Origin of the sequence: Sporomusa termitida (assembly GCF_007641255.1) — a bacterium.
Taxonomy (GTDB): domain Bacteria; phylum Bacillota; class Negativicutes; order Sporomusales; family Sporomusaceae; genus Sporomusa; species Sporomusa termitida.
On the sequence record NZ_CP036259.1, the window covers coordinates 519,045 to 576,715 of the forward strand.

General features: G+C 48.6%; 52 protein-coding genes, 2 tRNA genes and 1 pseudogene (1 of these 55 only partly in view). 46 read left to right on the forward strand and 9 right to left on the reverse strand.

Annotation, left to right across the window (positions count from 1 at the left end):
• Positions 1-1,899: the 5' portion of a cation:proton antiporter domain-containing protein gene (locus SPTER_RS02285; RefSeq protein WP_144348871.1), read on the reverse strand. The gene continues 384 nt to the left of window position 1, outside the view; the window shows 1,899 of its 2,283 coding nt (coding positions 1-1,899); its start codon is at positions 1,897-1,899; its stop codon lies off the left edge, out of view.
• A 471-nt stretch (positions 1,900-2,370) separates the two neighbouring features.
• On the opposite strand from SPTER_RS02285, the gene SPTER_RS02290 reads away from it, so the two are divergent.
• From SPTER_RS02290 to SPTER_RS25185, 6 genes and pseudogenes are all read left to right on the forward strand, one after another.
• The gene (locus tag SPTER_RS02290) at positions 2,371-5,736 is read left to right on the forward strand and encodes a UvrD-helicase domain-containing protein (RefSeq protein ID WP_144348872.1); all 3,366 of its coding nucleotides are present in this window, start codon (positions 2,371-2,373) and stop codon (positions 5,734-5,736) included.
• 397 nt (positions 5,737-6,133) lie between these two features.
• The gene (locus tag SPTER_RS02295; RefSeq protein ID WP_246105445.1) at positions 6,134-6,685 is read left to right on the forward strand and encodes a TetR/AcrR family transcriptional regulator; all 552 of its coding nucleotides are present in this window, start codon (positions 6,134-6,136) and stop codon (positions 6,683-6,685) included.
• A gap of 133 nt (positions 6,686-6,818) precedes the next feature.
• Entirely contained in the window at positions 6,819-7,199 is a 381-nt protein-coding gene (locus SPTER_RS02300; protein ID WP_144352704.1) for a hypothetical protein, read from the forward strand.
• A gap of 653 nt (positions 7,200-7,852) precedes the next feature.
• On the forward strand, positions 7,853-8,035 hold the full coding sequence (locus SPTER_RS24505) for a hypothetical protein (protein WP_170233112.1): 183 nt from the start codon (positions 7,853-7,855) through the stop codon (positions 8,033-8,035).
• A gap of 75 nt (positions 8,036-8,110) precedes the next feature.
• Positions 8,111-8,703: pseudogene (locus SPTER_RS02305) on the forward strand (SDR family oxidoreductase).
• A 276-nt stretch (positions 8,704-8,979) separates the two neighbouring features.
• Complete coding sequence (locus SPTER_RS25185) at positions 8,980-9,528, forward strand: DUF6155 family protein (RefSeq protein ID WP_246105446.1); 549 nt, start codon at positions 8,980-8,982, stop codon at positions 9,526-9,528.
• Positions 9,529-9,560: 32 nt separating this feature from the next.
• On the opposite strand, the gene SPTER_RS02315 is transcribed toward SPTER_RS25185, so the two are convergent.
• Positions 9,561-10,256 (reverse strand): ArsR/SmtB family transcription factor, encoded by a 696-nt coding sequence (locus SPTER_RS02315; protein ID WP_144348874.1) that lies wholly within the window; start codon positions 10,254-10,256, stop codon positions 9,561-9,563.
• A gap of 115 nt (positions 10,257-10,371) precedes the next feature.
• On the opposite strand from SPTER_RS02315, the gene SPTER_RS02320 reads away from it, so the two are divergent.
• Positions 10,372-11,232, forward strand: coding sequence for a 4Fe-4S dicluster domain-containing protein (locus tag SPTER_RS02320; protein ID WP_144348875.1), 861 nt, complete (start codon positions 10,372-10,374; stop codon positions 11,230-11,232).
• 38 nt (positions 11,233-11,270) lie between these two features.
• On the opposite strand, the gene SPTER_RS02325 is transcribed toward SPTER_RS02320, so the two are convergent.
• Both SPTER_RS02325 and SPTER_RS02330 read right to left on the reverse strand, forming a co-directional pair.
• Entirely contained in the window at positions 11,271-11,858 is a 588-nt protein-coding gene (locus SPTER_RS02325; RefSeq protein WP_144348876.1) for a CBO0543 family protein, read from the reverse strand.
• A 14-nt stretch (positions 11,859-11,872) separates the two neighbouring features.
• Positions 11,873-12,469, reverse strand: coding sequence for a CBO0543 family protein (locus SPTER_RS02330; RefSeq protein WP_246105593.1), 597 nt, complete (start codon positions 12,467-12,469; stop codon positions 11,873-11,875).
• Between the two features lie 221 nt (positions 12,470-12,690).
• Here SPTER_RS02330 and SPTER_RS02335 point away from each other — a divergent pair, with 221 nt between their 5' ends.
• The 25 genes from SPTER_RS02335 (at position 12,691) to SPTER_RS02445 (ending at position 36,096) form a co-directional block, all read left to right on the forward strand.
• The gene (locus SPTER_RS02335; protein ID WP_144348878.1) at positions 12,691-13,977 is read left to right on the forward strand and encodes an ankyrin repeat domain-containing protein; all 1,287 of its coding nucleotides are present in this window, start codon (positions 12,691-12,693) and stop codon (positions 13,975-13,977) included.
• Positions 13,978-14,144: 167 nt separating this feature from the next.
• Positions 14,145-15,431 (forward strand): homocysteine synthase, encoded by a 1,287-nt coding sequence (locus SPTER_RS02340; RefSeq protein ID WP_144348879.1) that lies wholly within the window; start codon positions 14,145-14,147, stop codon positions 15,429-15,431.
• Positions 15,432-15,908: 477 nt separating this feature from the next.
• Complete coding sequence (locus tag SPTER_RS25555) at positions 15,909-16,298, forward strand: hypothetical protein (protein ID WP_211367403.1); 390 nt, start codon at positions 15,909-15,911, stop codon at positions 16,296-16,298.
• A complete protein-coding gene (locus SPTER_RS02345) occupies positions 16,280-17,860 on the forward strand; it encodes an anaerobic carbon-monoxide dehydrogenase catalytic subunit (RefSeq protein ID WP_211367404.1) in 1,581 nt (526 codons plus the stop codon). Before SPTER_RS25555 ends, SPTER_RS02345 begins: the two co-directional genes overlap by 19 nt.
• The gene (locus SPTER_RS02350) at positions 17,857-18,861 is read left to right on the forward strand and encodes an ABC transporter substrate-binding protein (RefSeq protein WP_144348880.1); all 1,005 of its coding nucleotides are present in this window, start codon (positions 17,857-17,859) and stop codon (positions 18,859-18,861) included. The genes SPTER_RS02345 and SPTER_RS02350 overlap by 4 nt, the downstream gene beginning before the upstream one ends.
• Positions 18,862-18,868: 7 nt before the next feature.
• Entirely contained in the window at positions 18,869-19,630 is a 762-nt protein-coding gene (locus SPTER_RS02355) for an ABC transporter permease (RefSeq protein WP_144348881.1), read from the forward strand.
• A 13-nt stretch (positions 19,631-19,643) separates the two neighbouring features.
• The gene (locus SPTER_RS02360) at positions 19,644-20,420 is read left to right on the forward strand and encodes an ABC transporter ATP-binding protein (RefSeq protein ID WP_246105447.1); all 777 of its coding nucleotides are present in this window, start codon (positions 19,644-19,646) and stop codon (positions 20,418-20,420) included.
• Positions 20,421-20,443: 23 nt separating this feature from the next.
• Complete coding sequence (gene larE / locus SPTER_RS02365) at positions 20,444-21,271, forward strand: ATP-dependent sacrificial sulfur transferase LarE (protein ID WP_144348882.1); 828 nt, start codon at positions 20,444-20,446, stop codon at positions 21,269-21,271.
• Between the two features lie 241 nt (positions 21,272-21,512).
• Positions 21,513-23,987 (forward strand): (2S)-3-sulfopropanediol dehydratase, encoded by a 2,475-nt coding sequence (gene hpsG, locus SPTER_RS02370; protein ID WP_144348883.1) that lies wholly within the window; start codon positions 21,513-21,515, stop codon positions 23,985-23,987.
• 12 nt (positions 23,988-23,999) lie between these two features.
• Positions 24,000-24,929: a (2S)-3-sulfopropanediol dehydratase activating enzyme gene (gene hpsH, locus SPTER_RS02375; RefSeq protein WP_144348884.1), complete on the forward strand. Its 930-nt coding sequence runs from the start codon at positions 24,000-24,002 to the stop codon at positions 24,927-24,929.
• A gap of 275 nt (positions 24,930-25,204) precedes the next feature.
• On the forward strand, positions 25,205-25,984 hold the full coding sequence (locus SPTER_RS02380; RefSeq protein WP_144348885.1) for an ABC transporter permease: 780 nt from the start codon (positions 25,205-25,207) through the stop codon (positions 25,982-25,984).
• Positions 25,985-25,996: 12 nt separating this feature from the next.
• Entirely contained in the window at positions 25,997-26,788 is a 792-nt protein-coding gene (locus SPTER_RS02385; RefSeq protein ID WP_144348886.1) for an ABC transporter ATP-binding protein, read from the forward strand.
• Positions 26,789-26,888: 100 nt separating this feature from the next.
• A complete protein-coding gene (locus tag SPTER_RS02390) occupies positions 26,889-27,890 on the forward strand; it encodes an ABC transporter substrate-binding protein (RefSeq protein WP_144348887.1) in 1,002 nt (333 codons plus the stop codon).
• A gap of 48 nt (positions 27,891-27,938) precedes the next feature.
• Positions 27,939-28,688 (forward strand): carcinine hydrolase/isopenicillin-N N-acyltransferase family protein, encoded by a 750-nt coding sequence (locus SPTER_RS02395; RefSeq protein WP_170233113.1) that lies wholly within the window; start codon positions 27,939-27,941, stop codon positions 28,686-28,688.
• An 11-nt stretch (positions 28,689-28,699) separates the two neighbouring features.
• Positions 28,700-30,247 (forward strand): AMP-binding protein, encoded by a 1,548-nt coding sequence (locus SPTER_RS02400; protein WP_144348889.1) that lies wholly within the window; start codon positions 28,700-28,702, stop codon positions 30,245-30,247.
• Positions 30,248-30,287: 40 nt separating this feature from the next.
• On the forward strand, positions 30,288-30,551 hold the full coding sequence (locus tag SPTER_RS02405) for a 4Fe-4S dicluster domain-containing protein (protein ID WP_144348890.1): 264 nt from the start codon (positions 30,288-30,290) through the stop codon (positions 30,549-30,551).
• Complete coding sequence (locus SPTER_RS02410) at positions 30,535-31,707, forward strand: 2-oxoglutarate ferredoxin oxidoreductase subunit alpha (protein ID WP_144348891.1); 1,173 nt, start codon at positions 30,535-30,537, stop codon at positions 31,705-31,707. The genes SPTER_RS02405 and SPTER_RS02410 overlap by 17 nt, the downstream gene beginning before the upstream one ends.
• Position 31,708: 1 nt before the next feature.
• Entirely contained in the window at positions 31,709-32,569 is an 861-nt protein-coding gene (locus SPTER_RS02415) for a thiamine pyrophosphate-dependent enzyme (protein ID WP_144348892.1), read from the forward strand.
• Positions 32,544-33,068 carry a 2-oxoacid:acceptor oxidoreductase family protein gene (locus SPTER_RS02420; protein WP_144348893.1) on the forward strand — a complete coding sequence of 175 codons (525 nt, stop codon included), beginning with the start codon at positions 32,544-32,546 and terminating at the stop codon, positions 33,066-33,068. Before SPTER_RS02415 ends, SPTER_RS02420 begins: the two co-directional genes overlap by 26 nt.
• Positions 33,069-33,317: 249 nt before the next feature.
• On the forward strand, positions 33,318-33,767 hold the full coding sequence (locus tag SPTER_RS02425; RefSeq protein WP_144348894.1) for a hypothetical protein: 450 nt from the start codon (positions 33,318-33,320) through the stop codon (positions 33,765-33,767).
• A gap of 199 nt (positions 33,768-33,966) precedes the next feature.
• Positions 33,967-34,128, forward strand: coding sequence for a hypothetical protein (locus SPTER_RS24510; RefSeq protein WP_170233115.1), 162 nt, complete (start codon positions 33,967-33,969; stop codon positions 34,126-34,128).
• Positions 34,129-34,257: 129 nt separating this feature from the next.
• Positions 34,258-34,333, forward strand: a tRNA-Gln gene (locus SPTER_RS02430).
• Between the two features lie 3 nt (positions 34,334-34,336).
• Positions 34,337-34,412: transfer RNA gene (locus tag SPTER_RS02435), tRNA-Lys, on the forward strand.
• Positions 34,413-34,741: 329 nt separating this feature from the next.
• Entirely contained in the window at positions 34,742-35,509 is a 768-nt protein-coding gene (locus SPTER_RS02440; RefSeq protein ID WP_144348895.1) for a cadmium resistance transporter, read from the forward strand.
• A 65-nt stretch (positions 35,510-35,574) separates the two neighbouring features.
• The gene (locus tag SPTER_RS02445) at positions 35,575-36,096 is read left to right on the forward strand and encodes an ArsR/SmtB family transcription factor (RefSeq protein ID WP_246105448.1); all 522 of its coding nucleotides are present in this window, start codon (positions 35,575-35,577) and stop codon (positions 36,094-36,096) included.
• A gap of 108 nt (positions 36,097-36,204) precedes the next feature.
• On the opposite strand, the gene SPTER_RS02450 is transcribed toward SPTER_RS02445, so the two are convergent.
• A complete protein-coding gene (locus SPTER_RS02450; RefSeq protein ID WP_144348896.1) occupies positions 36,205-38,856 on the reverse strand; it encodes a heavy metal translocating P-type ATPase in 2,652 nt (883 codons plus the stop codon).
• A gap of 480 nt (positions 38,857-39,336) precedes the next feature.
• The gene (locus SPTER_RS02455) at positions 39,337-40,230 is read right to left on the reverse strand and encodes a LysR family transcriptional regulator (RefSeq protein ID WP_170233117.1); all 894 of its coding nucleotides are present in this window, start codon (positions 40,228-40,230) and stop codon (positions 39,337-39,339) included.
• A gap of 546 nt (positions 40,231-40,776) precedes the next feature.
• Between SPTER_RS02455 and SPTER_RS02460 the strand changes: the two genes are divergently transcribed.
• The 8 genes from SPTER_RS02460 (at position 40,777) to SPTER_RS02500 (ending at position 50,451) form a co-directional block, all read left to right on the forward strand.
• Positions 40,777-42,126, forward strand: coding sequence for a sigma-54 interaction domain-containing protein (locus SPTER_RS02460; RefSeq protein WP_144348898.1), 1,350 nt, complete (start codon positions 40,777-40,779; stop codon positions 42,124-42,126).
• 427 nt (positions 42,127-42,553) lie between these two features.
• Positions 42,554-43,483, forward strand: a complete 930-nt coding sequence (kce, locus tag SPTER_RS02465) for a 3,5-dioxohexanoate:acetyl-CoA acetone transferase (protein WP_144348899.1) — start codon at positions 42,554-42,556, stop codon at positions 43,481-43,483.
• 22 nt (positions 43,484-43,505) lie between these two features.
• Positions 43,506-44,534: a ketopantoate reductase family protein gene (locus SPTER_RS02470; RefSeq protein ID WP_144348900.1), complete on the forward strand. Its 1,029-nt coding sequence runs from the start codon at positions 43,506-43,508 to the stop codon at positions 44,532-44,534.
• 44 nt (positions 44,535-44,578) lie between these two features.
• Positions 44,579-45,976 (forward strand): GntP family permease, encoded by a 1,398-nt coding sequence (locus SPTER_RS02475; protein WP_144348901.1) that lies wholly within the window; start codon positions 44,579-44,581, stop codon positions 45,974-45,976.
• Positions 45,977-46,089: 113 nt separating this feature from the next.
• Positions 46,090-46,737 (forward strand): acetate CoA-transferase subunit alpha, encoded by a 648-nt coding sequence (gene atoD / locus SPTER_RS02480; RefSeq protein ID WP_144348902.1) that lies wholly within the window; start codon positions 46,090-46,092, stop codon positions 46,735-46,737.
• A gap of 11 nt (positions 46,738-46,748) precedes the next feature.
• Entirely contained in the window at positions 46,749-47,405 is a 657-nt protein-coding gene (locus SPTER_RS02485; RefSeq protein WP_144348903.1) for a 3-oxoacid CoA-transferase subunit B, read from the forward strand.
• Between the two features lie 553 nt (positions 47,406-47,958).
• Positions 47,959-49,071: a uroporphyrinogen decarboxylase family protein gene (locus SPTER_RS02495; protein ID WP_170233118.1), complete on the forward strand. Its 1,113-nt coding sequence runs from the start codon at positions 47,959-47,961 to the stop codon at positions 49,069-49,071.
• Between the two features lie 60 nt (positions 49,072-49,131).
• Complete coding sequence (locus SPTER_RS02500; RefSeq protein WP_144348905.1) at positions 49,132-50,451, forward strand: S-layer homology domain-containing protein; 1,320 nt, start codon at positions 49,132-49,134, stop codon at positions 50,449-50,451.
• 383 nt (positions 50,452-50,834) lie between these two features.
• Here the strand turns inward: SPTER_RS02500 and SPTER_RS25560 are convergent, their stop codons facing one another.
• Both SPTER_RS25560 and SPTER_RS02505 read right to left on the reverse strand, forming a co-directional pair.
• Positions 50,835-50,960, reverse strand: a complete 126-nt coding sequence (locus SPTER_RS25560) for a hypothetical protein (RefSeq protein ID WP_281289490.1) — start codon at positions 50,958-50,960, stop codon at positions 50,835-50,837.
• 112 nt (positions 50,961-51,072) lie between these two features.
• Positions 51,073-51,678 (reverse strand): helix-turn-helix domain-containing protein, encoded by a 606-nt coding sequence (locus SPTER_RS02505; protein WP_144348906.1) that lies wholly within the window; start codon positions 51,676-51,678, stop codon positions 51,073-51,075.
• Positions 51,679-51,887: 209 nt separating this feature from the next.
• Between SPTER_RS02505 and SPTER_RS02510 the strand changes: the two genes are divergently transcribed.
• The 6 genes from SPTER_RS02510 to SPTER_RS02530 all read left to right on the forward strand — a co-directional run bounded on the left by SPTER_RS02510 (position 51,888) and on the right by SPTER_RS02530 (position 56,439).
• Positions 51,888-52,178, forward strand: a complete 291-nt coding sequence (locus SPTER_RS02510) for a hypothetical protein (RefSeq protein WP_144348907.1) — start codon at positions 51,888-51,890, stop codon at positions 52,176-52,178.
• Positions 52,179-52,558: 380 nt separating this feature from the next.
• Positions 52,559-52,798 (forward strand): hypothetical protein, encoded by a 240-nt coding sequence (locus SPTER_RS02515; protein ID WP_144348908.1) that lies wholly within the window; start codon positions 52,559-52,561, stop codon positions 52,796-52,798.
• Positions 52,799-53,052: 254 nt separating this feature from the next.
• Positions 53,053-53,187, forward strand: a complete 135-nt coding sequence (locus SPTER_RS25565; protein WP_281289491.1) for a hypothetical protein — start codon at positions 53,053-53,055, stop codon at positions 53,185-53,187.
• Positions 53,188-53,358: 171 nt separating this feature from the next.
• Entirely contained in the window at positions 53,359-54,276 is a 918-nt protein-coding gene (locus tag SPTER_RS02520; protein WP_144348909.1) for a transketolase, read from the forward strand.
• A gap of 13 nt (positions 54,277-54,289) precedes the next feature.
• Positions 54,290-55,297, forward strand: a complete 1,008-nt coding sequence (locus SPTER_RS02525) for a transketolase family protein (RefSeq protein WP_144348910.1) — start codon at positions 54,290-54,292, stop codon at positions 55,295-55,297.
• The gene (locus SPTER_RS02530; protein ID WP_144348911.1) at positions 55,297-56,439 is read left to right on the forward strand and encodes a RuBisCO large subunit C-terminal-like domain-containing protein; all 1,143 of its coding nucleotides are present in this window, start codon (positions 55,297-55,299) and stop codon (positions 56,437-56,439) included. The genes SPTER_RS02525 and SPTER_RS02530 overlap by 1 nt, the downstream gene beginning before the upstream one ends.
• 44 nt (positions 56,440-56,483) lie before the next feature.
• On the opposite strand, the gene SPTER_RS02535 is transcribed toward SPTER_RS02530, so the two are convergent.
• The gene (locus SPTER_RS02535; protein ID WP_211367406.1) at positions 56,484-57,554 is read right to left on the reverse strand and encodes a uroporphyrinogen decarboxylase family protein; all 1,071 of its coding nucleotides are present in this window, start codon (positions 57,552-57,554) and stop codon (positions 56,484-56,486) included.
• Between the last annotated feature and the right edge of the window lie 117 nt (positions 57,555-57,671).

Below are 57,671 nucleotides of genomic sequence, written 5' to 3' on the forward strand. Positions count from 1 at the left end.
GATATGTTCCGACCCTTCGGGAATATTAATATGTTTGCCACCCCGAATAATTTTAATAATTTTCAATTTTGAACGCTCGGTTCCCGGCAAATCGGCCAATGTTTTATCCAAAACAGCGATTTGGTCGGTGCAACGGAACTTACTTACGTGAATCCGCTCATCCAGCCAGCTATGGCCAATATTCTTGCCTTTTCTTTCCTCTAACTTTCGCTCATTAAAATTGGCCAGAAAACGCGCTTCAATTTTCAAGTAAGGAGCAATAAGCCAGTCTGAGCGGGCAATGAGAAATACCAGCCCTATCGCCACTATCAGGATATATAACTCAGAAAAATCAAGCATAATGGTAAAAGGCAGCATAATCAAGAACACTAATGTTCCCAGCCTCAATACAATCAGCATGATCAGCGGCAAATGGTTGGTGGCGCTTTTTAACCAAAGCGGAATAAAGTATTCATTCTTTTTAAATAAGCATGGCTTCAGAAATGGCGCCATCAATACCAAGGTAACCAGCGTCGCCAGCAATGCCGCAAGCCTAGCAGGCATATGCGCAGCCAAAAATGGTTCCAGCAACGAAGTCCCCGCCAAAATAATCCCCAGAATAATAACGGCATATAGTATCAAATTGGTAAAATATTTTTTAAAAAAGGCAACCCAATCGCTGTCTTTTTCTGTTTCCGACTGGTTTTCCGAGGTATGTCTGTTTAGATATTTGGAGACTTTTTTGGGGAGACATTTATCTAAATAAAGGTAGCTCCCCTCAGCCGCCCGGATGACAAACGGCGTGGTAAATGTCGTAATAACCGAAACGGAGACTACAATCGAATAGATATAATCGCTGATTACTCCCAGCGAGATGCCTAAAGCAGCGATTATAAATGAAAACTCGCCAATTTGTGCGAGTGAAAAACCGCAGAGTATAGATGTTTTTAATGATTGCCCCGAAAGCAGCACGCCTAATGTCGACATCATCGCCTTACCGAAAATAGTCGCGATTGTAATAACCACAATCGGCCCTGCGTACTTTACGATGAGCGACGGGTCGACCATCATACCGACCGAAATAAAAAATACGGCACCAAACAAATCTTTTATCGGTTTATTAATATACTCGATTTTTTCAGCATGAATAGTGCCTGCCAGCAATGAACCGGCCAAAAAAGATCCTAAAGCCGAAGAAAAACCAAGATGATTGGCTAAAAAAACCATGCCAAAACAAATGCCCAGCGACACAATTAAAAGTGTCTCGTCATTCATCAGTTTTTGCACATCTTTGAGTATTGTAGGCAAAAGATATATCCCGAGAATAAGCCAGAGGGCTAAATAAAAAATCATTTTTAGCAAGTGCCCAGCCAGCTCGCCGCCGGAAATTCCCTGGCTGACTGCAATCGTCGACAGCATGACCATCATAAAAATGCCGGCAATATCTTCAATAATTAATGTGCCAAATACCAGTTCAGTAAACTTTTTCCCTTTTAGGTCCAAATCTTCAAATGCTTTGATAATAATGGTTGTTGACGACATCGACAGCATGCCGCCGAGAAATACGCTGTTCATAACACTCCAGCCCATCAACTGGCCGCAGGCAAAACCAATTGCCAGCATTGAAACAACTTCTGTCATAGCTGTAATAATTGCCGTACCACCAACAGAAGCAAGTTTATGTAAGTTAAACTCCAATCCCAGTGAGAACATCAGAATAATGATACCGATTTCGCTCCAGGTACTAATACTTACCACATCGGTAACTGCCGGGACCAGCGTAAAATAAGGGCCTACCATAAAACCGGTAATAATATACCCTAAAACTAAAGGCTGCTGGAAGCGCTTAAATATGAGCGTCATAATTCCGGCTACCAGCAGCATGAGAGCTAAATCAGAAATAAGCTCAGGTATGTGCATGTCATACTCCTTTCAAATTAGTATATTGGGTAAACCAGCATAATTATCTTGGGCAGTATTGCCAAGATGATTATGGATTGGCATCTATAAAAATATATTTTACCATATTTCTCCTAAGAGTGCAAAAAAATAATCGGTTCCTAATCACGCCGAACACATGAAAGCGGTTGTCAAACGCGCAAATATGTTATGGTTCGGGGCGATGATAACAGGGGCCCGTTGTCGTCGTGATTTCCAGCCATGATGTTTGATATGATATTATCTGAATATAGCGGAACAACTGCATTTGCTGCTGGAGGAAGGACCGTATAGCCGAATTTTCCTGTCGAATTGTATTGATTTGGCAGGAATTTTGTATTTTGGATGAGAATGTAAAATTAGCTTTACTAAGAACATTTAGTGACAGACGCCAAGCGGGCCTGTAAAGCGCTGCGTGGCTGCAAAAATCCAAAGCAAACAGGTGGGATGATTATGTTTATCGCTGATTTTCATATACATTCGAAATACTCAAGAGCTACCAGTAAGGATTGCGTTGCCGAGGTCCTTGACTTTTGGGCGCGGCGTAAAGGGCTTCATGTTATCGGTACAGGTGATTTTACTCATTTCGCCTGGCGTGAGGAATTGAAAGAAAAGCTTGTTCCCGCAGGAGAAGGTCTGTATACCCTTAAAAATGAACTTCGCAAAGAAGCTAGAGTGGCCGGAGCAGCGTTTAAGCCTCAATTTATTGTTTCCGGTGAAATCAGCTCCATATACAAAAAGAACGGCAAAGTACGCAAGGTTCATAACCTGATCCTTCTGCCCGGCCTGGAGCAAGCTGAATTAATATCACGCAAGCTTGAGGCCATAGGCAATCTGCGGTCGGACGGCAGGCCGATCCTGGGGCTTGACAGCAGGGATCTGCTGGAGATCGTTCTTGAAAGCTGTCCGGAGGCTATCTTTATACCCGCGCACATATGGACCCCGCATTTCTCCCTCTATGGTGCCTATTCCGGGTTTGACGACATTGAGGAGTGTTTCGGTGACCTTACCGGTTATATTTATGCTCTCGAAACAGGCCTGTCTTCCGATCCGCTCATGAATTGGCGTCTTTCCGCTCTGGATAACTTTACATTGGTTTCCAACTCGGATGCCCATTCTCCGGCAAACCTGGCCAGAGAAGCCAATATTTTCGACACCGGGCTTTCGTATTCATGTATGTTGCAGGCATTAAAGAACCGCAGCACAAACGAGTTTTACGGTACAATCGAGTTTTTTCCGGAGGAAGGCAAATACCATTACGATGGGCACCGGTCCTGTAAGGTATGCTGGCAGCCTGCGGCTACAAAAGCTGCGGGCGGCATATGCCCGGTATGCGGCGGCAAACTTACCGTCGGCGTGCTGCACCGGGTGGAAGCCCTTGCCGACAGAGTAGCAGGCTTTATACCGCCGACGGCCAAACATTTTGAAAGTATTGTTCCGCTTGCTGAGATAATCGCTTCCTCCATCGGTTCGACTGTCAGCAGTATGAAAGTAAGGAAAAAATATGAACATCTGCTACAGTGTCTCGGCCCGGAGTTATTTATTCTCCGCGAGGCGCCGTTGCCTGATATTGAACTGGCGGCAGGTCCCTGTATTGGGGAAGGAATTCGCCGGCTGAGAGGCGGCAAGGTCGATATACAACCCGGTTTTGACGGCGAATACGGTAAAGTCAGAGTAATGAATAAAAATGAAATAGATATGTTTTCCGGGCAATTATGTTTTATGGATGATGAGTTTACAGCTGATAGGAATACTTGTGATAAAGAACCATTAACACCTACAGCTGTTGAAGAGATCCGAGCGCCGGTTTACATAGCGGAACCGGTGTGGGGGCCAGACGATGCCGGTCTGCCGGGAAAATGTGAAAACGCCGTAGAGACTGCTCCTGTGAGCTTTCCCTATGGATTGAATAAAGAACAATGGGAAGCTGTTTCAGCCGCCGGCCAGGCAATAGCGGTAATTGCCGGCCCTGGAACAGGAAAAACAAAAACGCTGGTATGCCGTATTGCCTATCTTATCGAACAATGTGGAATTCCCCCCTCACAGATCACCGCTGTTACTTTTACCAATAAAGCGGCACAGGAGATGCGTAACCGCCTCGAGCAGCATTTCGGGAACAAACGGACGGCCGGTGCTATGACTATCGGGACGTTCCACTCTATCTGCCTGCAAATGTTGTCCCAATGGCGGGGCAAAAATAACATAACAATTATTGATGAGTATAATGTTCGTTCGATTATTGGGGAAATAGTAAAAAGCATGAAGTTGGAGATTTCTCTGCGGGAGGCACTGAAAGGGATCTCGCTGCTTAAAAATGATGCCCTGCCGGCCGGCGATCCGAAAAAAGCGGAAAGCACGGCTGGGCTGTACGATGCATACTGTTCGCAGCTTAAGCGTTATGGGGTGATGGATTATGATGATATCCTTCTCGAAGTACTTCACCAATTTGAATGTGAGACCACTGCGGGCAGGCCCGGCCGAAACCAGGAAAATCCCTGTACATACCTGCTGGTAGATGAGTTTCAGGATATAAATGAGATTCAATACCGTTTGCTCATGCAATGGGGCAAGAAAAGCGAGAGTATCTTTATTATTGGTGACCCTGACCAGTCAATTTATGGTTTTAGGGGCTCGGATTTTCGCTATTTTGCAAGGTTTACCGAAGATTTTGCCGGCATCCGGCATGTCCGGCTGACGCAGAATTATCGTTCGACCCCTGAGATCATCGCTGCCGCCCAAGCGGTAATCGCCAAAAAGGTTGCAGGGGAGCAAGGCTGTTTCCTCAATCCAACCAAGGAAAGCGGCACTAAAGTACGTCTTATAGAAAGCAATGATGAATTTTCGGAGGCGATTTTTGTTGCCAAGGAAATAAACCATATGGTTGGCGGTATCGATATGCTTGATACGCAACCCCGGGCCGTATCCCGCAGAACCAGGCCTGTGGCCGGGCATTCCAGAGGCTTTGCCGATATCGCCATACTATATCGCACCAATCACCAGGCGGAAGTTCTGGAGCAGTGCTTGTTAAAAGAAGGTATTCCGTATACGGTTATCGGACGGGATGAGTTCCTTGCAGATCAGCTGGTGCGTGAGGCGATGGCGTTTTTTAAATATTTGCTTAACCCCGGGGATATTCCATCCCTATTGGTGTGTCTTAAAGCAAACAATATCTATTCGGCAGAACTGAATCTGAAAGTCCTGGATAGTTATGTTGCGGGTAAGAAAAGCATCGCATCCCTGGAAAAGCTTTTGGCAGAGACACCAATGCCGCTCAATAAACCGGGTGATCCCCGGGAATTTATAGAAATGCTAAGGAAATATGAAGCGATCATCCATAAAGAAAAACCCGGGAAAATTATCGATTCCTGGATTAGTGACAACAATTTATCAGGCATAAAGTGTATGGAACTGCTTTTACATACCGCGGTTACGCATAACGAAATCGCCTCTTTTATCCAAAACCTTGTGCTGGGCCGGGAAAGTGATGTTGTCCGCAGCGGGACCAAAGTTTATTCGCCGGATGCGGTTGCGTTAATGACAGTACATGCGGCAAAAGGTCTTGAATTTCCTGTAACGTTCATTTGCGGTGTAAATGATGGCTTGATTCCTTTACGGAGCGGCGTCCTGGACTCTGATGTGGAGGAAGAGAGGCGGATTTTCTATGTCGGGGTGACAAGGGCCAGGGATGAGCTTGTCCTGTTGACATCCCGCACCCCATCTCCTTTTATTGCCGACATAGCTGATGCTTTACTTATCAAAGAGAATGCTTGTAAGCAAAGACAAGTGGCCCGCTACAAACAGGCCGGCCTATTTGATTAAAGATTATTACCGCAAGTAGCTTTGGCGTGCAGGTAATCTGTTGCTAACTTTCATCGCACAATCTTTTCGGGAACGGGAACGTCGTAGTTATTGAGCGGGTGTGGAGCTTGCATTAATGGGTTAAACAGTCTTGCAACAAATAAGAAAAATTGGCGAGATATGCCCTGAAGTTCGTTATATTGAACTTCGGGCATTTTTTGTTGCAGTGCATAGCTGCTATTGACTGATGGAAACCCGGGATAATTACCCAATAGTATCGTTAACCTAACGGTTATTAAGAACAAATTCATTACAAGATATTGACATGGAAAGAAAATGCAGTTATCATTAGTACTATAAGAACTTTAACAGTACTCGGGGTATGGAATAAGGCGGTGTTTTTTTGCGTAATCGAATCATGATGGCCACAATTGAAGAAATCAATGAAAACGGCATCAAATTTACTATGGCCGAGCTGGCCAAGCGCCTGGCGGTTAGCAAAAGTACGTTATACGAACATTTTGCTTCCAAAGAAGAGTTGATTGGGACAATAGTCGACTCGCTCCTGGAAAATGTGCGCGACCAGGCTGAAAAAATACTTGACAGCGACCGGAATATCGAGGAAAAACTTAAAGAACTATTGTTAACTGAACCGAATCTAGGTGGCTTGATAAGCAGTAGGTTTGTTTTTGATTTGAAACGATATCTGCCGGAGGTATGGAAAAGATGTGATGAGTATCGCGAATACTCATGGCAACGTGTTGAAGCTCTTTTAGACCAAGGCATTACAACCGGATACTTTCGTCCCATTGATCTGGCTATTGCAAAAGTAATTTATAACGCTACTATAAATGAACTGCTGCATGAGAACTTTTTAATCCAGAACAACTTAACTGTTCTTGACACTATAAGAAGAGCGATGGATATCCTTTATTATGGAATGGTAGCTAGGGAAACTGAAAAGGATTAGCTTACCGTAAGCAACAAAGCGGTTTATCAAACTCGTTTAGGTATACCGGATTCAGTTGGCTTTGGGAACTTGGGATCGACCCCGGGAAAGTCCAATTATAATTTTAGTCAGGAAAATGAGGAGAGACAAAATTATGAACAGCTTAGCAAAGAAAGTTATTATTTATTCAATGGTAGGTATCATGCAAATAGGGTTTGGCGCATCTGTAATCGAAGCCGCACCAAGAGATAATGATCAACGCAATAAACAACGTTATGAAGACCGGGAGCATGACCGCGACCGCAACCGTGACCGTCAGCGGGAGCGTGAACAGCGGGAACAGCGGGAACGTGAGCGTGATGAGCGAATGCGTAAAGAAAATGAACGCCACGAGCGGGAAATGCGGCGGCGTCATCATGAAAGCAGAAGAGAATGGCATGAGCGGCAAGAGCGCGAAAGGGAACGTCATGACCGTGAATTACGTGGTATTGCAGCTATCCTGATTGGAATTGCAATTGGCTCGTCGAGCAAATAAAAGGGGTTTGGTTCGGGAGATCAAGTCGGGTGATGTTCGGAGTTTTTTATTGGACAATTTGGCGAAATTTAAAAATACCATGGAGGGATTCTGCCATAAATATTGATGTGGTTATTGATTGTGCGGGTGCACCTAATGTCCCGGAGGATTTCATGAATTATGCAAAACCAGGAGCCAAATTATCTTGTTGTGGGTGTGCATAAAAATAATGTTTCAATAAATTTCTCTAAAATTATGAGTACTGAATGCATAAATCATGGGATCCAGGGGATACACAAAAGAGGATGTTCTAGAGGTAATTGGAAATCTGACGAACAAAACTTCGAATATTACCAAAATTATTACGCATAAATTTAAGCTCGAGGGTGCTATAAAAGCGTTTGCAACTGCTTCACCCCCAGACCTTGCCATTAAAGTAACCCTGGATTTGGAATAACACAGCCCTAAATCAGAAATCGAGTTTTTCGAGCAACCGAAAAAACTCCCAAGGAGGTTTAGCGTGGGATGCCAGAGAAGTTACCCGCCAATACCGACTCCGACAGTGGCAGGAAATCAGCCGGGAATACCACGGCAGCGGGCAGTCGGTTTCTGCCTGGTGTTCGGAGCACCACCTCAATGTCAAAAGCTAAACTACTATTAGCAACAGCACGCGAATGGCTCTTGCTGATTGTCCAGCGGTTGTGGATGCACTGACTAAGGCTGCCAAAACACCGAAGCACCAACGATGGGAGAAAAAAACGGAGCGAATGCTGTGGCTGATTGGCAGAGGCGCTAATTGGATTCTTTATAGTCGGGAGCATTTACCTGGAATTCTAGCACAAGGTTTAATTACTTAAAAATACGCTAAAACGGAGGGCATTTTCCTGAAACTTAAAGGAAAAGTTGCAGTAGTAACAGGGGCTGCCTCGGGCATGGGTAAGGCAATAGCCCTTCTATATGCAAAAGAAGGCGCTAAAGTGGTTGTGACTGATATAAATTTAGATGCAGCCAAGACGACTGTAGCTGAAATTAAATCAAACGGCGGCATTGCTACTGCTCAGCTGCAGATGTCACAGATGAGCTATGGGAGCGGGTTTTGGCAATCAATGCAACCGGACCAATGCGGGCCATAAGAAAAGCTCTGCCTATATTTACCAAACAAGGAAGCGGCGTTATAGTTAATATTGCTTCGGCCGGCGGTCTTAGCGGCTCAAGAGCAGGGGCCGCATATACAGCGGCAAAACATGCAGTTATAGGATTAACTAAGAATGTAGGATTTCAGTATGCAACATTAGGGGTCCGTTGTAATGCTATTGCTCCTGGGGCTGTAAAGACAAATATTGGTAATACAATGAGTAAACCACACAAATTTGGTATGGAAAGAGCCATGGCGGGAATGCATTTAAATCCAAGGATTGCTGAACCGGAAGAAATTGCTAGCGTTGCTTTATTCCTTGCTGCAGAGGATTCTGGTATTGTTAACGGTACGGTAGTTGTGGCAGATACGGGTTGGACTGCTTATTGACCAATGCTTTCTAACAGGCACAGACGTCAGGCGCACATAAGAAGCACCGGGACGTTCTTTTGCTTCTGCCAATCTGATGGCTAGCCGAAAATAGAAAAGGAATAAAAGATCCGAAGCCTTTTATAAAGCCTCGGATTTTTTTGCGTAATATTAAGAATATACAGAGTACAACTTTTATAAAGTATCCTGAAATATGATAAAATATAAATAACAAAAATTGTCTTTTCCTAAGTCTTACAATCCCCGATTAATCTATGTATAAGGATGTGTGTGAATATGAAACAGTTAAAAGTAACTGATCTGAAAAAACACTTAATGAGTAAAAATCAATTGGAATTGATAAAAGAAATATTGAATTTATGCAAACTGTTCCCCGAAGTGAAAGAATATTATACAACAAAACTTATGCCTGATGCGGAAGAACAAATTTTGCTAAAATATAAAAAAATAATTAAGAATGAGTTTTTTTCGGACAGAGGCTTTGGCAAGTTGCGGTTTTCAATTATAAATAAGGCAATGAGGAATTTCAAGAAGATTTCCAACAATCCCGGCCATATTGCTGAATTACTGGTTGCTTGCGTAGAGTATGGGGTTGAATTTACCAATACATACGGTAATATAGATGAGCGCTTTTATGTTAGAATGGCTGCCCTGTACGAGGATGCCGCTGCTTATGTGATAGAGAAGAATTTAGAGGAGACATTTCAGAAGCGTTTGGGGAATTTAGTCGATGCAAGCAATGGAATAGGTTCGGGCTTTTATGAGGAATTGGTAGAATTATACTATACTTATTTTGATGATGAGGCAGTGGGGGGCGCAAGGTAACCATAAGCCGGACTGGCAGCAAACCGGGGAGATTAATCGGGGTCTAAGTTTAGGCCAAATTTTTCCGATAAGCCTTTGCGGCCTGCTGCAGTTACCCGTACCGCCCGGCCGTCTGGCAGATCTTCTAGCCATTTAAGCTCAAATAAACGCCTTGTAAGTGCGGCACCCAAGCTGCCTGCCAAATGCTGGCGCCGTTCGCTCCAGTCTAAGCATTGACGGGCAAAATAACGGCGGCTCTTAGGGTTTGCTTCGGTTTCTACGCCGAAATTCTGTAACCAGGCCTTGCCGGCAGCACTTACTATAAAATCTTTTCCGGATTTCTCGACTAGCCCCATTGCCAGCAGCCTGTCGGTTAAGGCAACCCCGATTTTACCGGCCAGATGGTCATAGCAGGTCCGGGCAAATTGTAAGGCGTGTAACTGATCTGATTCCCGGAGTGAGCGCACCGGCTGGGGCGGTGAAATGGTTTGCAGCGCTTCTAAGGCCTGGCCAACCTCGCTGCTGGCGAGCCGGAAATACTTATGGCGGCCATACGCTTCCTGGATAAGCAGGCCGCCTTGCAGCATTTTTGCGAGGTGGGCGCTAGCCGTTTGCGGCGATATCCGGGCGGCCCGGGCCAAATCGCCTGCCGGTAAAGTTTTTCCTCCCAGTAAGCTGACAAGCATCGCTGCCCGTGACGGATCACCGATCAGGGCAGCCACCGCCGCCAGATTAGGGTTTGCATGCATAGCAATCAACCTCCGCATATAACAATCATACTTCGATATTAACCGAATTATTGACGTGTTACAATAGCACTGCGATAAAAATTTAGGTGCCGGTTCGCGCGAGGGAGAGGACAGCATGATTGAGCAAAACAATGTTATTAAGCAACATGGCCGGATTGAACAACGGCAAACAGGCTTTGTGGCCGTACGCATTCGGACGATTGCCGGTAATCTGACAAGTAGCCAGCTGCGTAAAGTGGCGGATCTGTGTGACAAGTATGGCCGGGGGCAATTGCATATTACTACCCGGCAATCAGTGGAAATACATTGGGTGCAGGAACACCGGCTAAATATCCTTTTGCAAGAGATACACGATTTAGGTTTACTGCTGGCGGTTCGGGGTCCAAGGGTATTAACTGTTATTGCTTGTCCAGGCCGGGGGCTTTGCCAGCGGGGAATCAGTGACACCGTCCTGTTGGCCGCACAATTGAATGAGTTAATGGTGGGTCATGAATTGCCGGGCAAAACCAAAATTGCCCTTAGTGGCTGCCCCAATTCGTGTGCAAAACCTCAAATCAGTGATATTGGTCTGCACGGCGTTACCATCCCCGCAGTGGCCGCCGGCTGTGCTGGTTGTAATTCTTGTGTACAGGGGTGTAAAGCTGAGGCTATTAAGGTTCAGCAATATGTACCACATATTGATAGCAACAAGTGTGTTGGGTGCGGAATATGTATAAAAAATTGCCCACAGCAGGCTGTGGTTGCCCGGAGGCGGGGATATGCGGTATATGTTGGGGGGAAAATCGGCAGGACACCAATGCTGGGAACTAAAATTTTATCAGCTATTCCTGAACAGGAGGCCGTTTTTTATATTCAGGCCATATTAGACGTCTATAACCGGCTGAGCTTTAAGGGCGAACGAATCGGCACGGCGATCAAGCGGATTGGGGTGGAAACCTTCCGGCAGGAAATTCTTACCCAGACGGAGCCTCTTTAACAAAATGCCCGGAAACATTATTGTTCCCGGGCATTTGGCTACTCTGAGCCTGATACGGGGTTTAGAGTACGTTTGGCGTTGCCGGCAATCTGGTATATTTTAGTCACCAGCCATCTGTTGAATAGTGCCATCATAATATAGATGGGAAAGCCGTAATAATATTTCCACTTTAATGTTTGATAGAACCCTCCCCATACCAGGAGTGGTTCAAGGACAATGCAAAATATAGTGGCCATTATTACTGTTGCCCGTAAAAAACTATTCCAGGTTTTAAAATACTGGTATATTAGCGAATAGATAACAGGCAGGCTGGCTAAATCAACCGCTGTCAAGGGTGGAAAGATTGGAATTATGTCAATTGGATAATCCCATAAGGTAAGCTCCTCGCCAAATTCATCCAGTACAAGGGTGATTATTATGGTTAATCCCGCATACAGGGTGATTTCCGGCAGCCGCTTTTTATCCACCAGCTTGCACCAGGCCAGTACAGAGCAGGCAAACACGCCCAACAGAAAATACCATTTAAAGTGGAATAAATCTCTGTGCAGCCAATCATCAATCCGCAGGCCTGTTAATAGCTTCTGCAGCTCCACGGCGGCCAGTACGCCTGTATCGGGAGAAAGCAAGGTATAACACCTCCTTAATCAGGATGCCCCTGAGCCCTGGCAGCAATGTCCAGAATTGTAATTACCGACCACCTGATGAATAATGCTATAGTAATATATAGCAGGAAACTATAGTAATATTGCCAGGTAATCAATTGATAAAGATTGGCCCAAGCCAGGAGAGGCTCCAGGACAAAAGCAAGCACACCTGCGATGAGTATGCTGGCACAGGCAAAACTTTTCCAGGCTGGGAAGCGTTGATAAGCAATGGAAAAACAGGTGGGCAATGCGATTAAGTTTATGGCTGTAATCACCGGAAATATAGGCAAGATACAGACCGGATAAGTCCATAGTGTCAACTCTATACCATACTCATCAATACCCATGGTTATAATTGTTGTCAAAACCGCATACAAAATGATTTCCGGCAATCGCTGCTTATTGAGCATTTTCCACCAGGCCGCTACAGTCAGGATATATAAGCCCAGCAGGAACCACCATTGGAACTGAAACAATTCCTCCTGCAGCCACTTATCCAGGTGAACAGCCGTAAGCAGCTGCTGCAGCCTCATTTCGGCCGGTATTCCTGACACGGTAAGCACCATCGGCATTCTCCCCCGGCAGATAAACATTTTTGGCAATGGTTATTATGCCACAAGGCCTGTTGTAATATCCTCAACCCCAAGACCCAGCCGCTGGGCACCGATTTGTTAAAATCGCAGTCACTACTATTATTGAACAGGCTGATATACCCGATATTAATATTGTGGAGTGTAAAGTGTCTGCTTACTGACAGTTGGAGATGAAGCACCTGTAGCATTAATTATAAAAAATATTTGTGGAGTGTAGGCATATGTTGCTTGATATTAAGGTTAAGCTGAAGGCAATAATAAATGAAATTAAAATTCCCCAGCGACCTGCTGCGGTTATACCGGCTTTTACCGGCGTTATTGCCCGAAAACTATCGGCTGCGGCCGACAAAATTCAGGTCAGGTATCTGGTTTACTTAGGGTTAGTTTTGCTGCCGGCTGTTGTCAGTCTGGGGGCTTATTATGGCATTATTCACAGCATGGACCAGCTGGCAGCCGCTGACCGGCCCGAGAACCGGCTGGGCCGCAGGGGGGTGCATTTAACGGCCGAGGATTTTGTAAAATATGCCGGCCGGGGCGAAAAAGAGATCACTGCGTTGTTCATTGAGGCGGGGATGGCACCGGATTCGTACCGTCAAAACGACGGCTTTACGCCCCTGCATGCGGCCGCTGCCTACGGCCGGGCTCCGGTTGTGCGGCTGCTGGCCGACAAAGGCGCCGACCTTAATGTACGTGATAAAGATGGCCAGACCCCGCTTATGAAAGCTGTCGGCAATAACCAGGCTGATGTGGTTGCGGCCTTGCTGCAAAAAGGGGCGGGTGTAACCGGCGCCGATTTACAGGGTAACACGGTAGTTACTATGGCTAAGGCCCGCAGTGACCGGAAAGTACTTGATATACTTGTCAAGACCGGGGTGCTGCAGGCGGTTGAAGAGGACAAAGCGGCGCCTGCCGGCGAAGAAACAAATAAAAATCAAAACCAAGCCAATACTAAGCAGATGGTTCAACTGACCAAGTCTGTGGCTGCCGGCAGTGGCAGGGCCGGGGCGGCAATCGCCGCCGCAACCCCGCCGGGAGAATTTACGCTGGCGGCAGGTTATGTTGGCAATATTAAGGTAGGGGACTCTGTGGAAAGCTTGTATCAACGTTTTGGTACGCACGATGTTTTGGCGGGGGAAGCATATGTTGGCGGCAGAATGTATAAGGTGCTGCGAGTTTATGATCAGGGCCGGGATCTGCCGTCACTGACAGCTTTCGTTGCTCAGGCTAAAGACGGGCAGGAGCAAATGATTACGGCTATCCGTCTTTTTGATAAGCGCTATAGGACCGCTGACGATATTGGGGTGGCGGCTACTTTAGGCGACCTGAGGCAGGCCGGTGGCATTAGTTCAATCGAGTATACTGATTCGCTGTACGCTGTGGCCTATGGCAACAGAATGCACTATGAACTGGAAATCAGCGCTGAAAGTATGCCGGTGGCCTGGTTAAATGGCGGCGATACGGGTTCCTTGCCGGACAATATGAAAATCAGGAGTATTTTTCTGTTCTAGTCCGTTTTTTATTGACAATATTGTTCGCGATATGTTACTATCGTGTTACAACATTACAGGTTTTATCCAGGCTGATTAGGCAGACTAAAGGCCCAGGGATTGCTCTAATGAGCGATTCTTTGGGCCTTTTATAATGCTCAGAACTAACATATAGGAGGTCAACAAAAATGGCGTTACCTGAAAACCTGAAATTTAATACCCTGGCTGTTCACGGTGGGCAAGAGCCTGATCCTGTTACCGGCTCCCGGGCGGTTCCGATCTATCAAACGACGTCCTACAATTTCCGCGATGCCGACCACGCCGCCAACCTGTTTGGTCTGAAAGAGTTCGGCAATATTTATACCCGGCTGATGAATCCGACCACCGACGTCTTTGAAAAAAGGATTGCCGCCCTGGAAGGCGGTGTGGGCGCCCTGGCTTTTTCGTCAGGCCATGCGGCCATCAGTGCCGCTATTTTCAATATTGCCCAGGCCGGCGATGAAATTGTCAGTTCGTCCACTCTGTATGGTGGAACCTATAATATGTTTGCTTATACCCTGCCGCGGCTGGGCATTAAGGTAACGTTTGTTGATCCCAGTGACCCTGAGAACTTTGCTAAGGCAATTACCCCTAAAACCAAGGCTCTTTATGCTGAGACGATTGGTAATCCCAAAATTGACGTTCTGGATATCGAAAGTGTGGCTGCAATCGCTCACAACAACGGGATCCCGTTCCTTATTGACAGTACCTTTGCCACCCCGTACCTTTGCCGGCCAATCGAATTTGGTGCTGATATCGTAATTCACTCGACAACCAAATTTATTGGTGGTCATGGTACGTCGATGGGCGGTGTTGTTGTCGACAGCGGCAAATTCAACTGGGCTAATGGCAAATTTCCGCTCCTGTCGGAACCGGATCCGAGCTATCATGACTTAAACTATATCGCCGCCTTAGGCCCACTCGCCTTTATTATCCGCCTCCGCGTCCAGGTTTTACGGGATTTAGGCGGCTGCGCCAGCCCGTTTAACAGTTTTTCGTTCCTGCAGGGTCTGGAGACGCTGCATCTGCGCATGGAGCGGCACAGCCAAAATGCGCAAGCCATTGCTGAGTACCTGGTCAAGCATGAGCTCGTTTCCTGGGTCAGCTACCCAGGTCTTGACAACCACCCTGATTATAAACTGGCCCAAAAATATCTGCCCAAGGGGGCCGGTGCTATCCTGACCTTTGGCATCAAAGGCGGCTTAGAGGCCGGCAGGACATTTATTAACAGCCTTAAGCTATTCTCGATGTTAGCGAATGTTGGTGATTCCAAGTCGCTGGTTATTCATCCTGCCAGCACCACCCACTCGCAGCTGACGGCTGAACAACTGACCGCTGCCGGTGTTACCGACGATATGGTGCGGCTGTCTGTTGGCATTGAGGATGTGCAGGATATCATCGATGATCTTGAGCAGGCTTTTGCAGCAGTTAAATAATATATTTGTAATGGTACTAGTACCTTGACAAAGTCAAATGTTAGGTTATACAACGCATCTTTTCCCGCACTGCTTCGTTGTCGTCGCCTTACAGATTGCCGATCTGCGCGGCCCGGGTGCAAGTAATAAGAGGCCCCTATCATACAGGATCATTAAAGCAGAGCTTAATGAATCAGTTAGCGTCCTCCGCCTTGCATTGCGAAAAAATCTGCGTTGTCTAAAACTAACATCTAACTGTGCCAAGGTACTAGTTACCCGATTAGCTTGTCAGTAAGTCTGAAGGCTAAGTTCGCTTCCCGAGCGTCCTTGGTCTTTTTTCTTGCCTAATAGATAAAATATTGAATATATATTGACAGGCTATATAACTAGTGCTAGTATTTGTACTGATAAATACATAGCGACTGTCATACGGGCTCCTTTCTTTGCTGAAGGAGCTTTTCTGCTAACAATAATCGACATAATTTATAGGGGGTACACATGAGCTTCGAGGCTATTAATGAGTATCGCAAAACCTTTCCGTCCAAACAGCAAGTAATTGAACAAACACCTGACCCCGGGGTCAGGGCGATGCTTACGCATCTGGAGGAAGCCGGCATTCCCACGGCTTTTGACCGGTTTGATGCCCAAAAGCCACATTGCTCCTTTGGCTTGGCCGGCACCTGCTGCCGGATTTGTAATATGGGGCCGTGCCGGATTACTGAAAAAAGCCCCAAAGGCGTGTGCGGCGCCGATGCCCATGTCATTGTGGCCCGTAATATTTTGCGCTGGGTGGCGGCCGGGGTGGCGGCCCATGGGGCGCGGGGGCGGGAAGTCCTGTTAACCCTCAAAAAAAAGCGGCCAGCGGCGAATTGTCTTTACCGCTGCTAGGGCCGGAAAAAGTCCTGGCGACAGCGAAAGCGTTCGGAATTTACCAGGAGGGCAAGACAATCGCCGAGCTGGCGGAAAGTCTTGCCGACCTGCTGCTGGAAGACATGTCCCGCGCCGTGCCGGCACCGCACCGGACAATTACGGCTATGGCGCCGCCGGAACGGGTCGAGACCTGGTCCGGGCTTGATATTATCCCTATCAGTTCTTATCATGAGGTATTTGAAGCCTTGCACCGGACCGGGACCGGCACCGATGGCGACTGGGAGAACCTGATGAAACAACTGCTGCGCTGTGGACTGGCTTTTGCCTGGAACAGTGTGGTCGGACCGTCAATTGCTGCCGACTGTCTTTATGGACCGCCCAAACGCAGCCAGATTGAAACCAACTTTGCTTCTATTAAAAAAGAATACGTCAATATTGCCCTGCACGGACATTCCCCGGTGCTGCCGTCGGCTTTGGTACAGGCCGGCCGGGACCCGGAGCTTGTTGAACTGGCCAGGGCCCAGGGTGCTGCCGGTATCCGGCTGTACGGCATTTGCTGCTCCGGCTTATCCGCATTATACCGCTACGGCGAGGTCCATCCCCTGAGCAATGCGCTCGGAGCCGAGCTGATTATGGGGACAGGCGCCCTTGATGTCTGGGTGGCTGATTTGCAGGATATCTATCCGGGCATTATGGATGTAGCGGCCTGCTTTCATACCAAAGTCGTTACAACCAGTGACTCCTGCCGCCTGCCGGGGGCGATTCATATGGCTATTGATCACCAGCATGGCAATATGTCGGCGGCCCTCGGACAGGCTAAAGAGATTGTCAGGCTGGCTATCCGGAATTACCCCGCCCGCCAGCAGGAGAATGTCTATATTCCTGAAGTCAGCTTAGAAGCTGAAGTAGGGTTTTCGGTTGAAAACATAACACAGGCCTTTGGCAGTCTGGACGAACTGGCCGGATTGATTAAAAACGGCAGGATCAAAGGCATTGTCAACCTTGTTGGCTGCAACAACCCGAAGGTTGTTTACGAGCAGGCGATCCTGCAGGTGGCTGATATCCTGCTGGCCAACGATATTATTGTTCTCACTAATGGCTGTGCCTCGTTTCCACTCTTAAAAATGGGGTACTGCAGCCCCAAGGCGTTGGCGAAAGCCGGGCCGGGGCTGCAGGGCGTGTTAGGGGCCAGAAGCCTGCCACCGGTATGGCATATGGGGGAATGTCTGGATAATGCCAGGGCTTCCGGCCTGTTTAGGGCGCTGGCCGACAAGAGCGGCCAGCCGCTGACCCGTATGCCTGTTGCCTTTGCCAGCCCCGAATGGTCCAATGAGAAAGGGGTGGGCGCCGCCCTGAGCTTCCGGTTGATGGGCCTGAACTCATACCATTGCATTCCGGCGCCGGTGCAGGGCTCTGATAAAGTAGCCGGCTTTTTTGCCAGCGACACCCAGGAGCTGCTTGGTTCGGTTATGGTAGTGGTGACCGATCCCCGGGGCTTAGGCGAGAAAATTGTCGCCGATTTGGAACAAAGACGAAATCAAATAGGCTGGACGCCAAATATTAAGGGGGTAAACAAATGAACCGGAGAGATTTTATCAAGAAAAGTGTTTATATGGCAGTTGGCCTGGCCGGCGGCCTGAGCCTGGCCGGGTGCGGCAGCAGTACCCGGACCGGCACCAGTTCAAGTCAGCCTAAGGCTAAACCAACAATAAAAGTCGGTTACCTGCCGATTACCGATCATCTGACCATGATTGCCCATGGCCAGACTGAATTCCGCCAATTTGTGCTGGAGCCTGTTAAGTTTTCCGGCTGGGCCGAACTGGCCGAGGCGCTTAAAGGCGGGGCCATCCAGGGGGCCTTTGCTTTAACCCCTATTGGCATGAGCCTGCGGCAAAAGGCGGTGCCGGTTAAGGCTGTATTCCTGGGTCATCGTAACGGCTCGGTCCTGACGGCCAAAAATGTGCCTGAACTGGCCGGAATTGAGGATTTGAGAGGCAAGACTATTGCCATTCCCAGCAAATTTTCCACTCACAATATTCTCATCCAGAAATTGCTGACCGAAAAAGGCATTAATCCTAATAGTGACGTAAAATTTATCGATATGTCGCCGCCGGAGATGGTGAATGCCCTGTCTACCGGCAAAATTGACGCTTTTATTGTCGCCGAGCCCTTTGGCGGGCAGGCCGAGATGCAAAAAGTCGGCAAAGTCCTGGTGTTGAGCAAGGATATCTGGCATGACCATATCTGCTGCGTGCTGAATGTACAGGAGGAGTTAATTCAGAAAAACCCTGAGGCCATTGAGGAGTTGGTAGGCGGTCTGGCCCAGGCAGCCAAATTTATTGATGGCAACCCGCAGGAAGCGGCCAAGCTGTCACTGAAATATCTGGGACAAAAGCAGGAAGTGATTGAGCATGTACTGACAAACCCCAAAGGCCGGATTACCTTTGCTAATCTTGTGCCCAATCTGCAGGATTTTACCGCTACCCAGGATTATCTGCTGCAATTTGGTATTACCAAAGATAAAATTGATCTGGTTCAATATATAGATGACCGGTTTGCCAAAAAGGCTTTTGGGGTGTGACCTGGCTATGCAGACTAAGACCCTGAACAAAACTGCCGTTTTGCCGTGGCTGGCTATTGCCGCCTTCCTCGGCCTCTGGCAGGCTGCCGCCGGCTTTTATACGCCTGAACAGTTGCCAGGGCCGGCGAAGGTATGGGCCGGTTTGCTGGAACTGGCTGATACCGGTGTGTTATGGGAACACATCCAGGTCAGCTTAATCAGATTTACCATCTCCTATAGTCTGGCCTTGCTTGTTGCGATTCCGCTGGGACTGTTCCTGGGCTGGCATACCTATTCACTGCAGGCCCTGGGCCCGATATTGCAAATCCTGCGGCCCATTTCGCCGATTGCCTGGTTTCCGCTGGCTGTATTGTGGTTTGGTGTCGGCAATGCGCCGGCAATCTTCATTATTTTCTTATCGGCTTTTTTTCCGGTTTTGTTGTCAACTATTAGTGCCGTAAGGAAAGTGGACCCTGTGTATATCAAGGTAGCCCGGAATTTTGGTGTTGGCAAAACCATGCTGTTTACCAAGATTGTTATCCCGGCGGCTTTTCCCTATATCATGATCGGGCTTAACATTGCCATTGGGGTGGCCTGGATTCATCTGGTGGCCGGCGAAATGCTGGGGGCCCAGTCCGGGCTGGGCTACCTGATTGTTGATTCCCGTAATTTTTTACGGACCGACTGGATCATGGGCGGTATGCTGGTTGTCGGTTTGCTGGGCTTGTTTATTAATACGATCATTGGTTGGGCGGAAAAAGAAATTAACCGCAAATGGGGAGTAGGCTAAAAGAGGTGATCGCTTGGCAAAGATTGAAATAAATAACTTATATAAAAGTTATCAGGATACGCAGGGAAATTTGCTTAATGTGCTTGTTGATGTTAATCTAAAGATTGAGGCCGGTGAGTTTTTATGCCTGCTGGGGCCAAGCGGCTGCGGCAAGACGACCCTGATGAACCTGATGGCCGGGTTTGAAAAGCCAACAGGCGGGACGCTGACGATTGACGGCCTCACTGTCAGCCGGCCTGATTCCAAACATATTACCATATTTCAGGATTACGGGCTGTTTCCCTGGCGGAATGTCCTGGGCAATGTCATGTTTGGCCTGGAAGCCAAAGGGATCAATAAGCAGGCCGCCCAGGCCAAGGCGGAAGAGTATCTGGAACTGGTAGGTTTATCCCAATTCGCCAAAAGTTTTCCCGGACAGCTTTCCGGCGGCATGAAGCAGCGGGTGGCTATTGCCAGGGCCTTAGCGGTTGAACCTGACATTATTTTTATGGATGAGCCTTTTGCTGCCCTGGATGCGTTTACCCGCTACCGGCTGCAGGATGAAGTGCTGAGAATTTGGACGGAAAAGCAACCGACGATTATATTTGTTACCCATGATATTGATGAGGCTGTCTATCTGGCCCAGCGGCTGGCGATAATGACCCCTAACCCGGGCCGGATCCAGCGGCTTATTGATATTAAGCTGCCCAGGCCGTGCAATCGGGGGGATGCGGGCCTTGTTGCTTACCGGCAGCAGGTTTTTCAGGAATTTGAGTTGGTGCATGCCGTCAGTAATGACTATAGTATTTGATAATTAGTTATCGAGGAGGGGCTATGATGCAGCTTAACGAAAAATTGGACAATCTAACACACCGGTTAAAAGAAATGGGCACAGTGATTGTTGCCTTCTCGGGGGGCGTTGACAGCAGCTTTTTAGCGGCGGCCGCCCAGCGGGCCCTGGGGGAAAAAGCTGTGGCTGTTACTGCTTATTCCGAGACCTTGCCGGAGTCGGAGCGCCAGGAGGCGATCACCATTGCCCAGCAGATCGGCATTCGCCATGTGCTTTTGCATATTAGCGAGCTGGTCAGCGAGGACTTTGTGGCCAATACCCCCGACCGTTGCTATTATTGCAAAAAAGAACGGTTTGACGCCCTTAGGCAGTGGGCTGACGAGCAGGCGATCGCCTGGGTGCTGGAAGGCTCGAATGCCGACGATCAGTCAGATTACCGGCCAGGTATGCGGGCGGTTGATGAACTGGCCGGCGTCCGCAGTCCCTTGCTGGAGGCCGGTCTCACCAAGGCGGATATCCGGGAACTGTCCCGTGAGTGGGGTGTGCCTACCTGGAATAAGCCCAGTGCCGCCTGTCTGTCTTCACGGGTTGCTTACGGCTTGCCGATTACCGCCGAGCGGCTTAAACAGATTGAGTTAGCTGAGGCGTTTGTAAAACAATTCTGTAGCGGGCAGGTCCGGGTCAGACATCATGACAATCTGGCCCGCATTGAGGTATCGCCTGCCGATATTCCGGTACTGGCTGATCCGGAGAAAGCGACCTTAATTAACGAAGAGCTGCGTAAGCTGGGCTTTACCTATGTTACTCTGGATTTATCCGGCTATCGTACCGGCAGTATGAATGCTGTTTTGAATCTGCAGGCCAAACAATGATCAGTTACTTATGGAGATTGGCGGCGTAAATCGCCGCTAATTTTATGCTTCACGGGATTTGCCGCCTGCTTAAGTATTGACGGTTGTATTGGCGGGTGCTAAAATGAAGAGAAACAGGATTGCGGCCCAATCCTGCATAGTTATAGTAATGGCTGATCAGAAATCTGAAGGCTAAGGGCGGTATTAAACCCGCACTTAGTCTTTTTTTATTTAATTCGTGAAAACAAGAAAGGGGAAAATTATGGCATACGCAACTGTTTTATCACCACAGGAACAACGGTTGAGTGCAGAACTTGCCGGTAATAGCAAAGCTAGTGAGAGGGAAAGGCCATATAAGATTTTTAATTCCTTTAAAGGCGCCCAGCCTAAGATCGATATCGAGCGGGCCCGGTTTTTTACCGAGTCCTTTAAAGAAACCGCGGGGCAGCCGTTAATTCTGCGCTGGGCCAGGGCGCTTAAGCATATTGCCGAGAATATCACCGTGTATATCGATGCTGATCAGCTGCTGGCCGGCCGGGCCGGGTGCCCGGGCCGGTATGGCGTTATTTATCCGGAACTGGACGGCTGCTTTTTGGATAAAATCACGGAACTATCCAGCCGCATAGAATCGCCGTTTCAAATTTCTGCGGCCGACAGCCAATATATTGAACAGGTGCTGGCGCCTTACTGGCAGGATAAAACCTTTTATGACAGTTTGGCCAACTCACTGCCGCCAGATGTTTTAAGAGTAACCTATGACCCTGCCGATCTGTCTAAATCCAGGTATATTGTGAATGAAACAGCAACGATGCGATCCGCGCTGCAATGGGTCCATGACTATGAGAAAGTATTAAAAAAGGGCTTTAAAGTTATCAGGCAGGAGGCCCAAAGCCAGCTGGCGGCGCTTGACCTGTTTGACCCTAAGGACTCTCTGGAAAAGGCCCCTTTTCTGGAAGCCATCGTCCTGGTTGCCGACGCTATTATTATCTGGGCGCAGCGTCACGCGAAGCTGGCCGCCGGGCTTGCTGAACAAGAAACAGATGCAAGGAGAAAAGACGAGCTGCGGCAAATAGCCGAAATTTGCCAGTGGGTGCCGGAGAACCCGCCACGTACTTTTTATGAAGCCGTTCAGGCCCAATGGTTTGTGCAAATGTTTTCCCGGTTGGAACAAAAGACCGGTGCCACCATCTCCAACGGCCGCATGGATCAGTATCTCTACCCGTTTTATAAACAAGATGTAAGCCAGGGCAGGCTGGACCGCGAAGGGGCAAAAGAACTGCTGGAGTGTATGTGGGTAGGCATGGCGCAGTATATTGATTTGTATGTCAGCCCGGCCGGCGCCTGCTTTAATGAGGCTTATGCCCACTGGGAAGCGGTCACTATCGGCGGACAGGATGAGAATGGCGACGATGCAACTAATGAATTGACCTATTTGTTCCTGGAATCGAAACGGGAATTCCCGATCAACTATCCTGATCTGGCCGCCCGGGTTCACGCCCGTTCCCCCGAGCGTTATCTCTGGGAGATCGCAGAGACGGTCAAAGAGGGCTCCGGTTTCCCGAAGCTGATCAATGATGAAGAGGTTATTCCGCTGCTTGTCGCCAAAGGCGCTGATTTCAGCGAGGCCAACACTTACGCGGTCTCAGGCTGCACTGAGGTTAGAATGCCGAACCGGGACACCTACACCAGCCCGTGCGCGTACGTTAATATCGCTGCCGCCCTGGAACTGGTCCTGAACAATGGCAAAATGAGACTGTACGGTGATGAACTGTTAACTGTGGCCACAGGCGCGCCGGAGAGTTTTGCCAGCTGGGAGGAATTCTGGCAGGCCTATATTACCCAACAGACCTACTTGCTCAAACAGGCTTTTAAACAGCAGTATATTGTTAATAAGCTGCGGGAAAAGCACTTTGCCGCCCCGCTGGGCTCCGCGCTGCATGAGCAGTGCCTGAAAAATTGCAAGGACCTTCATTCAGCCACTATCGAAGATGGCATTGATCTGGGCTACTTCGATATTATCGGCTACGGTACGGTAGTCGATTCGCTGGCCGCTATTAAGAAGCTGGTGTATGAAGATAAGCGACTACCCCTGGCTGAGTTGTTAGCGGCCCTGGCTAATGACTTTCAGGGCTATGAGGCTGCCAGGCAAATGCTGTTAAACGCCCCCCGGTATGGCAATAATGATCCTTATGCCGATTCGATAGCCAAGAGTATCGATTTAGCCGCCCTGAAATTTACCCACAAATATTCCCGGGCCATTGGCGCCAGCCTTGATGTACGGTATGTGCCGGTTACCTCCCATGTTCCCTTTGGCAAGGTGGTCGGGGCCACGGCCAACGGCAGAAAAGCCGGCGCAGCTCTTTCTGACGGCTCTTCGGCCTCCCATGGCGCCGATACTAAAGGGCCGACGGCGGTGCTGATGTCCAATGCGCGCTCCAAGAATCTGGGCTTTAAAGAACGGGCCTCAAGGCTGCTGAATATCAAATTAAGCCCGGCCTGCGTACAGGGCGAAGCCGGAACCAGCAAAATTACATCTTTTATCCGCAGCTGGTGCGACCTGAAGCTCTGGCATCTGCAGTTTAATATTATCAATAAGGAAACCTTGCTGGCCGCGCAAAAAGAGCCGGAAAAATACCGGAACCTGCTGGTGCGGGTTGCGGGCTACAGCGCTTATTTTACCGACCTCTCCCCTGATCTGCAGAATGATGTTATTGCCAGAACCGAGCACAGCTTGTAGGGGGGGACCAGGATGCAGCCTCAGGACAAACGGGCCGGCTATGTTTTTAATATCCAGCAATTCTCGGTACATGATGGCCCGGGGATCAGAACAACCGTGTTTCTTAAAGGCTGCCCGCTGCGGTGCCGCTGGTGCAGTAACCCCGAATCCCAACAGCGGCAGCCGGAGCTTGCTCATAACCGGAGCAAGTGTATTGGCCTTGCCGCCTGTGGGCGGTGTCTCCGGGCTTGTCCCCGCAACGCGCTGCCGGCGGCAAAGAACGGTAAGCCGGTGGTTGTCAGGGAGGCCTGCCAACAATGCTTTCGCTGTGCAGCGGTATGTCCCACTACGGCGTTACATATTTTCGGCGAGCGAATGAGTGTGGAGGCTGTTTTAGAAGCGGTAGAACAGGATGACGCATTTTTTTCCCGCTCCGGCGGCGGCTTGACAATTAGCGGCGGCGAGCCTTTAATGCAGCCTGATTTTACAGTTGCACTCCTGCAGGAAGCCAAACGCCGGCGCATAAATACCGCGCTGGAAACCAGCGGTTATGCTGAGTGGACGGCGCTGGCCCAGGCCAGTAAGTATTTAAACACGCTTATCTATGATATAAAATGTCTGGATCCAGATAAGCATCGGGAGCAAACCGGGCTGGCCAACGCTGTCATTCTTGAGAATTTCAGCAAGGTGACAGAGGCTTTTCCCAGCTTGCCGATTCTTGTCAGAACTCCTGTAATTCCCGGCTTTAATGATACCGAGGCAGCTATTGCGGCCATAACAAATTTTATTAAGCACAGACGGTCCGATATTGGTTATGAGTTGCTGCCCTATCACCGTTTAGGCCGGCAAAAATACGAATATCTGGGACGCAGCTATCCGCTGGGAAATATAAGCTTCACCACAGAACAGCTGGCCTGGCTGGACAGGGTTAAAAATGTTTATGATAACCCGCTTATATCCTGATATTGGCATTGCTGCTGGTAATAATTCACATTGACAGGCATGTAAAGGTAATATATACTTAATCTAAATTATGGCTGATCAGAGAACTGAAGGCTAAGAATTCGCGCGAATTCTTAGCCTTCGTTTTTTTTTTTACATGATCAGAAAGTATAGCGGTTTCTGATCATAAGTAAGAACGACTAAGGCTTCTGCCGGCGTCCTGCGGGACGTGGCACAAGCCAAGTCTTTTCTTATTTTCAAAGTACAGCTTAATGAGAAAGGGGGAGGGAGCATCAATGAAAAGGTTTACTCTTTGGTTGCAAGAGAATTATCTTGCCTTAGTAGCGCCGGTGATTCTTTTGGCTGTCTGGGAAGCTGCCGGCCAATTCGGTTTGATCCGGGCCACCCTGTTGCCGCAGCCTTCCGCCATTGCCGTTATGCTGGTCGAGCTGCTGGCTTCAGGCGAACTAATTATTCATTTAGGGGTCAGTATCCTGCGGGTTGCCGAAGGCTTTATCATTGGGGCCATACTTGGCGTACTGGTGGGTGTGCAGGTAGCACTGGTAAAGAAACTGCGGATCGCGGTCAGCCTGGTTTTCGGGGTTCTCAGGCCGATTCCGGTGATTGCCTGGATTCCGGTCCTGATTCTGTGGATGGGGATTGATGAAGGCTCCAAGATAACGGTGATTGCCATCGGCAGCTTCTGGACTGTATTAGTAAGCGTGGTTCAGGGTATTCGCAATGTCGATAAAAAATATTTAGAAGTGGCCACAATCCTGGAGAAAGATCAGATAACCCTGTTAACCAAAGTCATTTTACCGGCAGCGCTGCCGGCGATTTTTACCGGGGTCCGGGTCGGCATCGATGTGGCCTGGCGCAGTGTGGTGGCGGCTGAGCTGATTGCCGCCTCCTCCGGGATTGGGTATATGATTATGTATGCCCGGGAATTATCGCAGATTGATGTGGTCTTGGTTGGCGTGCTTTCCATTGGCTTTACCGGCATTATTATTGATCAGCTGCTGCGATTGCTGGAGCAGCGGCTGCTGAGCTGGAATGTCAATATGCACGAATCATAGGAGGTGAGAGGTATGAGTGTAGCTGAGACGGTGCCGCAACCGCTTACCATTGCTAATCTGAATAAAACCTTTGCTATTGCCGGTAAACAGGTGCCTGTTTTAAAAGACATTAACCTAACGGTAAAACCAGGTGAGTTTATCAGTATTATCGGCCCCAGCGGCTGCGGCAAAAGTACACTGCTCCGGCTTGTTGTCGGTCTGGAGCAGGGATTTTCCGGCGAAATACGTCTGGGAAAGGACCTGATTGAGGGGCCGGGCGTCAACCGGGGCATGGTTTTCCAGGAATCCCGGCTGTATCCCTGGCTAACCGTCGAAGAGAATATCGCTTTTGGCTTGGGAAAAGGACACAGCAATGAGGAGAAAAATCGTATTGTCCAGGAGCATCTGGATCTGGTAGGCTTAGCCGGTTTCGTGAAAGCATATCCCCATCAGTTGTCAGGCGGCATGCAGCAGCGGGTGAGCATTGCCCGGGCTTTGGTCAACCGCCCGCAGGTATTGCTCCTGGATGAACCGTTTGGTGCTTTGGATGCCATGACCCGGATTAATATGCAGCAGGAGATTATCCGGATATGGGAAGCGGAAAAAACGACTATTCTGCTGGTTACCCATGATATCGATGAAGCCATCTTTCTGGGCGACAGGGTTGTGGTAATGTCTAAGCTGCCGGCGACTGCCAAATCAATCATTCCGGTCGATTTGCCCCGGCCCCGTGACCGCAATAGTTTTGAGTTTGTAAAAATCCGTAAGGCAATCTACTCTGAATTTTTTTCAGATGTTGAAGTGCCCTTTGCTTATAGCATCTAAACATTGCCAATTTACTGATAAGGAGGTTAAGGCTTTATATCTATATACACGAGGCTGCAGGTACGGGTTAGAAAATTATAAGAAATAAGGAGTCGATAGTATGGGGAAGAAAAATATAGTTGTTGCAATGCTAATGGTATTTGTAATTGGCATTTTTGCGGCCGGGTGCGGCGGCAACGATACGAAGACGGCCGAAGTAGCGAAAAATACGGAAAAACCCAAAGAGATTCACGTTGCTTATCAGAACTCCAGCATAATTATTCTTTTGGCTAAAGCCAAGGGCTTCTACGAAGAGGAGTTTGCCAAAGACGGGGTCGATGTAAAATATGATCTTTACCTGTCCGGGCCGCCCATGATTGAAGCCTTTGCCGGCGGCCGGGCCGATTTTGCCCACACCGGTGATATGCCGCCGGTATCAGCCCGGGCTGCCGGCGTGGATATCAAGGTAATCAGCCGGGCCGGCTATACACCGGGCGGGAATGCGCTTTTGACTCGTCCCGATTCCCCGGTTAAGTCTGTTACCGATTTAAAAGGCAAAAAAATTGCCGTGCAGGTTGGTTCCAGCGCCCACCATTTCCTTATTTTGCTGCTGCAAAAGAACGGACTTAGCGCGAATGATGTCAATATCGTGAACCTGCCGGCAAGTGATCACCAGGCCGCTCTGGAAACCCAAAACGTTGATGCCATTGCCACCTGGGAACCCTGGTCGTCTGTTTTGGAGAATGCGAAAGCCGGCAAGATCCTGGAGGATTCCTCCAGCGGGGTCAAACGGTATATTGGCGTATTCCTGGCCCGCAATGACTTTGCCAAACAGTATCCGGACTATACCGTACGCATCCTTAAAGCGAACGAAAAAGCCGCTGCATTTATGAAAAGCAATCCCGATGAAGCCCTGGAGCTGATTGCCAAAGAGAGCAAGCTGCCGGTATCGGCGATTGCCCGCATTGTAAAAACCTCGGATTGGGATTCCAAGATTATTCCGGAAGATATTGCCGCTCTCCAGCAGGTAAAAGACTTCCTTAAGGAAACCAAGGTCCTCAAGAAAGATTTTGATATCAATGAATTATTTGATGACCGCTACTATCAAAAGCTTAAGCAATAAATAACCGCAGGGATCGGCAAGTGCTTTCCGTGTCAGGGGATGAGAAATATGTGTACTTTAGGGGCTATAACCGGGAAATATTTGTTTAAAAACCGGGACATGGAGCCAGGAGCCGGTTTGGCTGAAGCTTTGCTGCGTGGTCATGGCCGCTACCGGTATCTCGGGGTGGCCGGCCACGCCAGCCCGCTGGAGCGTGGTTTAAACAGCGGCATTAACCAGGCCGGGGTAGCTGTTGCTATGACTTTCGCAGATTATACACCACTTACTGAGATAATTAAAATCCGGACTCCGCGCGGCGTGCTTGTTGAAGATATCCTGCGGAGTGCCGGTAATCTGGCAGACGCTTTGCGGATCGCCGGCGATTGCCTGCTAACTACACCGCTGGTCGGCGGGAATATTGTCATTATGACCCCTGCCGGCGGGGCTGTGATTGAGCAGCTTTATCCTAACTATGCGGTTCAGCTTGTCACGCAGCCTGTTACTGTGCGCACCAACCATTTTCTTAACCTGGCGGTCCCGGGAAAGCTGGCGGTAAACGAACAAAACAGCAAAATTCGTCTTGCCCGGTGTACACGGCTGTTAGTGTCAGCCGCATTACCGGAACAACCACATACTGAGGGTTTTTCCGTTGCGAGAATAAGCCAGGCACTGGCTAACCATGAAGAACCGCATCCTATCTGCCGGCATGGCGGTGACGCCCAGACCGTATCCACTGCCATCTATGATATTGACAACCGGGCAATGCATTACGTGTATGGTAATCCATGCGAGCAGCCATTAGCCCACTATACCGTATAGGGGAGAGGACTATGAGTTTTGAATCCTTGGCGCAGCTGATTAAACATCGGGCTGTACATGATTGTGAACGTCTGTTTGTATCCTCGCCGGAACAGCAGACTGACTTAACCTACGGCGAGTTTTACCAGGCTGCCCGGAAATTCGCGCAGTACTTAGAGCAGCAAGGCTTACAAAACGGCGCACGCGTAGCGGTGATACTGGATAACGGTGTGGATTGGGTATTGACATTCTGGGGGATTCTTTTGGCCGGCGGAGTTGTCGTTCCGCTTAATCCCCGGTTCAAACCCTCGGAAAGCGGGGGCTTGCTGGCGCAGGCCGGTGTACAATTGATTATTGCAGACGTCGAGGGGGCAAGGGCATTGCCCCCCGAACTGTTTGCCGGTTCGGCCAGGCGTTATCAATCAGGGCACGATGGCCGGCAAGAACTGCTTATTGTTACGCTGCCCCAGCCGCACCCCACAACCGTTAGCGCAGCGGCCGGGTCCGGGCTTGAGGCGGAGGCGCTCCTGCTGTTTACATCAGGCTCAACCGGTGTGCCCAAGGGCGTTGTCCTGACCCATGGCAATTTACTGGCTGAGGCTGGCTTTATCCAGCAGGGACATGCGCTAACCGCGCAGGATATCAGTTTGTGCATCCTGCCGTTTTTCCATATTAATGGCTTGGTTATTACGCTGATTACGCCTGTGTTTACCGGCGGGCGGGCTATCATACCGCGCCGATTCAGTGCCGGCAGCTTCTGGGGCTGGGTGAACCAGTACCAGGTGACCTGGTTTAGTGCGGTGCCGACTATTTTGTCAATCCTGCTTTCCCGGGACAAGGCATGCCCTGTTCAGGCACCCAGCCTGCGGTTTGCCCGTTCGGCCTCATCCTCACTGCCTGTGGCGATTCTGCAGGAATTTGAGCAACGGTACCAGGTACCGGTAATTGAAGCCTATGGCCTGTCCGAAGCCGGCAGCCAGGTGGCAACCAATCCGCTGCCGCCCGGAGTCAGAAAAGCCGGTTCAGTCGGGCTGGCTGCGGGTAATGAGATGCGGGTCGTGGATGAAAACGGCAATACCGCTGCTGCCGGGGTGGCAGGCGAGGTTATTCTCCGGGGGGCTAATGTTACGACCGGGTATCTTAACAACCCGGCGGCAAATCAGGAAAGCTTTAAACAGGGCTGGTTCTATACCGGCGATTTGGGCTATTTTGATGCAGACGGCTATCTCTTTCTGACCGGCCGGAGAAAAGAATTAATCAACCGGGCCGGGGAAAAGATTTCTCCCCGGGAGGTAGATGAAGTTCTCTATCAGTTGCCCGGGATTGAGGTGGCAGCGGCAATCGGTGTACCGGACAGCTTGTTCGGCGAGGAAATTGTCGCGTTTATCCAACTGCGTCCCGGTGCCGAGTTGAGCACCGAAACGGTGCTTGCTCATTGCAAGGCGTATCTGGCCGATTTCAAAGTGCCTAAAAATATTATCTGTATTGATGATTTTCCTAAAGGTCCCAACGGGAAAATTCAGCGCCGCAGGTTGGCTGAGCTGCACAGCCGGCTGAATGCCGCCAGGGTAATGGAATGATTATCGATAAAATAGAGCAGAGAAAGGAGCTGCCGGCGTTATGGTAGCTAAATTACAAACAAGCAAATATGATGTCCAGGTTGACGGCCAGGGCTGTAAGGCTTGCGGCTACTGTCTGGAGGTTTGCCCGAAGAATGTCTTTGATCAGGCTGATTATTTTAATGCGAAAGGCTACCGGCCTGTCCGGGTTAAAGCCGCCGGGGACTGTATCGGCTGCCGGCGCTGCTTTTTTGCGTGTCCGGATTTCGCCATTGATGTAAATAAAAAACCGGCCGAGGAGGATTGTCGTGAAAAGAATATTTGAAACAGGCAATGCGGCGATTACCGAAGCTGCTATTTTTGCCGGCTGCAAGGTTTTCGCCGGCTATCCGATTACGCCGGCTACGGAGATTGCCGAGAATATGTCGCGGCGATTGCCGCAGGTAGACGGCTATTATGTCCAGGCTGAAGACGAGCTGTCAGCAATGCATATCTGTATTGGCGCCTCGCTGGGCGGGCTTAAGGCAATGACCTCGACCTCCGGTCCGGGCTATATCCTGTTCGCCGATCCCTATGGCTGGGCCTTAGGCAGCGAAATTCCGGTTGTCGTAGTGAATGCCCAGCGGGTGGGGCCGGTCAGCGGCATTACCGGCGCGCCCGGTCAGGGGGAATTTTATCTCAGCCGCTATCCGACCCATGGGGGCAATTTCGAGAGTATCGTCCTGGCGCCAAACAGTGTCCAGGAAGCCTTTGCCCTGACAGTCGAGGCCTTTTATCTGGCTGAGCGGTTTAGGATGCCTGTTACTGTGCTGGCTGATCAGATTGTAACCGATGGCTGGGAAACACTGCTGATTCCCGAGACCCCGGCCGAGATAGAAGCAATGGGACTGCGGGTTCAGCCCCGGAGAATTAATTATGGCCCTGAATTCTATCCGGCAACCGATGAGATTGACGTGCCGCCGGTGGTATTAGGGCATAACACGGGAGCGGCCTGCTCGGACTGGACGCCTACGGCTGAAGGTTTTGACACCGAAGAGATTGAATGGCAGCATAAGCACGCCCATCGTCTGATTTACAAGGTGAGAAACCATAAGGAGCTTATTACCCGCTATGAAGAGATCGACACTGCCGATAACCCGGAGGTTATTTTAGTGGCCTATGGCAGTCCGTCGCGCGTATTAAAAAGCGCGGTCAAAGCCGCCAGGGAACAGGGGCTAAAGGTAGGCGGCATTCGGCTGGTTTCCATCTGGCCCTTCCCTGATGAAGCCTTTGGCCGCAGCGCCAAATACCTGTCTGTGGAACTCAACTATGACGGCCAGTTGGTGCGGGAGGTGCAGCGGGCAGCGCCGAAAGACAGTGACATACATTTCTTAGGCCGGTGCGGGGAATTGCCTAAGGTTGCGGAATTAGTGGCTGCGGCCCGCGACTTAATCAACGGTCAGCCGCTGGCAAGCATAAAATGGCAGCGGGAGGCTTGGTAGCATGGACTATTTAGCGACAAAATACCTAAAAACAAAAAAAATTCCCAGCACGGCCTGCAGTGGCTGCGGGTTGGGACAAGTGCATAAAAAGGTGTTACTGGCAATTGATGAGCTGGGGCTTGCTACCGGCGATATTGTGTGGGGAACCGGGATCGGCTGTTCCGGCCGGCAGACGTTTAATACCTGGCAGGGGGATAATTTTGCCGGCACCCATGGGCGGGTATATGCCATCGCCACCGGTCTGCGCCTGGCGCTTCCCCCGGAGAAAAAAATAGTGCTCACCGTGGGCGATGGCGATGCGTTCGGCATTGGGCTGCTGCACCTGCTGCACTCTGTGCGCAGAAATGTGGATATGACTGTAGTTGTGGCCGATAACTTCGGCTATCAGTCGACCGGCGGCCAGTATGGTTACACTACCCCCAGCGGCTCAGTGACCGACAGCAGCCCCTATGGCATGCAGGACCCCAACTGGGTGCAGGACGGGCGGGATATTCTGGATATTTTAAGGGCGGCCGGGGCCGGCTTCTTAGCCCGGCACACCAGTGTGGAAGGTCAGAATGCGGTCGAGAGCATTAAAAAGGCGATTCAGTTTAAGGGATTCTCGCTGGTGCATATCGCCTATCCCTGTATAACCAACTTTGCCGGCAAAGCCCTGGGGTCACGCAAGCCGGTGGTGGCTTACCGCTGGCTGAAAGAGCGGACCAATCCGGCGCCGGACCAGGCTATCGACGGCATTACTTTCCGGACAGGCATTTACCACCAGGCCACAGCCGGCCGGCCGGAGTTTTCCGAACAAATGAGGAATTTTACAGCGGCTGTGCGTAAGGAGGGACAACATGAAACGAACGGAAATATTGGTTAGCGGCTTTGGCGGCCAGGGGGTTGTCCGGCTGGGCCAGATTTTCAGCACGGCGGCAGTCTATGAAGGTCTGTTTACTACCATGCTGGTAAGCCATGGGACGGAAACAAGAGGCGGTTACGTCCGCAGCCAGATCGTGGTGTCCGGTTCGCCGATCGACAGCCCGGTGGTCGAAACACCTGATTATTTTTGCGCCATGTCCAAGGCCGCCTATACTAAGTTTGGCGCTTTGGTTACGCAGGGGACAATTATTTTTGATCCCGGGTATATCGAACCTGATCCCGGGTTTAGGGCTCAACATACCGCGCTGCCGGCGAGAGAGATGGCGGTACAGGAACTGGGACGGGACATCTTTGCCAATATTATTTTTCTGGGGATGCTGGGGCAGCAGCTAAAAACGGCAATCAGTAAAGAAAGCTTATTGCAAGCTTTGGCGGCGCGGGTTCCTAAGTTTGTCGAGGAAAATCGGCAGGCTTTTGAGTTTGGTTATAAGTTTGTTTAAGCAAAAACCAGGGAAACAGCGTAACTTTGCTTGCAGCAGCAGGGCAACCATTGCCTTGCCGGTTTGGCCGCCTTGCCGACCAGGCCGGGCAGGTCCGGCGTATTGGCCGTGAGGATATAGCAGACACCAAAGCCAAGCGCATGTGTAGGGTATAACAACCTTGCACTGCGCTTTTAATTTCCCCTGTAAACAGCCGGCGGCAGGGCCTGCAGCCCTCTGCCCCGGCTTAAGCATGGGGGGGGGATAAAATTGTTTGACAAACAAAGAACCCGGCTTCTGCCAACAGTTTCCACGGCCAGCTGCCGTGACACCGCTGCCGGCCGGGCCAGCGGCGCCCGGCGCCGGCCTGGCGGTCACCGGCGGCCCGGCGCCGGACCGGAGGGTAGGGTGATGCTGAAAAGACTGTTAAGCCAGGCGTTTGACCAGTACGTTTTTACCAGGGTGGACCATATTCTCAACCAGGCCGGTATCAACGATGCCGGCTACAGGAAAACATCCAGGGAAGTCAGTGCCGCCCTGGACCGGCTGCTGGTAGTGGCCCCGGTCCTGAAGGCCCAGCAGCCGGAACTGACCGGTCTGGTCATGGATTTCGAGGCTTGGGCGGCGGTGGAGTCCGGGCAGGCGGCGGAAATTGCCTACAGGCAGGGGTTACGGGACAGCAGCCATGTCCGCCGGGAGTTTATGACCTGCCTAATATGACTGAGGCGGCTTGCCGCCCCTGCCCGTTTGTTTGCTCTAGGGCTCGCTTAGGGCCCCTTTGTTAATAATCTGTTTGTCAATGGAGGGCAGGCCGTTTTTAATAGTTATGTAATTTTTATTTTTATGTCTGGCAGGAATAACATTCTCCATATGGAAATAAAAGGTAATAGACAAGCTGGCCAAGAAGAGGGGGGTTGCAATGAATAATCAAACACAGCCGTTATTAGTTCCATTTAAGTGTGACAAGTGCGGCAGGGTATTGGCCTGGACCTTGCCTGAAGCAACAGTTTGCTGCAAACAATGCGGTAAATGGATCAATAATACTGGTGAAAAAAGTACAGAGGAGCCAATTACAGCGTAACCTCGGCCGGCAAATAACGGTAAGCGGAATTTAAAAACAGGAGATTGCCGATTTGCATGTTTTCATTTGACAAAATCTCAATAACTATGTATAATATCACTTGTGACGTTAGCGTCAACTGAATTTTGTTGGGGCGTAGCCAAGCTGGTAAGGCACGGGACTCTGACTCCCGCATTCGTAGGTTCAAGTCCTGCCGCCCTAGCCATTTGACTCACTAGCTCAACTGGCAGAGCAACTGACTCTTAATCAGTAGGTTGTAGGTTCGATTCCTACGTGGGTCACCAGAAGAAACTCAGGAGTACCAAGGGTGTATAGCCTTTGGTGCTTTTTAAATTATGTTTGTTTATGGAAAACATGTTGTCAAAACCGTTGCCATGAGTAGGCATAAAAACTAGCGTGGGTGTGACGTAGGCCTTGATTGTGCTTTGCCGTTCAATGTGATATCATTATTATTACCGTATAGGGCGGGGGCAGCTTATACCTCTTAGGTATTAAAGTCAGCCATAGAAAATATGGTTAAAGCTGGATTTGTAAGCCTATACACACTACAAGTGTGCATAGGCTTTTTCTGTTTTTCTATAATTATATTTCCGGCAGCAGCAGGAGGAAAATAATGGAAAGTGCAATTGTAACGGCTTTTGTTGCTTTCGTAAGCACTAACATTGATGATATTTTTGTGTTGATGCTATTCTATTCGCAAATAGGCGGTCAATTGAAAAAATGTCATATTATTGCCGGTCAATATCTGGGCATAACAATACTCCTTATTGTAAGTGTTTTAGGTTCATTGGGATTGAATATCGTCCCCCCGCAATATACGGGATTATTGGGAATGATTCCAATATTGCTGGGAATTAAACAATGGTCAGGATACCGGCAAGAGAAAAAAGCGGCTGCTAATTCAACAAAGGGAAGTAAGGCGGAAGTGCAAAGTGAAACAGGATCAGACCCAATAGCCGAGCACTTCATGTTTGATAATGCGGCGAACGAAACAGAGCATGTAATGGATGACCGCCCTGAAATTGAGGCGCAAGTCCCCAAAAAGACAAAAATAAAGGCTGCGTTAAGCAAGTTGATTAATCCCGCGGTCCTAAATGTTTCTTTAGTTACGGTTGCTAATGGTGCCGATAATATAGGTATTTATATACCACTATTCACAAGGCTAAGTACAGTTGAGCTTATTATTACAATTATTATTTTCTTATTATTAATTGCCGTATGGTGTTTTATCGGGGAACAACTGACAAATTTTCCTGGTATAAAAGACACCATTCAAAAATACAAAAATTTAGTTGTGCCAGTTGTATTTATTGGGATAGGTATATTTATTTTAGTTGAAAGCGGTGCCCTCAGTTTCTTAACGCTGAATCTGCTAAAATAAATGGCTAAGAGGCAAAAGCTCAATAACCGCTACCACTCATTCGGCTGCCAAGCAAATAAAGCCGGTTGAGCAATCAATTGGTGTTTGCTGAGGTGTGTCTGGAAGCCGTGTATTTCTGTCAGGATTGGCACGAATGGCAGCGGCATTGCCAGGCAAATCTTGACAGCAGGGATAAGAACGTATATATTTTACATGACTACATATTCAGGCGGTGTGTGATGAAAAAGTGTCCCTGTGATTCCGATATGTGTGAAGAGTTGTGCGAGCATCCCCAAACAGTCTGCCAAGTGCAAAGCGAATTGCCGCCGGAGGAGGAAGTCCGGCAAGTGACGGAAATGTTTAGGGTATTAGGTGATATGAACCGGTTCAAAATCCTGCAGGCGTTATCCCAGCGGGAGTTATGTGTCTGCGATATTGCAGCGGTGCTGCAGATGGCGCAGTCGGCCGTATCGCAACAGCTTCGCCTGCTGCGCGGTGCTCGCCTGGTAAAGTACCGCAAAGAAGGGACACTGGCCTGGTATTCGCTTAATGATGATTATGTCGCTATTCTGCTGCAGCATGGAATGAATTATATCCGGCAAAAATGAAAGTGTGTGACCGAAGGCTATAGTTTTAATGAGAATAACAGAGCAAGAAAAGGACCGGCGTAAAAATACGTCGGTCCTTTTTATCATTTCCGGTTACATTACTGGTGGTTAGCGGATTTTCTGCATGAGCCGCATCCCGTTCAGCGTTACCAGGATGGATGATCCCATGTCGGCCAGCACTGCCAGCCACAGATCAACAAAACCGAAGAAGGTAAATATAACAAATATTACTTTAATCAATATGGCAAACCCGATGTTTTGCTTGATGATAGCAACCGTTTTGCGACTCAGATTGATTACATAGGCCAGTTTGCCCAGGTCATCAGCCATCAAAGCGATATCGGCTGTTTCCAGCGCCGTATCTGATCCGGCGACGCCCATGGCCACACCGACATTGGCGGCAGCCAGTGCCGGGGCGTCATTGACGCCGTCTCCGACCATCACCACCGAGCCGTACTCCTTGGTCAGTTTTTGTACGGTAGCCACTTTGTCCTGGGGTAGCAAATCACTATAGTACGTATCAAGATTGAGGTTTGTGGCAATGGCGGCGGCAACCCGGCTGTTGTCCCCGGTCAGCATAGCGATATGCTTCATACCGGCCTGCCGCAGTTCCCTGATAGCATTCCTGCTGTTGCCCCGCAGCGTATCAGCTACTGCGATCAATCCCCCAATAGCCGTAGCCGAGCCGACGAGCATGACCGTTTTGCCCTGCTCTTCGAGGTCGATCATAGCCGCCTTATGCTGCTCAAGGCTTAGGCCCAGTTTTTCAAACAGCCTGAGGTTGCCGACATAGATGGTTTGCCCATTAACGTCAGCCTGAGCGCCAAGGCCGACCAGGGCCTTGAAATTGGTTGCCGGCGGCCGGGGGAGCTGTTTTGCTTTTTCCACGATGGCCAGCGCCAATGGGTGTTCAGACCATTTCTCTACTGCCGCCGCCAGGGACAGCAGATCCTGTTCGTTGGTTTTACCTATTGGTAGGATTTCAGTAACCACTGGGCGGCCATGGGTTAGGGTGCCGGTCTTATCAAAGGCAATGGCCTGTATGCCGCCCATTTGTTCCAAATAAGCGCCGCCTTTGATGAGTACGCCGTTGCGGGAGGAATTGCCAATCGCCGATACAATGGAAACCGGTGTGGAGATGACCAGGGCGCAGGGGCAGGAAATGACCAGCAGCACCAGACCTTTGTAGAACCAGGGGGCAAAAGGCTGATTAAACAGCAGCCAGGGAAGGAGCATGATACCGGCGGCAGTGAGTAAGACGGCCGGGGTGTAATATTTGGCGAAGACATCGACAAACTGTTGGGATGGCGCTTTCTGGGCCTGGGCTTCTTCCACCAGATGCATAATTTTTGCCAAAGTGGAGTCGGCGGCAATCCGGGTGACCTCAATTTCCAAAGCACCATGCGCATTAACTGTCCCGGCATAAACCGCATCACCGGCTGTTTTTTCCACAGGCAGGGATTCGCCGGTAATGGTAGCCTGGTTGACGGCCGACAGACCGCTTTTCACTATGCCATCCATGGCAATCCGTTCGCCTGGTTTGACAATGACCAGGTCGCCAATCATAATTTCTTCTACCGGCAGTCGTTCTTCCACGCCGTTGCGTCGTACCAGTGCCTCGGGCGGGGCAAGTTCCATGAGAGCCCGGATGGATTGGCGTGTTTTATCCATAGTGTATGTCTGAAGGGTATTGCCGAAGGAGAATAAAAAGGCAACGGTCGCGCCTTCGCTCCATTCGCCGATAGCTGCAGCTCCAATCACGGCCACGGTCATGAGAAAATTCATGTCAAAGGTAAAGGAACGCAAGCCATACAACCCGCTTTTGGCTGCACTATAACCGCCAATTACGGCGGCGGCAACATACAGGGGAATGAGGACGGTGTCCTGGAAGTTTAACCACTCCAGGACGGTAGCCAGCCCCAGGATAATACCTGCTACGATCGTTGCCTGGGTACGCCGGTTGCTCCACCACGCTGCGTTGGTTTCCGGCCGGCGGGAACCTGCCGTCAGCCGTTCGGCCTGATAACCGGCTTGTTTAACCGCCTGCAGGATGGCAGTAACCGGGGCGGTATGTTCGACTGTCATTTTGCCGGTGGTGAAATTCACTTGGGCTGATACTACACCTGCCAGTGCAGCCACCCGTTTTTCCAGCTTGGCAGCGCAGTCACCGCAGTCCAGGCCGGAAACCCGGAATACCGATTGTTGAGCCCCGGCCGGGCTGCCTGCTGCCGGAATGAGGTCGGCCTGATAGCCGAAACCGCTGACTGCTTTTTCAATTTCTGCCGGCTGGAGTTGAGTTTGATCGTAGGTGACGTTCAGCTTAGCGGTGGCAAAATTGACTTTGACATCTGTTACACCGGTAAGTCTGCTCATGCCTCTTTCCAATTTGGCGGCGCAGTCGGCGCAGTCCAGACCCGCGACCGTAAACGTGCTGGTCCGGGTGCTAGACGCCACCTGGGGGTTTATCTGGTCAGTAGCGTTATCAGCGCCGCCGGCGAAGGCGGCAGGAGCCGGGGGGGCGATTGCTCTCGTGTCAGGGCAGCAATCGCAGGCCGGGGCGGCTAACGGCTGGTCCAACGCTGCCTCCGGGCAGCAACTGCAGTCCGGTTCGGCAACTGCCGCCGAACTTGCCGGCGGGCAGCAGCCGCAAGTCGCTGCCGCCTCAAGTTCGGCGGATGGTTCGGACGTTGGTGAACAGCCGCCGCTCTGGCCGGCTGTTTTCTTGGGCGGTATATTGGCTGATATTTTTTTAAAAGCCATCGTGCTCACTTCCTATCCATATTTATATGGGCAATACTTTGCGCCAGCAAAGAGTTTACCTGATTGTCTTAGGCATAGCTTGCGGCGGCAGCCGCATCCTGGTGTCATAGGATTGTGCGCACAGGTCTGCGCTTCGATAGCCAGCATAAGCAGCTCTCCTCTAAAGCTATAATATTATATATATGAGTACATATTCATATATATAATATTATAAAGGTTTGCTAAATAAGTCAAGAAAAATTAAATAGGACGGTCATTTACAACAACCAATGAAACAGAGAGGACCTGAATATCGCCGCTAAATGGTGACATTCAGGTCTTTTATTTGTGCTTATGGCGGCTAGTACCTTGACAAAGTCAAATGTAGATCTTAATGAATCAGTTAGCGTCCTCCGCCTTGCATTGCGAAAAAATCTACGTTGTCTAAAACTAACAGCTAACTTTGCCAAGGCACTAGGCGTTGCTGTAAGCTAAAGGTTCTTATCGCCTGGTATTTTCCAATATTTGGAGGAAGAGCGAGGTGGCAGGGTTACGATGTTCCTCCTTCCAGACTGCCATTACATTACTAACAGCATCGTCTCCCTGCATATCAACTATGGCAATGCTAGTATGCATGCGCCGCGGAATAGGCGGGTCTTTAATCGTAAACGAAATACCTATACCCGCTTCTATTTGCCAATAGATACTGTCAAAGCTTGTCGTTTTATTAGCAATCTTTGGTGTAAAGCCTCGTTTTTTACAGAAGCTCATGAACCAGTCAAAGCCCTGTGGGCATTCTGCTTCATACAGCATAATGAAAGAATCATTGGCTAAACAAGAGACATCAATCGCAGCCTCTTTGGCGTACGCATGGTCAATTGGCAGTAAAAAGCATAAACGACTCCTGTAGATTAAACGGTTCATGAACCGAGGGGTTTTTGGCTCAGTTCCCAGCAGAACAATAAAGCCAAGGTCCAGATCTTCGCATTCCAGGTCATCCTCTATCATTTTAAGGGTGAGTATGCGAATATCCAGATTTATCTGCGGATAAAGGGCCCGGAATCGCTTTAAGGCGTAGGGGAGAAAGGCATCTTCCAGTCCAAAACAGCCGATTTTTAGATTGCCGCGTATTCCGCGCTGTGCTAGCTGCGTTTTTTCAACAACTTCAGCAACCTTATCAATAAGAATAGAGCCTTCTCTAAGTAGCGTTTTGCCTGAGGCTGTCAATTCCAGTGAACGGTGGTGGCGTAAAAATAACTCCACCCCCAAATCCTCTTCCAGCTCAGCAATTTGTTTACTCAGAGCCGACTGACCTATATATATACGTTTGGCAGCCTCAGTAAAACTTAAGCATTGTGCAACCATTAAAAAAGAACGTAAACCACGGATATCCATAGGAATTATCCTCCGCATGGTACGAAATTACTAATCTAATAATAATATAAAAGCCTTTAAAAAGGTAGCAGTCATAAAAAATTCGCATGTTTTTTAGGAGCAGGTATTTTTTATTATGGCGCGCCCATATGGTGGATATGCGCGACTTTATATCCGGCGCCTGGTGCTGTCGGATGAAACCAGGGAAATGACTGGTAAAATCAATGAAATCAAACATCTTTAAATAGGTGGACATTCACGGGCCTTTTTATTTTGGACTTGCGGTTGTTGTGTAAGTTGGTGTAAACTTATTTTTTTGATTCTGAACTTTCTGGTTATGGCGGTAGTCAGTCCATCTTTAGAATTGGATGAATTTTCTACTGCGGTAAACAAAAGGGTATGTTATTCTATAACAAAGGATGAGCTAGTGACAGAAACTGACTGCGTACGGAAATCGCGAAATAAGTTTGCTATGAGATTTGGTGTCCGACGTCCGGCTGTCTGAAGTTTTTGCAGTGAGTAATCTTTAACTATATATTCTTTGACTTTGTATGTGGGGGGCTTCTAATGGCAAAACATAGCGATATAATGAAACAAGTATTTGCGCATATGGCTGGTATGGTAGTAGTCGATCATCAATCACGGATTGTTTTTGTCGAGGAGACCTACGCAGCGTCAAGAGGATTCGATTCCCAGCAAGTCATAGGACGCTATGTTAAGGATATAATCCCGACTAGTAAGCTCCCGGTAGTTGTTGAGACAGGTAAACCAATTTTAGGCGATGTTTTTTTCTATGAGGGAAAAACTGTAATATGCAATCGATATCCTCTGATAAAGGCTGGGATTATTATTGGTGCCATGTCTTATCAGGTATTTGAAGGGGTCGACAAACTTTTTGAATCTATACGGGAGTTGCAAGACCAACTTGACTACTATAAAGAAAAAGTGAAGAAATATGCGGGGATACGATATTCGTTGGCGGATACTATCGGTTCAAGCCCAGCCGCTGTTGAGATCCGTACGGCAATATTAAAAGCCGCAAGCTCTAATGCTACTGTCTTGGTACAAGGAGAAACGGGTACAGGCAAGGAGTTGGTTGCTCATGCTCTACACCAGGAAAGTCGCCGGTCACCTTATTCATTTGTAAAGCTCAATTGTGCGGCTATTCCCCAAGAGCTTATCGAATCAGAGTTATTTGGCTATGATGAAGGCGCCTTTACGGGAGCGCGTAGGGCGGGGAAAAAGGGTAAATTTGAATTGGCTGATAAAGGAACACTCTTCTTGGACGAGGTAAGTCAATTGTCTATGGCGGCTCAGGCAAAACTGCTTCGTGTACTGCAGGAAAAAGAGATAGAGCGTATTGGGGGAACAGGGCCAATTCTTGTTAATGTAAGAATTATTGCAGCCACTAACGATAACCTTGAAGATATGGTAAAGCTAGGTACATTCCGGGCAGATTTGTATTACCGGCTGAACGTTATTCCAATTAAGGTTGCACCACTAAGAGAAAGAAGGTCAGATATACCCCTGCTTGTAAAAAAGTTCACAGAAAAATATGGAGAGCAGGCGGGCTTAGAAATAGTTTCTGTAGATTTTGATGCTATGGCGCTGCTTATGGAATACGAATGGCCGGGGAATATCCGCGAACTGGAACACGCTGTGGAAAGAGCGATTAACCTTTGCAGTTCCAACATACTTCAGCCAGTTCACTTTGAATGGTTGCTGCCGAAGATACGCAACAAAGTAAAGCCAGCTACCGGCAGGAGTATTCAAGATGCAAAAGCGGCGAGTGAAAAGGAGGTTATTTTGAATGCACTGCAAGCTACCCAGGGTAATAAAAAAAAGGCCGCAGAATTATTGGGAATTGCGCGACCGCTACTGTATCAGAAAATGAATCGTCTCGGCATACTTAGTTAAAATATTAATGTAAGCAAAGAGAGACAGTGTAAGTAATTACTTACACTGTCTCTCTTTGCTTTTAGGCAACGGAGAGTACAAGCATATTACGGATTTTCCAAACAATTGTGTCAGTATCCACTTACACTTCCGGTTTTGGTCTTTTATGCATTATTTTCACCAAATGCCTCTCTCGTTACAGCGAAATTAGTTCCCAGGTTAGTCGCTTCTAAGGAGCGAGACGAGCAGTTAGGCGGATTTGCTCAATTTGCAGGAGAACTTACGGCCTAATTTATTTACTTGCCGCAACAATAACATGTTCACTTGCCGCTTCCATATCTGGTCTATTTCGTACACTTCATGATTGGCACACATCTTGCGATATATTCTGATTAATAAGAAGAAAGGAGTAGCTATACACTCATCAATATTATATGGAGGAATTTACATGGCAAAGCAAAGCAAAATCATCATCACGGCAGCGGTAACCGGCGCAACACATACGCCGAGTTTGAGTCCCTACTTTCCCGCTACACCGGATCAAATCATTGAGGATGCGGTAACGGCTCACCGGGCCGGGGCTGCAGTGGTCCACATTCATGCTAGAGATCCTAAGGATTGTAGCCCAACTCCTGATTTAGGGGTTATGAAGGAAATAGTTACCTCAATAAAACAACAATGTGACGCAGTGGTTTGTGTTACCACCGGCGGCGCAGTCTGGATGTCCTCGGAACAGCGTCTTGCCCCTGCGGTAGACTTAAAGCCGGAGCTGGCATCCTGTAATGCAGGTTCGGTGAACTTTGTGTTTGCTGATCTGGCATTAAAGCTGGAAAACCCAAAATACGAATGGGAAATTCCTTACCTCAAGCGTACTAACGAGCTGGTTTTTACAAACACTTTTACAGGGCTGGAGTATTATCTGAATACGATGAATGAGCACGGAATCCGTCCCGAGTTTGAGGTATATGACGTAGGCATGATCAACAACATTGCCTATTTTATGAAAAAAGGGTTAGTACAAAAACCGGTTTATCTACAATTTGTCATGGGGATATTGGGCGGGATTCCTGCGACTGTTGATAATCTCGTCTACTTGGTTAAGACAGCCCGTGAACAGATTGGTGACTTTGTTTGGTCCTGTGCGGCAGCGGGTAGGGCTCAATTTCCCCTTGTTACTGCTGCCCTGACTATGGGGGGGAACGCACGGGTCGGGCTTGAGGATAACCTGTATCTAAAACCCGGGGTGCTTGCAAAATCAAGTGCTGAGCAAGTTGTTCAGATTAAGGAAATTGCGGAGCGGCTTGGCTTGGAAATCGCCAATTCTGAGGAAGCTCGCCAAATTCTGGATCTTAAAGGCCTGGACAAAGTTAATTATTAATGGAGACTGGAGGAGCTTTACTATGAGAACAGCTATTTTAGGCGCAGGAGCCCTAGGTATTATCATTGGCGCCAGAATGACCCAAAATGGTCAGCAAGTAGATCTCATTGACTCTTTTAAAGAAAATGTGGATGCACTTAATAGCAATGGAGCTACCGTAACCGGTTTTCTTGAGATGCACCAGCCGGTAAAGGCGCTGACGCCGGCGGAAATAACCGGAACCTATGATCTCATTCTTTTATTGACAAAGCAAACGGCTAACGAAACGGCTTTACCCAAACTTCTACCCCATCTGCATAAGGAAAGCGTTGTTTGCACCCTGCAAAACGGCGTTCCGGAAGAGTCCGTGGCTTCCTATGTGGGCAGAGAGAGAACCATTGGCGGCGCTGTCGGCTTCGGTGCTACGTGGCTTAAGCCAGGTGTGTCCGAGCTTACATCCACGATGGAGGCAGTGGAAAAATTTGCCTTCGAGATCGGTGAGATCGATGGAGTAGTGCGCCCGCGACTGGAAAAAGTAAAAGAAGTCCTTAGCACCGCCGGCGGGACAACGATACTGACAAACCTGATGGGAATTCGCTATACTAAATTATTGATGAATTCGACTTTCAGCGGCATGTCGGCTGCTCTCAACGGTACGTTTAGTGACGTATTGGCCAATCCTAAGGCTATGATTTGCGTTGCTCATATTGCCGATGAGGTTATCAAGGTTTGTCACGGTCTGGGGTACCGTATGGTTGAGATGCAGGGGTCTGATTTTGAATTCCTGGAACTTAATAATAAAGCTGAAATTCCCTCAAAAATGGATTTTTACAAAAAAGTGTGGGGCCGCCATAATAACAAAGCCAGCATGCTCCAGGACCTGGAGAAGGGTAAAAAGACCGAAATCGACTATATTAACGGTGTTGTGTGCCGGGGCGGAAGCAAGTGCGGTATACCCACGCCATTCAATGATAAAGTCGTAGAACTGGTTAAAGAAGCAGAAGCCAGAGGCGGGGTAAATGATTTCAGCTATCTCGAAAGGTTCAACGATATTATCGAAAGTGCGCAATAAGCCAGCCTACTGAATAAAGTGAAATATAGGAGGCATGTCTTTTTATGGAAGTATTTGGAATACTGCTTAGTCTATTTTTATTAATGTTCTTTGCCTATAGAGGTTATTCCGTTATCTTATTTGCGCCGGTTTTCGCTCTTCTTGCCGCTGTAAGTCAGGGACTTTCCCCCATGCCTGCGTACACCGAACTTTTCATGGCCAAAGCAGTTGTCTATGTCAAATCTTTCTTCCCGATATTTATACTGGGTGCCGTGTTCGGGAAGATCATGGAGGAAACCGGCTTGGCAAAGGCTATTGCTTATAGGATACTACAGGCTGTTGGCAAAGAACGCAGTATTTTGTCAATAGTTATTGCCGGTGGCGTTTTAACCTATGGCGGTGTAAGCCTGTTTGTTGTTGTATTTGCCATTTATCCTTTTGCTGCTGCTATGTTTAAGGAAGCAGGTATACCAAAACGTCTGATTCCGGGTTGTATTGTCTTAGGAGCATGTACCTATACCATGGATGCTTTACCGGGGACGCCACAAATCCAGAATATTATTCCGACTAGTTTTTTTGGTACCACGGTCTATGCTGCGCCGATTCTGGGCATTATCGGCGGGATACTGATCTTCCTTGGGGGCATGTATTATCTGGAATGGCGGAACAAAACAGCTAAGGCGCGCGGCGAAGCTTACGGCGAAAACCACATTAATGAGCCCACCGACATTGATGTGAAGGATATGCCTGACTGGAGATTAGCTATAATTCCGCTGCTGGCAGTACTGATTGTTAACTATGTCATGAGCAATGTTTTTACGTGGGATCCGAATATCCTGGCCCCCTTCATTGCCATGAATTTGCCGCTGACGGTGTCCGACGTTAAGAATGTGGCAGCAATCTGGGCTTTGATTATTTCTGTTGTTATCGGTATTGTTCTGGCAGTTGCCATCGGTTACCGTAATTTGCCAGCCGGGGGCTTAGCCAAAGCCTTAAACGCCGGCGCTATCGGTTCCCTCCTGGCAATTATGAATACCGCTTCCGAGGTTGGCTATGGCAATGTTATAGCTATGTTGCCTGGTTTCAAGTCTATTGCCAATGCCCTTCTCAGTATTCATATTGGCGGAACACCGCTGGTGTCTGAGGGTGTGACTGTCACTACCCTTGCCGCTATTACCGGTTCCGCATCGGGGGGCATGTCGATTGCGTTAGATCTCATGGCTAAAGACTGGCTAATCTGGGCTAATTCTATTGGAATGTCGCCGGATGTTCTTCACCGGGTCGCAGCCATGGCTTCAGGCGGTTTGGACAGTATGCCGCACAATGGCGTGGTTATCACGCTACTGGCCATCTGCGGTTTGACCCACAAGCAGTCTTATCCGGATATTTTTGCACTGGTTGTAATTAAAACATTAGTTGCATTTATTGTTATTGCTATTCATTTGGCAACAGGCATATTATAGAAGGCCAAAACAGGTTTAGGACGACCGTTGGGGAGTCTGAGTAACTTTTTATAAAGTGGCAGAAGCCGGAGCAATCCGGCTTTTCTTACCAATAAACATTGGGGAGGATATATATGTTCAAAGTTACTGCGATTGAACAGGCGATGGAAGCTGTACAGGACGGTATAACTGTTATGATTGGTGGATTTCTTGCCGTGGGAACGCCTGAAATATTGATAGATGCACTGGTAGCTAAAGGGGTAAAGGATCTCACCGTTATCGCCAATGACACGGCATTTCCTGATAAAGGCATAGGGAAACTTGTAGCTGACCGCCGGTTGAGCAAAGTAATCGTCTCCCATATCGGGACGAACCCTGAGACAGGGCGACAAATGAACGCCGGCGCGCTTCAGGTTGATCTTGTCCCCCAGGGAACGCTCGCCGAACGGATCCGTGCTGGCGGAGCCGGGCTGGGCGGTATCCTCACACCAACTGGTGTGGGGACGATTGTTGCCGAAGGTAAGAGCGTTATCAACGTTGACGGCAGGGAATTTTTGCTGGAAAAGCCCTTGCGGGCCGATGTGGCCTTGATCAGGGCGCATACTGCAGATACGGCCGGAAATCTGCTGTTTTATCGATCAGCCCGTAACTTTAACCCCTTGATGGCGATGTCTGCCAACATCGTTATCGCTCAGGCGGAAAACATTGTTGAAGCAGGCCAGCTTGATCCGGATCAGGTCATGACGCCTGGAATATTAGTGGACTGGATTGTCCAGGGATAAGGGGATTACAGATGGATGCAAAAACAATAATTGCTAAACGGGTGGCCCGGGAGTTCAAGGATGGTTATGTCGTTAATCTGGGTATTGGTATACCAACTCTGGCTGCGGATTTCCTGCCGGCCGGCGTGAACGTTACCCTTCAGTCGGAGAATGGCTTCGTAGGCCTGGCTCCCCTGGCAGGACAAGAGAATCCCGAGCTTGTAAATGCGGGGGGTAAACCCGTTTCGATTATCCCCGGCGGCGCAGTATTTGACAGCGCGATGTCTTTCGCTATCATCCGGGGCGGACATGTTGATGTGACCGTCCTTGGTGCGTTGGAGGTTGACCAGAAAGGAAATCTCGCTAACTGGATGGTTCCAGGCAAATTGGTGCCAGGTATGGGCGGAGCAATGGATCTTGTAGCCGGAGCAAAGAAGGTTATTGTGGCGATGGAACACACCGCTAAAGACGGAGTACCCAAGATATTGAAAAAATGCACCCTGCCGCTGACCGGAAAAGGCGCCGTGAACTTAATTATCACCAATTTGTGCGTGTTTGCAGTGACGCCGGCAGGACTAATTCTTCAGGAGACCGCACCAGGCGTGACGGTGGACGAAGTGCGGGCCAAGACTAAGGCTGAATTTGCCCTCTCAGATTGCGTGGCTGTCCATCCTGTTAGCAATAAATAAGGACGGTGTTTGTTATGCGTGAAGCAGTCATTGATAGTGCAGTTTGTTGTACCGCCATTGGTAGTTTTAATGGTTCTCTGACACCTTTGTCAGCGACTGAACTCGGTGGTTTAGTAATTAAGGAACCGCTTTCACGCCAAGGTTTTCTGTAGCAAAACAACGAAGTAAAGCGCATGTGTAGGGTATAAAGCCTCGCATGCGCTTTTTCGTATTACTACTCTCTAGCAGCCTTTAGATATCGCTTGCAATAAAATATTTTGCTAAAAAGATAAATAACTTGCCAAGAAGGCATAAAAAATAAACAGTAGTATTCAGCAAAAAGGTAGCAATTTTAAAAATTCGCATGATTTTTAGGAATAGTTTTCGGAATTATAAGAATTTGACGACAATAGTATTTCCGGACTACCATTATAGTATAAAAATGCATGAAGATTACAGTAAATATGTAGTTATAAATGCATCCCACGCAAAAGACTAAACTAGTCCTTGACCGCATTATCTTATTAGTTTGATGCCGGCCAAAATGGCAAATATTATAGCAAAGGAGGAGTTTATGCCGAACTATCAACAATTATTCGGGGAACGTTTTACCAGACTTACCACAGCAATCTCAGGGGGGACACCAGACCGGGTGCCTGTCGTTCTAGCTGCTGATTCTTTTTTTGCCCGGCACATGACAGTAGCCTTAGCCGATTATCTTGCAGATCTGGAGGTAAGTAGTCAAACCAATCTGAAATCACTAGCCCAGCTTGGCGAGATTGATGGTATTCAGTATTTAGTACCTTGCGTTCATGCCCTGGGAGCGGCAACTTTTGCCAAAGTAAAACTGCCAGGCCGGGAATTGCCCCCTGATGCTCAATGGCAAATTGATGAAATCTCCCCGATGTCTGTGGCGGATTATGATGTCATCTTAGATAAAGGGTTTGCCTATTATCAGCAGCAAATATTTGAAAAGTATCTGCCGTTTGCCGTACCTGATTTACAAAAGTACATATCGTCTGACTGGCAGAAAATAGTTACGAACTATGTTAATGCCGGCATTGTACCATTTAGTCCATTAATCTTTGGCGTTCCCTTTGATGTTCTTTCCAGTGCCAGGGGGATGGCTAATTTAACCAATGATTTGTATCGCATACCAGATAAGGTGGAAGCCGTATTAGATGTTATTACCACAGAACTGATTGCTATGATAAAAATGCAAAGCGAGCAGATTAAACCATTCGCTGTCTTTACCGGCGCAACCCGGTGTGCGCCGGAATATATGTCGGCTAAAATGTGGGAACGCTTTGCGCTGCCGTTTCTTAAAAGGCAGGTAGAAGCTGTAGTGGACTCAGGGGCTTATGCATTACTCCATTGGGACAATAATTGGACTCGGGCTATCGACTATTTGCGAGAGTTTCCCCAAGGTAAGTGTATCTTATCTTCTGATAGTAACACTGATTTATATAAGGCCAAACAAGTATTGAACGGTCATATGTGTATTATGGGTGATGTACCAGCAGCCATGCTTACATTAGGAACACCGGATGAAGTATATAAATACAGCCGTAAGCTGATTGCCAATTTAGGGCCGGACGGCTTCATTTTAGCTGTGGGCTGCTGTACTCCTCTTAATGCAAAACCGGAAAATGTGCAAGCCATGATTGCTGCAGCCACTGGTAAATAAAAGAGATTTAGGACCATATAGCGATACTTATTCCTAAAAATACAAAAAGGTGGGAAACTAATGAAGAGAATGTTAATAACCCTCGTTGGACTGATCGTCTTTTGCATTTCCAATTTGGCATTTGCTTCCAGCAGTACCTTTAGTGACCTTCCGTCAACGCACTGGGCCTATGCTGCCGTGCAGAAGCTGGCCGATGCAGGCATTGTCGACGGGTTTGGCGACGGTACGTTCCGTGGCGACAAAAATATGACCAGGTATGAAATGGCTATTGTTGTTGCTAATGCGTTAACTAAGGAAGATAAGGCTAATGCCGAAAACAAGGTATTATTGGAAAAGTTGTCGGCTGAGTTTTCTAAAGAATTGACAAGTCTAGGTGTTCGTGTTAAAACCCTGGAGGACAAGGATACTAATAGCTTGAAATTTTCCGGCGTAGCGCGAATCAGGCATGAATGGACCAAGAATCCACGTCCACTTGTACCTGATGACGCTTTGGGGGGGGATCCGTATTATACTGGTCAACCAACCGATAAATCGGAATTTCGTACTGCTTTGTACGTATTTATAGACAAAAAGTTTGACAGCAACAATTACTTTCACGCTACAATCGGCAATGATTCAATATCAGGAGATACGAGAACAGATAGCTCGATTCAGTTTGAGGAAGCTTATTATGCCAGTAAGAATAGTAATTTTGAATGGGCTGCCGGAAGATTTATTCCCACACTCGGCAAAGGGCTGTTGTTTAGTGCACCCTATGTAGACGGCGGCAAAGTGAGCTTTGGCAATGATGTGAAACTGACTGTTTATTCTGGTAAAAAAACCGATTATACCTGGCTGCTAGCCGATACGCAGTTCAAATTAAATGAGAAAACTAACCTATCATTTGCTTACGTTTCCAATGGAGAAGATTCCGCCACCGGTCTCGATTATTATGATTCTAAAGCAGTGGGTGTAGAATACACCGGCTTCTCTAATATCAACCTGCAAGGTGAGTATGGCGTAAATACGGCAACGAATGCCAAAGCGTTTAATGACGGGAAATCACCGAAAGGAATATATCTTAAAGCCAAATATAAGGGGGCGAATCCGTTTGCAGTAGGAACAGTAGGCGCTTGGGCAGGGTACCGAAAAGCTGACAATGGTTTTGATATATTACAATATACGGGCGCATTAAACGCTCCCAATAACTGGACATATCCTGCGCAAGGCAGCAGTGTCAACAATGTTAAAGGTTTTGAATATGGGGTTGAAGTAACAGTTGCGCCGCAGGCTATCCTTTCAGTCATCTATGGTGATTTGCAAGCTGAAAAAGTAGGCGGTTTAGGGTTAGCGGACAAGAGCCAGAAATTCTTGATTAGCCAGTTAACCTGGATTTTCTAATTAAAACATTCAGCCAACAGGGATTGGTGTTGTGAGTTCTAGGTACACCTGATGAGGTATAACCTTTAACAGACCACTACCGAGCATTTGTAATGCTGGCTGGTAGTTTTATACAAATAGCTCTAGGGAAAGCATCGTTGCTGCTAGAGGGGTGTTGATTTCAGCCCTTTGTTTTATCTGGCAGTGGCGGTGCTTTCCCATGTCTTTGCTCGCGGAGCAGCCGCTGCTGCTCTAGTGTCTTGACCACATTATCTTTTTAGTTTGATGACGGCCAAAATGGCCAATGCCCCCTAGCAGACCCCTGCCAGTATGCGTCGCCGGTGCTTCATGGCCCTTTACCATTTTGTCTTGCCCTAAAACTAACATCTAACTGTGCCAAGGCACTAGGTTGAAGGATGATTGGGACCGGTAAGATGTTTATTACCATTGATATCCTTGTTTTTGAGGTTTTTATTTTGCTCTTTGGCTCGCTGTTGTGCTGCGGAATCATTAGTGTTATTTTTCGCCATACTATCACCTCCTGGTTTATGATTTGCAGGTTCAGTGATTTACATGCATATTCGAAGAGTAACGAATTGTTTAACCGGTAGCAGACAAATACCACCGGCCCGTGGCGCGGTATTACTTTATATCTCTCATAATCTTTATTAGCTGCCCATTAACAAAAAGCTGCTTGGAGCTATAGATTTGTCGTGGGTGTTTAGGATTGTCCGGTACTAATTCAACCCGATCATTATATCGAAATACTCTTTTTAAAGTGGTTTCATTATCGACCCGGACAGCATACACTTTCCCGTTAATGATAGTAGTTGTGATATGGACTAAAACCATATCGCCAGCATATATAGTGGGCTCCATGCTATCGCCGCTGGCAAACAGATAATAATATTCACCAGCTGGTATTCCGGGGGGTAATAGCATTTCCCCTAGTTTATCCTGCTGTTCTGCAAGCGTCCTGCCGCATGGAATAGAAGCAAGTATCGGGGCTTTTTTATATTGTTCCCGATAGGTTGATATTTCCTGGGTAGCAATATTCCTGTCCAAAAGGTAATCGGTTGTTACCTCATACAGCTCAGCCAGACTTTTCAACGTACCAGGATCAGGGGAGCTTACACTATTTTCATAATTAGAAAGCGTTTTATTGTTTATGCCTGTTATTCTTTTTACTTCAATCTGCGATAAACCTTTGGCCAGACGGGCACCACGAAGTTTTGATCCCAAACTCAATAAAATCACCCCTTCTACAATCTTACAACATAATCTAAGTAGCGTAAATTCTTCTTAACATCTTGGAAATAATATTGACTTGCAATGAGAATGATAGTAGGATTAGGATATAAATCCAATTAAATGAGAAATTATGCTGGCAATACATCACAGTTAATCATTGCAAATTAGATTTGGTTAATAACCGTAAATGATAGGAGTGTGATATTATGATTGGCAGTGTTCCTGAAAATGACGAGTCTATGACCTGTTTGGAATTAATAGCAGAAATACTTGCAGACCGGGCAATTAATACTTATCGGCCAGATCGGACACCAACCTGGGAGTCTGCTAATGATAAATTATGTAGAGGCATTGATTCTTTGCCTGTTGATTTTGATGCCAGAGAAGAGCTTTATACAAAAATAGATGACTTACATGTGACCATATCTTCGCAAATGTATAAACATGGTTTTTCAGACGGTGTTCGCTTTATTATTGAAATTCTGAACAATAAGTGAAGAAGCTTGCGAGGAAGTATGTAATTTAACCGATGCAAGTGTTAAGGGTGCGAAGCCTGGGCATGATTAGCTTAACTGAAACTTAACCGGTTCTTAACCTGGGCACAGCATTTTTGCTGTACTATTAAGTTAACCCTTTTTACAAAGTTTCCTCTTTTCACTACCGTTTACTATGTAAGCGGTGTTCTTTTTTTTGTGCACCCTCAGGAGCGCCGTCGCTTTAATAGGCTATAGAAAAACAGGTTAAGGGAAACAATGAGGTAAGGTAGCTGAAAAAATATAAAGGAAAATATACGACCTTGGCGAAGTTTCCTGTATAGAGAGTGCGCAACCCTGTTGCCAATAAGAGTGCAAGCCGGAGATGGAGGGAGAAGGACATTATGGAACGAAGACTAAAAGCGGCCTTGTTAAATACGATTAACGACTATAATGCTATTGTTAAACAGATTGCTGATCCTTGCATATCTCCGGAAAGAGGCTTGCAATTATCGGCTAAAAAAGAAGCGTTGTTTCAGGTTATCCAGCATTTTGCCAAAGCAGAATATGTTGAATGTGTCGATGGGCAATGGCGAATAAAAGTTATTGTAATCATGGAATATGACGATACAGGCCAGACCTAACCGCCCTGATTCAGTACTTCGGGATTCAAAAAAGGCAGGTCGTTCCATAATGGAGCGACCCGCCTTTTTTGAATTCTGGCTAATGAGTTGGTTTGCTTAGCTGCTGATTTCCAGCAATCATTATAAAACCATCTATGGAACTGCTGCCAGATAAACCAACCGCTTAGCGCATTGTGCAGGGTAATAGTAGAAAACCTAATAAGCTGGTACGGAATGGGTATAATTTAACTAACAGGATGTTAGGAGGTATAGGTATGTTAAGTAATGCATGGTTCGCGTTTGGGCTGCTTATTACCGTGGTCATTGTTGAGCGATTGATAGCTTCCATTGTGCTGGCTTGTGTTATAAAGTATTATGACTGGGATGATAAACATGCCAAACGACAGTGATAAAATGTGTTGGCCTGCAGGCTGCAGCAAAGTTCTTGCAGAACTTTGCTGCAGCCTAAAAATTTTTATTGGGCGGCAGGGGACCGGCGGTGATATTGACTGTCTGCTGTATTCACAATACAATGAAATAAGATAAATTGAATGAGATTAGGTTAACAGGGAGTGAAGCTGATGGCTTGCATAAACGATCACTGGCAGTCGCAGGTCAGACAGGTTGCGCAGGGGATTAGACGCCGGGTTATGGAGCACACGGTCCGCAATCATGGCGGCTATCTGAGTCAGGCCTGTTCGGCGGCTGAGATTCTGGCTACTTTGTACCTGCGGATTATGCATCTGGGCAAGACGGAAAAAGCGCTGGTACCGGCACCTTTCGCCGGTGTACCCGGCCCTGACAATAGCGCAGCGTTTACCGGTGCGCTGTTTAACGGGCCCCGGGGACCTGAATATGACCGGTTTATTTTATCACCCTCCCAGTATGCGCTGGTTTTGTATGCCCTGTTGATTGAGACCGGCAGAATGGATCCTGCCGGTCTGGAGCAGTTTAATGTGGACGGTTTTACTGTAGAGATGATTGGGGCCGAGCATTCGCCGGGGATGGAGGTTATGACCGGTTCTCTCGGACAAGGCCTGAGCCAGGCCGCCGGGATCGCCATGGCCCGCCGACTAAAGGGCGAGTCAGGCAAAGTCTGGGTGTTTATGTCTGATGGTGAATGGCAGTCAGGCCAAAACTGGGAGGCTTTGCAGGCCATTACTCATCATAAACTTGATAATATCGGTATTTATGTGGATGTCAATGGCCAGCAGTGTGACGGGGCGATGTGTGATGTTATGGCGATTGAACCTTTTGCCGACCGGCTCACGGCTTTCGGCGCCAGGGTATATCAGGTGGATGGTCATAATTTGGACGCGCTTGTCAGGCCGGTGCTTGAGCCCGGTTGTGCTGGGAAACCGGTTATTGTATTAGCGGACACAAAGCCCTGGCAGGGCATCGACATTCTAAAAAAACGGTATCCGAAGCTTCATTATGTCCGCTTTGCCAGCGGTGATGAGCAGGCAGAGTATGCCGGCATTTTGCAAACTATGCTGTAGAGAGGCGATAACTGTGGAGATTTTATCAAAAGTGCATGCCCGTAACTTTGTTATGTGGGCTAAAGATAAACCAACGGTTTATGTTCTGTCGGCTGATCTTACCAGTTCAACCGAGGCTGATCTTTTTCGTGATGCCTATCCGGAACGCTTTCTGTCTATGGGCATTGCCGAGCAGAATATGCTCAGTTTCGCCGGCGGCATGGCCAGGGAGGGCCTGCATCCGTTTATCCATACCTTTGCTGTCTTTATCTACCGCCGGGCGTATGATCAGATTGCGGTTTCGGTAGCTTACCCCAATCTGCCGGTCCGTATGATCGGATTTCTGCCAGGCGTGACCACCCCGGGCGGGGCAACTCATCAGGCCATTGAAGACATTGCCGTAATGCGGGCATTGCCGAATATGACTATTTTTGAATGCGGTGATGCCACTGATGTCGAAAGCGTGCTGGACGCAGCCCATAAGGTTGACGGACCTGTCTATATCCGGATGCTGAGAGGGGAGATTCCTCGCTTGTTTGCGCCCACAGATACGATTCAATTTAACAAAGCGCGTCTGATCAGCCGCGGCAGTGATCTTACCGTGTTATCAACAGGGATTTGTACCGAAGAGGCTATGCGGGCCATACAGGTGTTAGAAAAACGCGGCTTGTCGGTACAGCATATGCATATCACCACCTTAAAGCCTTTTAGTGATGCTGCGGTGATGACAGCGATTGCCCGGTCGCGGTATGGTGTAATAACCATGGAAAACCATTCCATCATCGGCGGTCTGGGGACTATTGTCGCCGAGCAGATGGCTGAGGCCGGGATTGGCAGGAAACTGGTCCGGATTGGCCTGCAGGATACGTTTGTTCATGGTGCCAGCAGGGCCTATCTAATGCACAAATATCGACTGGATGCGATGGCGCTGATTGATGAAGTACAGAAACTTGCAGGGCAGAATTTTTCCATATCAGAGGCTGAGCTGGCGCAGGTTTATATTGCCCCTGGGCACAGCGACGCCAAGCCGGAGGCTTTATAATGATATCAGGAGAGCGTTTTTCCGTAATCTACCGGCTAATAAGCGCTGACGAGCAAGAGGCACGGCAAAAAGCCTGGGCTATCTGCCTGGAACAGACGGTTGAGTTTCCGGAGGAGCTGGTGCCTGCCGGAATGATCAGGGATGATATTGTCGGGCGCATCGAGGCGTTAGCCCCAATAAGTGCTGGCGTCTATCAGGCTGTTATCAGCTATGCGGTTGAGACGACCGCGAATGAATTTACGCAGCTGCTCAATGTTGTATTTGGCAATATCAGTATTAAACCAGGAATACGGGTAGAGCGGCTGGCACTGCCGCAATCGTTGCTGAGCCAATACTGCGGTCCCCGCTTTGGGCGGGAGGGTCTGCGGGAACTTCTAGGTGTAAGCGGCAGGCCGCTTCTGTTTACAGCCCTGAAGCCAATGGGGCTTAGCCCTGCCCAACTGGCCGACATGGCCTATAAGTGTGCAATGGGTGGCATTGATATAATCAAGGATGATCATGGCCTGACAAATCAGGTCTTTGCGCCCTTTCGGGAAAGGGTAACTGCCTGTGTGGCAGCAGTAGAAAAAGCCAATGCCCGGACCGGCCGCCAGACCATTTATGTTCCCAATATTACCGCACCGGCCAATGAGGTGGTAGCACGCGCTAAACTGGCAAAAACACTGGGCGCTAAAGGCGTGATGCTGTCACCGGCTATTACCGGTTTGGCTGTAATGAAATTTTTAGCCGATGATGCGGAATTTGGACTGCCGGTTATTAGTCACCCGGCCTTTCAGGGCAGTTATGTGACAGCTCACGATAACGGGATATCTCATTTTGCGTTATTTGGTCAAATCACCCGCCTGGCTGGCGCCGATATTGTTATTTATCCAAACTTCGGCGGCAGATTCTCGTTCAGCCGGGAAGAGTGCCAGGACATTGCGCGCGGAACCTGCGTGAATATGGGGCAGATCAAGCCGATCTTTCCCAGCCCGGGCGGTGGCATGAGCCTGGACCGTATCGGGGAACTGATGGCGGTATACGGCAATGAGGTTATTTTCCTGGTTGGCGGCGGGTTATTTAAACATGGTCCTGATTTAGAAGAGAACTGCCGCTATTTCCTCGACATGGTCAGTAATTTTTCCAATACCGGCGACAACTAAAAAGGCTAAGTTTACCTGTCAGGGTGAACTTAGCCTTCTCTTGTTTATGCCAGCTTGGCGGGATCAATTGGCCATTTGCCATAATGACGGGCGGCGTCCATCATCGCCAGAACATTAGTGGCAGGGGTGCCTACCGGCAGGCCGCAGCCACTGGATAAAATGAACCCTTTGGGACTATCGCCGGCTTTACGCAAACATTCTTTGACTTCGGCGGCAACCGCTTGCGGGCTTCCGCGCCAGAGGGTAAAAGGCTTTACATTGCCTGCCAGACAGGCTCGGTGGCCTGCTTTAGCTTTTGCCGCCGCCAAATCAATCTGATTGTCTAAACTTAGCACTGTTGCCCCGGCATCAACCATATCATCCAGAATGCTCATCGTATCACCGCAGATATGAACAAACGGACCACTGCCACAGTGCCGGCTGATACGATCAGCATATTGCTTAAGGTAGGGCTTGGCAAACTCCCGGAAATGCTTATCGCTGATCAAAGTCCCGGAGGCGGTGGGTTCGGCGATGCTTGGTTTAATGCCCATTGTGCACAGTACATCGATAAAGAGCAGGGCGTTATCGGTAACGTATTGCAATAACCGGTGCACCATGTCCGGGTTGCGGTACATGTCCCGCAGGAAATTGTCTGTGCCCCGGACAGCCGCGGCGGTGGTAATGGGACCGCCAAGTGAGCACCCCACCGCGGCACGTTCCTGTACCGCGTCCTGGACAAGTTTGAGGGCTTCGAGTATGATTGGCAATCGTCCTGACCGGCAGGGGTCGATCAACTCGAGCTGAGCGAGATCCTGGTATCCTGAAATGGCCGGCGAGCAAACAAAGGGAATGCCGTCATCAGGAAACGTTAATTTGGTGCCAATGGCCTCAGCCAGGCCGAACAGGCCGGGGCCGGAACCGACCGAGTCTGTTTCGTAGGTTTCAAACGCATTAATCTGAGCCTGGGCCATTAAGGCGGCTGAATGATAATACTGGGACATCGGCCCGCCCGCCAGGCCATAGGCATGATCGGTAACTAACGGCATACAGGGTATTCGATCTATGGGCTTGCCGGCAGCAAAAGCTGTAAGCCGCTCCCTGGGCGTCATCTCGTCTTGCCAGTTGGTTTTCAAAGCAGCATTCCCCCAAATCCTACCACAGTACAGTTACTATGGTTAAATATCATACATTACAATAATGATTATCTTTGTTTCAACAAATTCCTTCCAGTCAAGGAAGGAATTTGCTGA

Coding starts and splice junctions, on each gene's coding strand:
- SPTER_RS02290 (WP_144348872.1), top strand. CDS start 2,371: ATGTTTATCGCTGATTTTCATATACATTCGAAATACTCAAGAGCTACC.
- SPTER_RS02295 (WP_246105445.1), top strand. CDS start 6,134: ATGATGGCCACAATTGAAGAAATCAATGAAAACGGCATCAAATTTACT.
- SPTER_RS02300 (WP_144352704.1), top strand. CDS start 6,819: ATGAACAGCTTAGCAAAGAAAGTTATTATTTATTCAATGGTAGGTATC.
- SPTER_RS24505 (WP_170233112.1), top strand. CDS start 7,853: ATGGCTCTTGCTGATTGTCCAGCGGTTGTGGATGCACTGACTAAGGCT.
- SPTER_RS25185 (WP_246105446.1), top strand. CDS start 8,980: ATGAAACAGTTAAAAGTAACTGATCTGAAAAAACACTTAATGAGTAAA.
- SPTER_RS02315 (WP_144348874.1), bottom strand. CDS start 10,256: ATGCATGCAAACCCTAATCTGGCGGCGGTGGCTGCCCTGATCGGTGAT.
- SPTER_RS02320 (WP_144348875.1), top strand. CDS start 10,372: ATGATTGAGCAAAACAATGTTATTAAGCAACATGGCCGGATTGAACAA.
- SPTER_RS02330 (WP_246105593.1), bottom strand. CDS start 12,469: ATGTTTATCTGCCGGGGGAGAATGCCGATGGTGCTTACCGTGTCAGGA.
- SPTER_RS02335 (WP_144348878.1), top strand. CDS start 12,691: ATGTTGCTTGATATTAAGGTTAAGCTGAAGGCAATAATAAATGAAATT.
- SPTER_RS02340 (WP_144348879.1), top strand. CDS start 14,145: ATGGCGTTACCTGAAAACCTGAAATTTAATACCCTGGCTGTTCACGGT.
- SPTER_RS25555 (WP_211367403.1), top strand. CDS start 15,909: ATGAGCTTCGAGGCTATTAATGAGTATCGCAAAACCTTTCCGTCCAAA.
- SPTER_RS02350 (WP_144348880.1), top strand. CDS start 17,857: ATGAACCGGAGAGATTTTATCAAGAAAAGTGTTTATATGGCAGTTGGC.
- SPTER_RS02355 (WP_144348881.1), top strand. CDS start 18,869: ATGCAGACTAAGACCCTGAACAAAACTGCCGTTTTGCCGTGGCTGGCT.
- larE (WP_144348882.1), top strand. CDS start 20,444: ATGATGCAGCTTAACGAAAAATTGGACAATCTAACACACCGGTTAAAA.
- hpsG (WP_144348883.1), top strand. CDS start 21,513: ATGGCATACGCAACTGTTTTATCACCACAGGAACAACGGTTGAGTGCA.
- hpsH (WP_144348884.1), top strand. CDS start 24,000: ATGCAGCCTCAGGACAAACGGGCCGGCTATGTTTTTAATATCCAGCAA.
- SPTER_RS02380 (WP_144348885.1), top strand. CDS start 25,205: ATGAAAAGGTTTACTCTTTGGTTGCAAGAGAATTATCTTGCCTTAGTA.
- SPTER_RS02385 (WP_144348886.1), top strand. CDS start 25,997: ATGAGTGTAGCTGAGACGGTGCCGCAACCGCTTACCATTGCTAATCTG.
- SPTER_RS02390 (WP_144348887.1), top strand. CDS start 26,889: ATGGGGAAGAAAAATATAGTTGTTGCAATGCTAATGGTATTTGTAATT.
- SPTER_RS02395 (WP_170233113.1), top strand. CDS start 27,939: ATGTGTACTTTAGGGGCTATAACCGGGAAATATTTGTTTAAAAACCGG.
- SPTER_RS02400 (WP_144348889.1), top strand. CDS start 28,700: ATGAGTTTTGAATCCTTGGCGCAGCTGATTAAACATCGGGCTGTACAT.
- SPTER_RS02405 (WP_144348890.1), top strand. CDS start 30,288: ATGGTAGCTAAATTACAAACAAGCAAATATGATGTCCAGGTTGACGGC.
- SPTER_RS02415 (WP_144348892.1), top strand. CDS start 31,709: ATGGACTATTTAGCGACAAAATACCTAAAAACAAAAAAAATTCCCAGC.
- SPTER_RS02420 (WP_144348893.1), top strand. CDS start 32,544: ATGAAACGAACGGAAATATTGGTTAGCGGCTTTGGCGGCCAGGGGGTT.
- SPTER_RS24510 (WP_170233115.1), top strand. CDS start 33,967: ATGAATAATCAAACACAGCCGTTATTAGTTCCATTTAAGTGTGACAAG.
- SPTER_RS02440 (WP_144348895.1), top strand. CDS start 34,742: ATGGAAAGTGCAATTGTAACGGCTTTTGTTGCTTTCGTAAGCACTAAC.
- SPTER_RS02450 (WP_144348896.1), bottom strand. CDS start 38,856: ATGGCTTTTAAAAAAATATCAGCCAATATACCGCCCAAGAAAACAGCC.
- SPTER_RS02455 (WP_170233117.1), bottom strand. CDS start 40,230: ATGGATATCCGTGGTTTACGTTCTTTTTTAATGGTTGCACAATGCTTA.
- SPTER_RS02460 (WP_144348898.1), top strand. CDS start 40,777: ATGGCAAAACATAGCGATATAATGAAACAAGTATTTGCGCATATGGCT.
- kce (WP_144348899.1), top strand. CDS start 42,554: ATGGCAAAGCAAAGCAAAATCATCATCACGGCAGCGGTAACCGGCGCA.
- SPTER_RS02470 (WP_144348900.1), top strand. CDS start 43,506: ATGAGAACAGCTATTTTAGGCGCAGGAGCCCTAGGTATTATCATTGGC.
- SPTER_RS02475 (WP_144348901.1), top strand. CDS start 44,579: ATGGAAGTATTTGGAATACTGCTTAGTCTATTTTTATTAATGTTCTTT.
- atoD (WP_144348902.1), top strand. CDS start 46,090: ATGTTCAAAGTTACTGCGATTGAACAGGCGATGGAAGCTGTACAGGAC.
- SPTER_RS02485 (WP_144348903.1), top strand. CDS start 46,749: ATGGATGCAAAAACAATAATTGCTAAACGGGTGGCCCGGGAGTTCAAG.
- SPTER_RS02495 (WP_170233118.1), top strand. CDS start 47,959: ATGCCGAACTATCAACAATTATTCGGGGAACGTTTTACCAGACTTACC.
- SPTER_RS02500 (WP_144348905.1), top strand. CDS start 49,132: ATGAAGAGAATGTTAATAACCCTCGTTGGACTGATCGTCTTTTGCATT.
- SPTER_RS25560 (WP_281289490.1), bottom strand. CDS start 50,960: ATGGCGAAAAATAACACTAATGATTCCGCAGCACAACAGCGAGCCAAA.
- SPTER_RS02510 (WP_144348907.1), top strand. CDS start 51,888: ATGATTGGCAGTGTTCCTGAAAATGACGAGTCTATGACCTGTTTGGAA.
- SPTER_RS02515 (WP_144348908.1), top strand. CDS start 52,559: ATGGAACGAAGACTAAAAGCGGCCTTGTTAAATACGATTAACGACTAT.
- SPTER_RS25565 (WP_281289491.1), top strand. CDS start 53,053: ATGTTAAGTAATGCATGGTTCGCGTTTGGGCTGCTTATTACCGTGGTC.
- SPTER_RS02520 (WP_144348909.1), top strand. CDS start 53,359: ATGGCTTGCATAAACGATCACTGGCAGTCGCAGGTCAGACAGGTTGCG.
- SPTER_RS02530 (WP_144348911.1), top strand. CDS start 55,297: ATGATATCAGGAGAGCGTTTTTCCGTAATCTACCGGCTAATAAGCGCT.